The 57,671-nt window shown below is 33.6% G+C and carries 54 protein-coding genes, 2 tRNA genes and 2 pseudogenes (2 of these 58 cut by a window edge); 7 read left to right on the top strand and 51 right to left on the bottom strand.

Features of this window, described 5'->3' with window-relative positions:
* Together H1A07_RS03295 and H1A07_RS03290 are read left to right on the top strand one after the other, a co-directional pair.
* On the top strand, positions 1-647 hold the 3' end of the coding sequence (locus tag H1A07_RS03295; protein ID WP_210145345.1) for an MDR family MFS transporter. 826 nt of this gene lie to the left of the window's left edge; 647 of the gene's 1,473 nt are visible here — the last part of the coding sequence; the start codon falls outside the window, past its left edge; the stop codon is at positions 645-647.
* The gene (locus H1A07_RS03290; RefSeq protein WP_210145344.1) at positions 648-1,208 is read left to right on the top strand and encodes a DUF4811 domain-containing protein; all 561 of its coding nucleotides are present in this window, start codon (positions 648-650) and stop codon (positions 1,206-1,208) included.
* A 158-nt stretch (positions 1,209-1,366) separates the two neighbouring features.
* On the opposite strand, the gene H1A07_RS03285 is transcribed toward H1A07_RS03290, so the two are convergent.
* The 4 genes from H1A07_RS03285 to glmS all read right to left on the bottom strand — a co-directional run bounded on the left by H1A07_RS03285 (position 1,367) and on the right by glmS (position 5,202).
* Entirely contained in the window at positions 1,367-2,029 is a 663-nt protein-coding gene (locus H1A07_RS03285; protein ID WP_210145343.1) for a nitroreductase, read from the bottom strand.
* A 220-nt stretch (positions 2,030-2,249) separates the two neighbouring features.
* Positions 2,250-2,837 carry a Fic/DOC family protein gene (locus tag H1A07_RS03280; RefSeq protein WP_094503240.1) on the bottom strand — a complete coding sequence of 196 codons (588 nt, stop codon included), beginning with the start codon at positions 2,835-2,837 and terminating at the stop codon, positions 2,250-2,252.
* A complete protein-coding gene (locus H1A07_RS03275) occupies positions 2,830-3,249 on the bottom strand; it encodes a helix-turn-helix domain-containing protein (protein WP_210145342.1) in 420 nt (139 codons plus the stop codon). The genes H1A07_RS03280 and H1A07_RS03275 overlap by 8 nt, the downstream gene beginning before the upstream one ends.
* 141 nt (positions 3,250-3,390) lie before the next feature.
* Complete coding sequence (glmS, locus tag H1A07_RS03270; protein WP_210145341.1) at positions 3,391-5,202, bottom strand: glutamine--fructose-6-phosphate transaminase (isomerizing); 1,812 nt, start codon at positions 5,200-5,202, stop codon at positions 3,391-3,393.
* Positions 5,203-5,480: 278 nt separating this feature from the next.
* On the opposite strand from glmS, the gene H1A07_RS03265 reads away from it, so the two are divergent.
* Positions 5,481-5,594 (top strand): type I toxin-antitoxin system Fst family toxin, encoded by a 114-nt coding sequence (locus tag H1A07_RS03265; RefSeq protein ID WP_210145487.1) that lies wholly within the window; start codon positions 5,481-5,483, stop codon positions 5,592-5,594.
* Between the two features lie 284 nt (positions 5,595-5,878).
* Here H1A07_RS03265 and H1A07_RS03260 read toward each other — a convergent pair.
* The 3 genes from H1A07_RS03260 to H1A07_RS03250 form a co-directional block, all read right to left on the bottom strand.
* A tRNA-Arg gene (locus H1A07_RS03260) sits at positions 5,879-5,952 on the bottom strand.
* A 100-nt stretch (positions 5,953-6,052) separates the two neighbouring features.
* Positions 6,053-6,823 (bottom strand): Cof-type HAD-IIB family hydrolase, encoded by a 771-nt coding sequence (locus H1A07_RS03255; RefSeq protein ID WP_210145340.1) that lies wholly within the window; start codon positions 6,821-6,823, stop codon positions 6,053-6,055.
* 88 nt (positions 6,824-6,911) lie between these two features.
* On the bottom strand, positions 6,912-9,446 hold the full coding sequence (locus H1A07_RS03250; protein WP_210145339.1) for a M1 family metallopeptidase: 2,535 nt from the start codon (positions 9,444-9,446) through the stop codon (positions 6,912-6,914).
* A 199-nt stretch (positions 9,447-9,645) separates the two neighbouring features.
* On the opposite strand from H1A07_RS03250, the gene H1A07_RS03245 reads away from it, so the two are divergent.
* Entirely contained in the window at positions 9,646-12,030 is a 2,385-nt protein-coding gene (locus H1A07_RS03245) for a Xaa-Pro dipeptidyl-peptidase (RefSeq protein WP_210145338.1), read from the top strand.
* 145 nt (positions 12,031-12,175) lie between these two features.
* On the opposite strand, the gene H1A07_RS03240 is transcribed toward H1A07_RS03245, so the two are convergent.
* The 11 genes from H1A07_RS03240 to map form a co-directional block, all read right to left on the bottom strand.
* Positions 12,176-13,036, bottom strand: coding sequence for a zinc-ribbon domain-containing protein (locus tag H1A07_RS03240; RefSeq protein WP_210145337.1), 861 nt, complete (start codon positions 13,034-13,036; stop codon positions 12,176-12,178).
* Between the two features lie 70 nt (positions 13,037-13,106).
* The gene (locus tag H1A07_RS03235; RefSeq protein WP_210145336.1) at positions 13,107-14,561 is read right to left on the bottom strand and encodes a zinc ribbon domain-containing protein; all 1,455 of its coding nucleotides are present in this window, start codon (positions 14,559-14,561) and stop codon (positions 13,107-13,109) included.
* Between the two features lie 175 nt (positions 14,562-14,736).
* On the bottom strand, positions 14,737-16,011 hold the full coding sequence (locus H1A07_RS03230; protein ID WP_210145335.1) for a sensor histidine kinase: 1,275 nt from the start codon (positions 16,009-16,011) through the stop codon (positions 14,737-14,739).
* Between the two features lie 9 nt (positions 16,012-16,020).
* On the bottom strand, positions 16,021-16,686 hold the full coding sequence (locus H1A07_RS03225) for a response regulator transcription factor (RefSeq protein ID WP_210145334.1): 666 nt from the start codon (positions 16,684-16,686) through the stop codon (positions 16,021-16,023).
* Positions 16,687-16,690: 4 nt separating this feature from the next.
* Complete coding sequence (locus H1A07_RS03220) at positions 16,691-17,302, bottom strand: GTP pyrophosphokinase (RefSeq protein WP_210145333.1); 612 nt, start codon at positions 17,300-17,302, stop codon at positions 16,691-16,693.
* 583 nt (positions 17,303-17,885) lie between these two features.
* On the bottom strand, positions 17,886-18,296 hold the full coding sequence (locus H1A07_RS03215; protein WP_153939053.1) for an OsmC family protein: 411 nt from the start codon (positions 18,294-18,296) through the stop codon (positions 17,886-17,888).
* Between the two features lie 14 nt (positions 18,297-18,310).
* The gene (locus H1A07_RS03210) at positions 18,311-19,858 is read right to left on the bottom strand and encodes an ABC transporter permease/substrate-binding protein (protein ID WP_094499102.1); all 1,548 of its coding nucleotides are present in this window, start codon (positions 19,856-19,858) and stop codon (positions 18,311-18,313) included.
* Complete coding sequence (locus H1A07_RS03205; RefSeq protein ID WP_153939051.1) at positions 19,851-20,813, bottom strand: ABC transporter ATP-binding protein; 963 nt, start codon at positions 20,811-20,813, stop codon at positions 19,851-19,853. The genes H1A07_RS03210 and H1A07_RS03205 overlap by 8 nt, the downstream gene beginning before the upstream one ends.
* Before the next feature lie 131 nt (positions 20,814-20,944).
* Positions 20,945-21,853: a UTP--glucose-1-phosphate uridylyltransferase GalU gene (gene galU / locus H1A07_RS03200; RefSeq protein ID WP_057718951.1), complete on the bottom strand. Its 909-nt coding sequence runs from the start codon at positions 21,851-21,853 to the stop codon at positions 20,945-20,947.
* A gap of 58 nt (positions 21,854-21,911) precedes the next feature.
* A complete protein-coding gene (locus tag H1A07_RS03195) occupies positions 21,912-22,835 on the bottom strand; it encodes a YihY/virulence factor BrkB family protein (protein ID WP_057718952.1) in 924 nt (307 codons plus the stop codon).
* Positions 22,836-22,850: 15 nt separating this feature from the next.
* Positions 22,851-23,675: a type I methionyl aminopeptidase gene (gene map / locus H1A07_RS03190; RefSeq protein ID WP_057718953.1), complete on the bottom strand. Its 825-nt coding sequence runs from the start codon at positions 23,673-23,675 to the stop codon at positions 22,851-22,853.
* 187 nt (positions 23,676-23,862) lie between these two features.
* Here map and H1A07_RS03185 point away from each other — a divergent pair, with 187 nt between their 5' ends.
* Together H1A07_RS03185 and H1A07_RS03180 are read left to right on the top strand one after the other, a co-directional pair.
* Positions 23,863-24,309, top strand: a complete 447-nt coding sequence (locus H1A07_RS03185; protein WP_003649178.1) for a flavodoxin — start codon at positions 23,863-23,865, stop codon at positions 24,307-24,309.
* On the top strand, positions 24,302-24,811 hold the full coding sequence (locus H1A07_RS03180) for a GtrA family protein (RefSeq protein WP_094499105.1): 510 nt from the start codon (positions 24,302-24,304) through the stop codon (positions 24,809-24,811). Before H1A07_RS03185 ends, H1A07_RS03180 begins: the two co-directional genes overlap by 8 nt.
* Before the next feature lie 44 nt (positions 24,812-24,855).
* Here H1A07_RS03180 and wecB read toward each other — a convergent pair whose 3' ends face one another.
* The 5 genes from wecB to H1A07_RS03155 all read right to left on the bottom strand — a co-directional run bounded on the left by wecB (position 24,856) and on the right by H1A07_RS03155 (position 29,846).
* Positions 24,856-25,998 carry a non-hydrolyzing UDP-N-acetylglucosamine 2-epimerase gene (wecB, locus tag H1A07_RS03175; RefSeq protein WP_210145332.1) on the bottom strand — a complete coding sequence of 381 codons (1,143 nt, stop codon included), beginning with the start codon at positions 25,996-25,998 and terminating at the stop codon, positions 24,856-24,858.
* Between the two features lie 440 nt (positions 25,999-26,438).
* A tRNA-Arg gene (locus tag H1A07_RS03170) sits at positions 26,439-26,511 on the bottom strand.
* A 50-nt stretch (positions 26,512-26,561) separates the two neighbouring features.
* A complete protein-coding gene (locus tag H1A07_RS03165) occupies positions 26,562-27,893 on the bottom strand; it encodes a PTS sugar transporter subunit IIC (RefSeq protein WP_210145331.1) in 1,332 nt (443 codons plus the stop codon).
* Positions 27,893-29,119, bottom strand: coding sequence for a DEAD/DEAH box helicase (locus H1A07_RS03160; protein WP_210145330.1), 1,227 nt, complete (start codon positions 29,117-29,119; stop codon positions 27,893-27,895). The genes H1A07_RS03165 and H1A07_RS03160 overlap by 1 nt, the downstream gene beginning before the upstream one ends.
* Before the next feature lie 10 nt (positions 29,120-29,129).
* Positions 29,130-29,846 carry a GH25 family lysozyme gene (locus H1A07_RS03155; protein ID WP_083486758.1) on the bottom strand — a complete coding sequence of 239 codons (717 nt, stop codon included), beginning with the start codon at positions 29,844-29,846 and terminating at the stop codon, positions 29,130-29,132.
* Positions 29,847-29,959: 113 nt separating this feature from the next.
* On the opposite strand from H1A07_RS03155, the gene H1A07_RS03150 reads away from it, so the two are divergent.
* A complete protein-coding gene (locus H1A07_RS03150) occupies positions 29,960-31,267 on the top strand; it encodes an APC family permease (RefSeq protein ID WP_210145329.1) in 1,308 nt (435 codons plus the stop codon).
* A 92-nt stretch (positions 31,268-31,359) separates the two neighbouring features.
* Here H1A07_RS03150 and hpt read toward each other — a convergent pair whose 3' ends face one another.
* The 28 genes and pseudogenes from hpt to H1A07_RS03010 form a co-directional block, all read right to left on the bottom strand.
* Positions 31,360-31,929, bottom strand: a complete 570-nt coding sequence (gene hpt / locus H1A07_RS03145) for a hypoxanthine phosphoribosyltransferase (RefSeq protein ID WP_210145328.1) — start codon at positions 31,927-31,929, stop codon at positions 31,360-31,362.
* A 96-nt stretch (positions 31,930-32,025) separates the two neighbouring features.
* Entirely contained in the window at positions 32,026-33,408 is a 1,383-nt protein-coding gene (locus tag H1A07_RS03140) for a hemolysin family protein (protein ID WP_210145327.1), read from the bottom strand.
* 50 nt (positions 33,409-33,458) lie between these two features.
* The gene (locus H1A07_RS03135; RefSeq protein ID WP_210145326.1) at positions 33,459-34,154 is read right to left on the bottom strand and encodes a hypothetical protein; all 696 of its coding nucleotides are present in this window, start codon (positions 34,152-34,154) and stop codon (positions 33,459-33,461) included.
* A gap of 131 nt (positions 34,155-34,285) precedes the next feature.
* The gene (locus H1A07_RS03130; RefSeq protein WP_210145325.1) at positions 34,286-34,942 is read right to left on the bottom strand and encodes a nitroreductase; all 657 of its coding nucleotides are present in this window, start codon (positions 34,940-34,942) and stop codon (positions 34,286-34,288) included.
* Positions 34,943-35,106: 164 nt separating this feature from the next.
* Entirely contained in the window at positions 35,107-37,512 is a 2,406-nt protein-coding gene (locus tag H1A07_RS03125) for a phosphoketolase family protein (protein ID WP_210145324.1), read from the bottom strand.
* Between the two features lie 131 nt (positions 37,513-37,643).
* Positions 37,644-37,964: pseudogene (locus H1A07_RS03120) on the bottom strand (DeoR/GlpR family DNA-binding transcription regulator); the annotation flags it as partial.
* Positions 37,965-38,243: 279 nt separating this feature from the next.
* Positions 38,244-38,972 (bottom strand): GntR family transcriptional regulator, encoded by a 729-nt coding sequence (locus H1A07_RS03115; RefSeq protein WP_003647599.1) that lies wholly within the window; start codon positions 38,970-38,972, stop codon positions 38,244-38,246.
* Positions 38,972-39,895, bottom strand: a complete 924-nt coding sequence (locus tag H1A07_RS03110; protein WP_210145323.1) for a nucleoside hydrolase — start codon at positions 39,893-39,895, stop codon at positions 38,972-38,974. Before H1A07_RS03110 ends, H1A07_RS03115 begins: the two co-directional genes overlap by 1 nt.
* 91 nt (positions 39,896-39,986) lie before the next feature.
* The gene (locus H1A07_RS03105) at positions 39,987-41,561 is read right to left on the bottom strand and encodes an ATP-binding cassette domain-containing protein (protein ID WP_210145322.1); all 1,575 of its coding nucleotides are present in this window, start codon (positions 41,559-41,561) and stop codon (positions 39,987-39,989) included.
* A 308-nt stretch (positions 41,562-41,869) separates the two neighbouring features.
* Positions 41,870-42,688, bottom strand: coding sequence for a helix-turn-helix domain-containing protein (locus H1A07_RS03100; RefSeq protein ID WP_210145321.1), 819 nt, complete (start codon positions 42,686-42,688; stop codon positions 41,870-41,872).
* Between the two features lie 65 nt (positions 42,689-42,753).
* Positions 42,754-43,452 carry a ribose-5-phosphate isomerase RpiA gene (gene rpiA, locus H1A07_RS03095; RefSeq protein WP_094499117.1) on the bottom strand — a complete coding sequence of 233 codons (699 nt, stop codon included), beginning with the start codon at positions 43,450-43,452 and terminating at the stop codon, positions 42,754-42,756.
* 3 nt (positions 43,453-43,455) lie between these two features.
* Complete coding sequence (gene rbsK, locus H1A07_RS03090) at positions 43,456-44,379, bottom strand: ribokinase (protein WP_094496470.1); 924 nt, start codon at positions 44,377-44,379, stop codon at positions 43,456-43,458.
* 483 nt (positions 44,380-44,862) lie between these two features.
* Positions 44,863-45,330, bottom strand: coding sequence for a Dps family protein (locus H1A07_RS03085; protein WP_210145320.1), 468 nt, complete (start codon positions 45,328-45,330; stop codon positions 44,863-44,865).
* A gap of 83 nt (positions 45,331-45,413) precedes the next feature.
* Positions 45,414-46,952, bottom strand: coding sequence for a YfcC family protein (locus H1A07_RS03080; RefSeq protein ID WP_210145319.1), 1,539 nt, complete (start codon positions 46,950-46,952; stop codon positions 45,414-45,416).
* A gap of 142 nt (positions 46,953-47,094) precedes the next feature.
* Entirely contained in the window at positions 47,095-47,778 is a 684-nt protein-coding gene (gene phoU, locus H1A07_RS03075) for a phosphate signaling complex protein PhoU (protein ID WP_057718973.1), read from the bottom strand.
* A gap of 17 nt (positions 47,779-47,795) precedes the next feature.
* Positions 47,796-48,551 carry a phosphate ABC transporter ATP-binding protein PstB gene (gene pstB / locus H1A07_RS03070; RefSeq protein ID WP_094499192.1) on the bottom strand — a complete coding sequence of 252 codons (756 nt, stop codon included), beginning with the start codon at positions 48,549-48,551 and terminating at the stop codon, positions 47,796-47,798.
* Between the two features lie 10 nt (positions 48,552-48,561).
* Positions 48,562-49,362, bottom strand: a complete 801-nt coding sequence (gene pstB, locus H1A07_RS03065; RefSeq protein ID WP_057718974.1) for a phosphate ABC transporter ATP-binding protein PstB — start codon at positions 49,360-49,362, stop codon at positions 48,562-48,564.
* 10 nt (positions 49,363-49,372) lie between these two features.
* The gene (gene pstA / locus H1A07_RS03060) at positions 49,373-50,263 is read right to left on the bottom strand and encodes a phosphate ABC transporter permease PstA (RefSeq protein WP_057718975.1); all 891 of its coding nucleotides are present in this window, start codon (positions 50,261-50,263) and stop codon (positions 49,373-49,375) included.
* Between the two features lie 2 nt (positions 50,264-50,265).
* A complete protein-coding gene (gene pstC, locus H1A07_RS03055) occupies positions 50,266-51,258 on the bottom strand; it encodes a phosphate ABC transporter permease subunit PstC (RefSeq protein WP_094496475.1) in 993 nt (330 codons plus the stop codon).
* A gap of 16 nt (positions 51,259-51,274) precedes the next feature.
* The gene (locus H1A07_RS03050) at positions 51,275-52,141 is read right to left on the bottom strand and encodes a phosphate ABC transporter substrate-binding protein (RefSeq protein ID WP_210145318.1); all 867 of its coding nucleotides are present in this window, start codon (positions 52,139-52,141) and stop codon (positions 51,275-51,277) included.
* A gap of 114 nt (positions 52,142-52,255) precedes the next feature.
* Positions 52,256-52,780: a GNAT family N-acetyltransferase gene (locus tag H1A07_RS03045; RefSeq protein WP_210145317.1), complete on the bottom strand. Its 525-nt coding sequence runs from the start codon at positions 52,778-52,780 to the stop codon at positions 52,256-52,258.
* Positions 52,781-52,881: 101 nt separating this feature from the next.
* On the bottom strand, positions 52,882-53,616 hold the full coding sequence (locus H1A07_RS03040; protein ID WP_275952021.1) for an amino acid ABC transporter ATP-binding protein: 735 nt from the start codon (positions 53,614-53,616) through the stop codon (positions 52,882-52,884).
* Entirely contained in the window at positions 53,600-55,096 is a 1,497-nt protein-coding gene (locus H1A07_RS03035) for an ABC transporter substrate-binding protein/permease (protein ID WP_210145316.1), read from the bottom strand. Before H1A07_RS03035 ends, H1A07_RS03040 begins: the two co-directional genes overlap by 17 nt.
* 100 nt (positions 55,097-55,196) lie before the next feature.
* Positions 55,197-56,045, bottom strand: a complete 849-nt coding sequence (locus H1A07_RS03030) for a patatin-like phospholipase family protein (protein ID WP_210145315.1) — start codon at positions 56,043-56,045, stop codon at positions 55,197-55,199.
* Between the two features lie 69 nt (positions 56,046-56,114).
* Positions 56,115-56,273, bottom strand: coding sequence for a cation transporting ATPase C-terminal domain-containing protein (locus H1A07_RS10520; RefSeq protein WP_210145485.1), 159 nt, complete (start codon positions 56,271-56,273; stop codon positions 56,115-56,117).
* 25 nt (positions 56,274-56,298) lie between these two features.
* A pseudogene (locus H1A07_RS03020) lies at positions 56,299-57,172 on the bottom strand (HAD-IC family P-type ATPase); the annotation flags it as partial.
* A 41-nt stretch (positions 57,173-57,213) separates the two neighbouring features.
* Positions 57,214-57,492 (bottom strand): hypothetical protein, encoded by a 279-nt coding sequence (locus H1A07_RS03015; RefSeq protein WP_244974166.1) that lies wholly within the window; start codon positions 57,490-57,492, stop codon positions 57,214-57,216.
* Between the two features lie 8 nt (positions 57,493-57,500).
* On the bottom strand, positions 57,501-57,671 hold the 3' portion of the coding sequence (locus H1A07_RS03010; protein ID WP_094499126.1) for a bacteriocin immunity protein. It continues 144 nt past the right edge of the window; 171 of the gene's 315 nt are visible here — the last part of the coding sequence; the start codon falls outside the window, past its right edge; its stop codon occupies positions 57,501-57,503.

Here is a 57,671-nt window from a genome sequence, read left to right as displayed (position 1 = left end):
CTTTAAGCGGTATTACTAACTTAGCAATGGTCGGTATTGAAATGGTTCTTCCATTATATATTCAGAATTTACGTGGTGAATCTGCCTTTCACTCAGGATTAATACTTCTTCCTGGTGCCTTAATGATTGGAATCATGTCACCAATTACTGGTCGTTTATTTGATAAATATGGAGCACGCAAAATGGCAATTACGGGAATGACTCTATTAACTTTAGGTACAATTCCATTTGTATTTTTAACGGAACAAAGTTCCTATACAATGATTATCATTCTTTATGCTATTCGGATGGTAGGTGTAGCTTTAGTAATGATGAATGTTACAACTTCTGGAATGAATTCATTACCTCTTGATAAAATTTCACACGGAACTGCAGTGAACAATACTTTCAGACAAGTATTAAGTTCAATTGGTACAGCTATTTTAGTATCAATCTTAACAACAACTACTACAAACAACATGCCAAGCAAAACCTTACTTCATACTTTACCACTCCAATACAAGGAAAAAGCAATTAGTGCTACATTAGATGGTTTCCATGCTTCATTTGCGATGAGTATTGCTTTTGCTTTAATTGCTTTAGTACTTGCTTTCCTTTTAAAGAAAGGTAATCGTGCACATGAAAATCAAGAAGAGGTGAATGGATAAATGATAATCATAGTTTTAATTCTAGCAGCGCTACTATTTATTTACTTTAACGTCATCCCTGGCAAAGGACATACTTTTGCTGCATGGATTTCATTAATAGTTACCTCTCTTTGCATACTAGGAATTGTTGCACATGATTATAATCACTGGGGAATGAAAACCGAAACACAGACAGTTAACCATAGTTTAGTCTCAAGCGCTACTCCTAATCTTCCCCTTCTTCTTTACCGACCTTTAGGTAATGGAACAGAAAAGATATATTTATATAAGACTAATGATAGTCAAAAAAAGCTTAAAGCTATAAAATTAGATAAAGTTTCAACAAAAATCAATCATAGTAAAAAGCCTACGCTTCAAATCAAAACAACGCGCTATGTTTATAGCGATAATTTTAGTAAAATCATGTTTAGTGTCTTTGGACATAATAACGAATTAAAACAACGAAAATATATTTTTGCAATTCCTTCAAATTGGAAGGTCATTTCAACCAAAGATATGCAAAAATTACAAAAACAAATGAGAGAAAGAATGCAAGCAAGGAAAGCTGCTGTTCTTCATTAGAAAATATTTTTTATAGTAAAAAAGGACGTTTTATAAAGACGTCCTTTTTGTTTTACCTAATGCTCTTCAGAAGAGCTTTTTTAAGTTGATATTATTTAATAATTATCTTTCTAAAAGCAATTTAAAAAGATAATACCCTCAAGATGACTTTTCATTTACTAATCCTTAATTTTTAGCATCTTATCTAATTCTACACGAGGAGCACGATATTCGTTTACTCTAGTTGCCATATCTGCATATCCTAAAGCAATTCCCATTCCTAGCCATTCCGAATCTGGAATATTCATAATTTCTTTTACAGATTCTGGGAATTTTACTATTTCATAAGCTGGCATCGAATCTATTCCTATTCCTCTAGCAGCTAACATTAAGGTCTGTCCAAAAGCACCTAGATCATAATCTGACCATTGGTTTGAATCTTTAGGAATAGTTAGATAACAAATCGCAGGTGCATCATAGAGTCTAGTTTGCAATTCTGAGCGTGTAATACCAGTTAATTCAGGATTTTTCCAAAATTCAGCAGTAGCCTCATTATGCTTTAACATATTTTCTCTTGGAAACTTTGCCCAATCATCTCGATGAGTAGTTGGCCAATCAGGAGCTGATTTTACACCATTTTTAACATTTTCGGTATGACGCTTTTTAATTGCTTCTAATGTACTACCCGTAGCAATATAAACCTTCCAAGGTTGTGAATCTACCCAAGAAGGGGCGTGCTGCGCTAATTCAACTATTTTTTCTAAGCTTTTTTTAGAAATTTTGTCGTTTGGATTAAAAAGACGAACTGCATGCCTCGTTAAAATTGCTTCTTCCACTTCCATGTCTTTCTACCTTCTTTATTAACTCGATAACCTAATTCTAATACTTTTTCTTCATAAATAAAAAGCTACAACCATTTCTGATTGTAGCTCAACATGATCTAATGAAGAAAAATAAATTGTTACACTTCTTAGGAGGAGAAGTTTCGATCAGTTACTTATATCTTAGTTCAATTATTGCTATTTGTTAAATCGTATTTTAAGACGTTGAAAGATCAATCTATTATTTAGAAGACTTATTTGCTTTAGAACTAACCTTGATTAAATCGGCAATTTGATTAATATCAGCATTATTTTGGGCAGTAATCAAATCTTTATTAGATCTAGGATAATCAATAACTTGCCCATGGTTTGCAGCAAAAGCCTGCAAGAAAAGTTTACTGCTTCTACCATTTCCCTCTCTAAAGGGATGCAAATAGTTTAACCTATCAAGTAAAAAAGCATAGTCAGTATTTGCAAGTTCCTTTTTACTAGCTAATTGTTTCATTTTTTCATCTATCTCTTCAATCCCAAATTTTATGCGGGAATATTCTAAAAATTCAGTCTCACCTTTTGTTAACTCATAATCTCTAATTTGACCAGCCCAACTATATAACCAACCAAACATAATTTTATGAATTTTCTTCAGGTCTTCAACACTAGTAATCTTTTTATTTTTTCTCAAAAAAGCAAGAGCACGAACAGCAGACCCTCTATACTCTCTTTGGGCTAATTCAGTCGGATCAGTAATATTAAGCTTATTTTTTAGCGTTCCGTTTGGATACAAAAATTTCTTGCGATACCATTCTGTATCTCTCACTTCTTCATTCATCTTCCTCACCCCAAATCTGATTAATTTCAGTTTGAAGTTCATTAGAAGGATTAATTGCCTCATCGAGTAATCTTAAAACATCCTCTTCATCTGGCTGCCAGCCTTCTAAGTGTTCACTTTCGATAACAAATCTAACTTGTTCGTAAATTTCTGGATCCTCAATATAAATTCCTTGAATCATTTGATTAGAATCATTAATTTTCAAAGAATAAACTGGATCAAGTAATTCTAACAAATCTCCTGGACGCATGTTTAAAGAAGATGATAAGGCAGATAAAACTGAACTTGACCAATTATTAGGATTTTCATGAAATGCATTTTCTAAGTCTTGTTCTCTTAAATCATTTTTTTGAGAAATATCTTTTAAAGTAAGTTGATGGTTCGTAAGTAAAATTGATATTTTTGATAACATGATTTTCCTCGTTAATCTTTAACCTACTCTTATTTTAAATCAAAAGTATTTATTTTCATCAAAAAATACTTAAATCGAAAAAATAGCGAAACAGTACTATTAAATATACTGATCCGCTATTTTCATTATTTATTTAAAATTTTATTCAACCGTAACACTCTTAGCTAAGTTACGAGGCTTATCTACATCTAAACCTTTATCCTTAGATGCATAGTAAGCAAGAAGTTGGGCAGGTACAACCGTTAATAAGGCTGACATGTAGTAGTTAATTTCTGGTAAAACTACATCATCACTTTCTCTAGCAAAATCTTTACCAACAATCGTAATAATATTAGCTCCACGAGAAACAACTTCTTGAATATTCCCGCGAGTTAAATCAGCGGTTGCAGAATCGTTGATTAAAGCAATCACTGGGGTTCCCTTTTCAATAAGTGAAATAGTACCATGTTTTAATTCTGCTGCTGCAAAACCTTCAGTTTGAATGTAAGAAACTTCTTTAAGTTTTAATGCACCTTCAAGTGCAACTGCATAATCAATTCCACGTCCAATATAAAATGCATTACGAGAATTAATTAAGTACTTATCTGCAATTTCTTTTAATTTCTCTTTGCTATCAACAAGTTGTTGCATTCCTTCAGCTGCAATTGCTAAATCATGTTTCAAATTCCAGTTTTTAGCTTCTTCTTTATTAAGAGCTTCCCCTAATGCTTTAGCTAATACAGCTTGTACAGCAATTTGAGCAGTATAAGCCTTAGTAGAAGCGACAGCAATTTCAGGACCAGCTTCCAATAACATTGTGTAATCGGCTTCTCTAGATAAAGTAGAACCCTCTACATTCGTAATTGTTAGACTTGGAATATTGCGTTTATTCACTTCTTTTAAAACAACCCGGGAATCAGCAGTTTCTCCTGATTGAGTTAAAAAGATAAAGAATGGATTTTTACTCATCATTGGGAAATGATAGCCCGCTTCAGAAGCTAGACCCACCTCAGTTGGAATGCCAGTGTAATGCTCTAATAATGTTTTACCTACTAAACCAGCATGATAACTAGTTCCAGCTGCATAAATATAAATACGATCTGCTTTTGAAATAGAATTAATAATTTGCGGATCAACTTTTACAGCTCCATTTTCATCAAAATAAGTTTGAGAAATTTTACGCATTACACTTGGTTGTTCATCAATTTCCTTAAGCATGTAAAATTCATATGTTCCCTTTGAAGCAGCATTAGGATCAATATTCAATACGTGAGGTTTACGTTCAACTTTTTCGCCGTCAACAGTTTCAATAGTATAAGAATCTTTGGTAATATCACCAACATCACCATCTTGTAAATCGACAAAAGTCTTAGTTTGGTCTAAAACAGAAATTGCGTCAGAAGCAATGATGTTAAAGCCATCGCCAAGACCTAACATCATTGGTGATTTATTTTTAGCAATAAAAACATGGTCCGGTTCAGTATTATCAACTAAGAGGAAAGCATAGGAACCTTTAACAAGCTTTAAAGCTTCCTTAAATGCGGAAAAGCCGTCTAAATTTTTTTCACGAGCAATTTTACCAATTAATTGAACAACTACTTCAGTATCAGTATTTGAGCGAAATTTAACATCTTGTAGGTACTTCTCTTTTAATTCAGCATAGTTTTCAATCACGCCATTATGAACTAAATAAAAACGTTTGCTTTCATCAAAATGAGGGTGGGCATTATCTACAGTTGGTTTTCCATGAGTAGCCCAACGAGTATGACCAATTCCAACTAAGCCCTGCTCATCTGGAGTTAATTTTTCTTTTAAATTAGAAATTCTACCAACTGCCTTGGTTAAATATTCATTTCCATTTAAGTCATTTAAATATATACCTGCTGAATCATAACCACGATATTCTAGGTTAGTTAAGCCATTTAAAATAATATCTCTAGCAGGTTTTCCAACCACACCGACAATTCCACACATAAGTTTTTCTCCTTTGGTATAGTTCATTTAAAATAAATGGACTATCTTTAATTCGTTGTTATGTTAGTAATAATAACCCTATAATTCAAATTGGTCAAGAAGTTTTATTTACAATTGGTCTATATCAAAAAGAAGGAAAATTGTACAAAAAAAGACGCTCCATACGGAGCGTCATATCAGTGATTTGGGTGAGATTCGAACTCACGATTATACATATTATTATATATCTAATTTTGATATAATTATTTTTGGCAACTATTACCTCCCATCGAAAGGAGGTGAGCGTCTTGAAAGACTTCCTTACTTCGGTTGTCGCCCCTATCCTTGTGGGGATAGTGCTTGCACTATTCGATCACTGGTTAGATGATCGGCATAACAACCGTAAACATTAATAGTTGCCTTTCTACCCTCAACGCTTAGAAGGTTGCACTAAGCGATAAAAAAAGCATTACCTTTTGTAACGACTAGGTAATGCTTTTTGAGTGCTTGAAATATTAACTTCCTTACTTCGTTGCAAGTAAAGTATAACATGTTTGAAACTCATTATACAACTTATTAATTAACCTATCGCAAAAAATACTACTACAGAAAAATATGCTTGGGGGGCATTTTGAGAATCTGGAGGTAAAATAAAAAATTGTACAAAAAAGACGCTCCATACGGAGCGTCATATCAGTGATTTGGGTGAGATTCGAACTCACGACCCACGGTTTAGAAGACCGTTGCTCTATCCAGCTGAGCTACCAAACCAATTCCTTAACAGAACATATTCTAGTATAGGGAAAAGGATGGTAGATGTCAATTATTTTTCGAAAAAATTTTTATTTTTCGAAAAATATCTTATTACTATTTATATCAACTTATAATGCATACTGGCATTGTATATTCCATCTTTATTAATATCAGTAGTTACATAGTCTGCGATTTGCTTAACGTGCTCTTCTCCATTACCCATAGCAACTCCAACTTTAACAGCTTTAAGCATCTCTAAATCATTTTCACCATCACCGAACGCCATTGCATCATCTAAAGTTTGATTCTGTAGCTCAAGATACTTTTTAATACCAGCCAACTTACCACCATTTTTTGAAATGATATCTACTGCATATTCATTCCACCAACTTAATTTACAATTAGGCAATTCATCAACCAAAGTCTTTAATTCATTGCGATCTCCGTAGGCAATAAACTGATAGACTTCTTCACCATGATATTTGCCAATTGGCGCAACTTTACTAGAAACTGCCTTTTGAGCAGCAACGACTTGATCAGTTACAAAATTAATGTATGGTCCTTCTTTACCAATAGTAGTAATAGGGACCCTTTTTTCTTTAATTAGTTCAATCATCTTTTCAGTATCTACTTCATCGATTGGATTACCAAAAAGTTCTTTTCCATTTTCATCTAAACAGAGCTGTCCATTCATCGTCACATAACCATCAAATTTTATATCTTTGACCGGCAATTTCTTTAATTGACTCATATCACGCCCAGTAGCTAGTACAAGTTTTATTCCATTTTCACGTAAAAGCTCCAGTGTCCTTTTAGTACTGCCTGGTACGCTATCTGTCTTATGAGAAACTAATGTCCCGTCAACATCAAAAAAGATTGTTTTTATCAAATTATGTCACCCCCCTATTTCATAAATTATACCAAAAATGCGCTTTCAAAACTGAAAGCGCATCTTTTTGTAGATTTAATTTTTATTTTTAATCAACAGCCTTAGCAATTGCCTCATTAACTGCTGCTTGTTCTTTCTTAACCAAATTCACTTTAGTTTCAATGACCTTAGTATCCATCTTAATTTCACGAGTTAAGCCTGGAGTATTAATCTTTGGTTCAAAGAAGTCTTTGAATTGATTCAATCTTTCTTCAGTATGGAACACATTTGCAGTAACAGTGATAAATGTTGCAAATTCCATATCGCCACCAACAGTTGCTTCAAGCCATGGCCACTCTAATCTAATCCAATTCCAAGCTTGTTCTTGACCAAATGGGTTAGCTAAAACATTACGGTACCATGCACGTAAATCTTGTGGCTTAACAATTTGAGCATCCTCAAAATCATCGACAATTGCATCAACAATTTCAGGCATTTTAGTTGAAGTAATACCAGCACAAAGATCTTGTTTCAAACTTGCATCTGAAGTTTCTTGATATTTCTTAAGCAATTTATCAAACAAAGTCATATTGCCAAAGTTCTTAACTTCATTAACTAAAACTGAACTTCTAATATCAGCCGAAATATTTTCTAAATTATCAGAATTTTCTGAATAAATCGCATGCAAGCCATCAATTGTATCATCGTTATTTGCATATAGCGAAGCTGCCACAACATATGGTCTAGTTAGATTGTCATCATTAGATTCACCAGCTTTTGGAAGCAACCCTAAACGCTTAACTTGTTTTTCAGAAAGTAAATTATAAAGCTTCTTTAATTGCTTTTCTTCATCTGAACCTGGAGTTACAAAATTACGTAAAGTAGACATAATTCTGTATAAAGCATTATTAACAATTGGTGAAGTAGAATCTGCAAACTTAGGAAGAAGGGGAACAATATCTGCATAAGACATTTGACCACCTTCTGCTAATAATCTGAAGTCTTGCAATAATTGTAATTTATCAACTGCATCTAATTCATCGATATGACTTAGGATATCATCAAGCAATGTTTGATCATACTTAACAATGAAGTCTGAATTATTACCTACATTTAAACGGAATGGAACCCCATTATTAGCAAGTAAATCATTGTAGTCACCAACAACTAATTTTTCATCCTTCATGATCTTAGGGACAGCAGCATAGTTAGAATTCAAAGGAATTTGCCACTTACGACCTTCATCTTTACCTTCACCGATAAAGAATTGTTTTTGAGTTAAAACTAACTTACCATCTTCAACTTTTGCGTTTACTACTGGGTAACCTGGTTGTTCAAGCCAAGAATGCATAATTGCACCAATATCTAAGCCACTTGCTTCACCAAGTGCCTTCCATAAATCGTCACCTGTTGCATTACCATATTTATGAGCTGCAAAGTAGTTCTTCAGTCCTTCACGAAGAGCCTTATCACCTAATAAAGCACGTACCATGACCAACATTCTTGAGCCCTTTGCATAAACAATAGCCGAGTCAAACAAGGCATCGATTTCAGCAGGATCGTTAACCATAACGTGAACTGATTGAACACCATCAGTAGCATCTCTTTGAAGAGCAGCCGGAACTTCAGAAGTTTGGAACATTTCCCAGATCTTCCAATTTGGTTCTAAAGCGTCTATTGCTACATACTCCATCATATTAGCAAAACTTTCATTAAGCCATAAGTTATCCCACCACTTCATAGTTACTAAATCACCGAACCATTGGTGAGCTAATTCATGAGCAATAACTGTAGCTACTAATTGTTTCATTTTTAATGAGGTGTTATCTGGATCAAGCAATAAGTATGCTTCACGATAAGTTACACAACCCCAGTTTTCCATCGCACCAGCTGAAAAGTCTGGAAGAGCTACTTGGTATGAATGCTCTAATGGATATGGTGTTTCATAGTAATCTTCATAGAATTCAATTGAACGCTTAGCAATATCTAGGGCAAAATCTAATTCTTTTGCTTGGTGTGCTCTTGTAGCAAAAACACCAATTTCAACGCCAGACTTAGTCTTAGTAAGTTTTCTTTGCATATCACCAAAGACAAAGGCAACTAAGTAGCTAGACATACGTACAGTTGGTTTAAAGTAGTGAACACCGTCTTTAAATTTTTCTTCTGGTTGATTAGAAATAATTGTTTCGCCAGGCTTTTCATCAAACTTAATTGCTAATGCAAAAGTAGCCTTAGCTTCTGGTTCGTCAACACATGGGAATGCTTGACGAGCAAAAGTAGTTTCAAATTGGGTACCTACTAATTGCTTCTTTTCACCATCAACTTCGTAATAAGAAGGATAAATGCCCATCATTGTATCAGTTAATTTACCTTCAAAGTCAACTTCAATCTTCATTTTGCCAACTTTTCCAGCCTTAATATTAACTACTTCATCTTTATCGTTATAGTCAAAATCAGCTTTCTTTTGATCTACTCTAACAGATGTGATCTTTAAGTACTTCTGATTTAATTTAACTAATTCTTCTTGAGCATCTCCGACTACAACAGTCTTACCGTGAAATCTCTTCTTTTCGCGACTAATATCCAAATAGATATCATAGTGATCAGGATGAAAAGTTTCATAAAAGCGTTTAACTTCTGCCATATTATGACCTCCAATTTTTTAACTTCTCAACTATTTATTATAAGAAATTAAAATCTTACTTACCAGTTTTTGGATTAAATTAAAAACAATTTAGGTGATTCAATATATTTTAAAATATTGTTTAATTCTTCTTTTATGCAATTAAAACTAGTAAAATAAAAATTAAGAGAAACAGAAAAAAAGGAGTGTTCTTATATATATGAAATATAATCAATACGGCTATTTAAAAATCGATTTTGACCAAATGGTTAAAGAATTAGAATCTATTAACTTCTTACCTAATGATTGGAAAGAAAATAGTTTTTCTGGCCTTTTAGCAACGCTAGTTGAAAACTCCATTGCCGAAGCCAAAACTTATGGTGCAAAAGAAGCTAAATTAGCAGAATTTGCAGTTAGTGATCATAAAAATTTAAAAGAATTTTTAGTTGAAAATCCTAATTCAATTTCACGTAACCAATTTTATAATGTTGGCTTGCAATTACTCGGCTATCATGTTGGCTACGATTATGATTTAAATGATCCACTAGCACGAATGAAGGCTAATGCCCTTCCTTATACTGATCAAGAAGAAATTGATCGTAATGAATTAGTTAAAGTTTTCTACCGCCTACTTAACACTCGAGCTAAAAATGGCCAAACTTTCATTGATAATATGGCTGGTAAGGGTTACTTCACCCAGTTTTACGGTAATAATAAATTTATGTACTTTAATGGGGAGTCACTCCCAGTTTTTGATATGAGTAAGGTTATTCGTGAAGTGGTCTACGTTGAAAGTGATCTTGATACTGATGAAGATGGTAAGCCTGATTTACTTCAAGTAACCGTCTTTCGTCCCTACCAATCAAACAACTTTAAGTTTCCTGCACTCTACACAGCTGATCCTTATTTTGGCGGCATTATTGCTAATGAAAAACGTAACCACAATGTTGATGTTAACTTAGAAGACGCTACTAAGAGTACTTACCCTAAATATGAAGCAATGCCAACTGCTAAGGCCAAAAAGCCAGCTAGCGAAGATCAAGCAGCAACCGAAGAAGCAGTTCATAAAGCAGCTTACTCTTTAAATGAATACTTACTTGCACGTGGATTTGCAAACGTTTATGCAGGTGCAATCGGAACCCGTGGTTCAGATGGTTTAAGAATTACGGGAGCTCCTGAAGAAACTGAATCTGCTAAAGAAATCATTGAATGGCTTCATGGCGACAGAATTGCTTATACCGACCGTACCAGAAAACACGAAACCAAAGCTTCCTGGTGTAACGGCAATATCGGAATGACTGGTCGTTCATACTTAGGAACACTTCAAATTGCAATTGCTACTACTGGGGTAGCTGGACTTAAGACTGTAGTTTCAGAAGCTGCTATTTCTTCTTGGTATGATTACTACCGTGAACATGGACTAGTAGTTGCTCCAGAAGCTTGCCAAGGTGAAGACTTAGATATGCTTGCTGAAACTTGCCAGTCTAATCTTTGGGATGCAGGCGACTATTTAAAGATCAAGCCTAAATTTGATGCTATGCAAAAACGTCTTTTAGAAAAATCAGACCGTGAAACTGGTCAATATTCTGATTTCTGGGAAGCTAGAAATTACCGTCACCATACAGACAATATCAAGTGTTCTTGGATCTCAGTTCATGGTTTAAACGACTGGAATGTAAAGCCAAAGAATGTTTACAAGATTTGGCAAAAAGTTTCTAAACTACCAATTGCTCATAAACTATTCTTGCACCAAGGTCCTCACTATAATATGAACAATCTTTTATCCATTGACTTCTCTGACTTAATGAACTTATGGTTCTGTCATGAATTATTAGGTATTAAAAATAATGCTTACAAGCAATGGGAAGATGTTATGATTCAAGATAATTTGCAACCAGATATCTGGCATGAAGAACCAACTTGGAATAATGAATTAGGAAGCAAAGAAATTTACTTCCCTGATAAAAAAGGTAACCTCTTAAAAGATGGCGGTGAAGATAATGATAAAGTTTCATTCACCGACCAAGGAGGTAAAGTATTTAAAGAAGCTAAAATTTCTGAAAGTAAATGGCAATATGACTTTATCTCTGGTAAAGAAAAATGGCTTAACCAACAATTACGTTTTGTAACCGATGAATTTATTCATCCAGTAACTGTAGTTGGTCGCCCTAAGATTAAGATGAGTGTTGCTAGCTCTCTTCCTAAAGGACAAATTTCTGTTGCCTTAGTTGATTTAGGAACCAGAAAACGGCTTACCCCAATTCCTAAGTCATTTAATGATCAAATTCAAGAATTAGGCTACCGTTTTGGTACTGAAGTAATGAAAGAATTTGTTCCTGACGAAGAAACAAAAGCTAAGTTAATCAGTAAGGGGCACATGAACGTCCAAAACTACGCTGATATGAAACATGCAGAAAAAATTGAACCTGACAAATTCTATGACTTAGAATTTGAATTGCAGCCTACCTTCTATCGCTTACCAGCTGGTGCAAGATTAGCCTTGATTGTCTATTCAACCGATCAAGGGATGACTAAGCGTCCACTTGAAGATGAAACTTATACAATTGATTTAGATAAGACTCAATTGATCTTTCATGAAATGTAAAAAAGAGATAATTTAGATGGAAACTTCAAGTTCAACCATATATTGGATTCATTTTTAAGATGATAATTAAAAAAATATAATATATACAAAAAAGCAGCTAGTCTTCACACCTGAAAACTAGCTGTCTTTTTATCTTGTATTAAATTTAATAGTTAAAGAAAGATTTAGTAAAGTTACCAAAAATAGTTTGTGCCTGACTAATAACTTGATTCTTAAGAATTAAACAAACTACACCTGCTACTACTAGCATAATTATCACATAGATAGTAACACCCCAGAAAGAATCACGATTCTCTCCATGCCCTTCGCAAATAGAAACTGCCCCGGCAATTAAAAAGAGCAAGCCAGCAAATAAGGCTAAAAGACTAATAATTGAAATTAACCCTTTATAATCAATAAAGCTTAAAAGCGTTACGACTAAAACTACAATGGCATTAATATTACTTAATTGAACAATCTTATTGGTATAATCTAAAAATGCTGGACTTTTTTCATTAACAAATTTATGAGCAAAATATGATCCAACAACTACTCCAGCTCCTAATAGGAAAACTGCTAAAAACAAATCAATTGTAAGGCTATGAAATACCTGGTTGAAGTTATTTTGAAATTCAGTATTGTTCGAGGTATTGATTCCAGTAATTTGAATTATGGCTTTCTTAATTCCAAAGACGGTTCCCCAGATGAAAAGAACCATTTCAATTAAAATAGTAAAAATTCCATACCATTTTTCGCCTTTTTGATTGGCACTTGGCGTTTTCCAAGAAGTAAGAAACCAATTCCACAAGCTATCTTTATCAAAATTTTTAACTGCTGCTGTAACTCTTGAAAATGTTTCATTTTCTTGCAGTTTATTTACTGAATTAGACTTAGACGAATCCTTAGATTGACTATTTAGATTCTCTTGATCGTTTGCCGCAGAAACATTTCTAAGATCTGTTCCACAAACAGTACAAAAGTTTACATCAGCTTCCATTTCAGATCCACAATTTGGACATTTCTTCACAATAAATCCCACTTTCTATTTTCTTAACATATGTATGTCATTCCACTGTTTATTTTTGTATCTTTCAGCTTTAATCATCATTGTCTGAATCAGAATCACTATTGGTATCAGTATCACTACTACTGTCTCCAGTAGTCACTTTATGATCTTTAGTTAATTTACCTGTACCAATCTTTTTAATTTTAGCACCTGATTCATTTTTTTCATTAGTTAAAACGGCATTTGTATATTGCATTACTTGAACACGATCATAATCATCATGAACAAAGGTCCATTTAACGCTATAAGTTACTTCAGATGAATTATTATCATATGGCGTAATTGATTGAACACTTACTTCTGATTCAATATTACTAATATCATCTTGATCCTTATAACTATCAATCATCTTCTTCATTTCAACATAGTCGCTATTATCGCTACCATCGACGAATTGGTCTGGATCAGGAATATCAAAAGCATCACTTAATACGCTTTTTGCGTCATCCTTATTTACTAAACCTTTCCATTCAGGTTTAATTACATACTTATTACCATCTGTACTAATAGTATCAGTGCCATCAGACGCATAATCAAGACCTTCTGAAAGATTATCAATAGTTTTCGATTGAATAGTTCGATTATTTACGGTAGCACGAACATAAAGATTCATATTACCAGAAATTGGATATTCTTTCAGAAGTAATTTTCCCTTGCTATTTAATGTTCCAACTTTCTTATCATTTATGTAAACAATTCCATTGGGCAAACTTTTAATTTCAAGTGTTTCAGTCTTAATATTTAAATTGACCGTTTTATTAGACCAAATATCTGTTTCAGCAGTTGTAGAAAGTTTTCTTCCTTGAACTGTTGATTTAATTGAAAAGTCATATTGGCCTGGTAAAATAGGTTCCAATTTCTTTGAATAATCGCTTGCACTACCTGTTAGTTTTCCAATGTTTTTACCATCCATTTTCACTTCTGAATTTGAATGGTTAGTACGGACTGTTGGTGTAAATGCTGGAACTTGCAACTTATATTTGGGAAACAACAAAAAATATCTGCCAGTTTGTTCAAAGTTTACACCATAACTATCAGTTTGATGCTCAAACGCATAAATTGCATTATCTGCTTGTGTTTTATGATTAGAATAATACCTTTGAAGTGGTTTAACATTTTCATCTGTAACCTTCAAATCAGGATCAGTAGAAGTAATATACTGACTTACCTTTTTATTTGGATCTTTCAAAGCAGAAACAATTCTTCTCACTTGATTATGTTCACTATAATAACTAGATCCCCATGCATAGAAACAAACAAATAAGACAGCAAGCACGCCAACAATGCTAAGAATAATTTTATTACGTTTACTCATTGGTTTCTTTTTTGAGTGCCGAATTTGCGAGCGAGTTTCATCCCCATTTTTCTGAATTATTGGCTGTGATGGTTTTGAAATCTTTTCTTTCTTTAATTTATAACCACAATTTGGACAGAAGTCTGCTTCTCCTTTTATTTCTTTACCACAATTTGGACAAAATTTTTCCATTTCTTACCCCTCCCTTTAGAAAAACACTTTAATCAAAATAATTTGATTAATTCCCACAGTATTTTCATTAAAACACACCTTTTCTAATAAAACATAAGAATTAAAAAATGTACATACTTTTTTTAATTTAACACAAAAAAAGCAGTCAGTCTTCAACAATGAAAACTAACTGCTTTTATTTTGCTAATCTTAAAATTACTGTGAAAACAATCATGTCATCTTTATGACTAACGTGAATCTTACCATGGAAAGTTTGTACAATCTCTTGTGCCATTGCTAAACCAATACCAAATCCAGGCTTCTTTGAATTATGAGATTCATCTTCACGATAGAATCTCTCAAAGAAATGAGAATAATCTTTTCCCTTACCTTCTTTATAAGTATTAGCAACTTTTAAAATTGCATTTGTCCCAAGCTTACCTTTAACAAGGCTTACCCTAACTTCTCCATCTTTATCACAATACTTACGTGCATTATCGAGCAAAATATTTATCAATTCACTCAAGATATTACTTTCAGCTTTAATATACAAATCAGGCATAATCATCGCATTATACTTCAAGTCATTTTGTTGCATTACGGACTTAAAACTTGTAACGTTCTTTTTGACTATTTCAGAAAAGTTAACCCTATTTAAAACAACTTCTCCAGTTTCACCAGTCCTAGCTAAAGCAATTAAACGATTAATCAATCTAGTTAAGCGATCAACCTGCTCTTTTGTACTTTTATTCCATTCTGAATTATTCCCCAGTATTTCTTCCATTTCAGTATTAGCCGAAATAATTGCTAAAGGAGTCTTTAATTCATGTCCAGCGTTAGTGATAAATTCGCGCTGCTTACGATAAGTGGTAATAATTGGTCCGATTGCCTTCTTTGACACCAAAATCAAAATCAGAGCAAAAACAATCAAGGCAATGATTCCAAGTACAATTGATACCCTAACAAGTAAAGAAAAACGATGGTATATCAATGATTCATTTAAATAAACAATGAATTTATATCCTTCTTGACTCTTACCTACTCGATAAGCATATTGATTATTACCCATATCAATGGATCCGCTAGTTGATTTATCTTTAAAAATTTGCTTACTAGTTTTAAGAATCTTCGAGCGACCTACATCATACACGTTATCGTCATTTACAATACGAGGAGTATTATTGCGAGTATTAGCTACAGTAAAATAGCGATACTGAAAAACCGCTTCAGGATTATATTCACCAGATAAAAAATTTTTATTAATTGGGTCCTTTTGATTACCAAAAATTGGCTTAGCATTTCTAGGATTCAATTGACCCTGATTATTAACCAAAACTGTTAAAACGCGGTCAACCTCACTATGACTTTGTGTATAGCTAACCCCTAAAAGGGCACTTAAAGTTATTACTAGAACTAAAAATAATGCAACAATTGACATTCCAATAAACTTCCAGCGAAATTTTTGAATCATTAATCTCACCTACCTAATTAAGGAAAAACTACCACCTTTTTCACCAACGATTTGAGCTGTACTTTGAATCGATTGCAGCTTTTGTCTCAAGTAAGAAATATAAATCCAAACTATATCTTCATTAGCATCGTCTTCATCTTTCCAGACATGAGCTAATAAATCAGAAGTTGAGAACTCTTTACCTTCATTAAGCATTAAGTAATTTAAAAGTTGCGTTTCTTTACTGCCCAGACGAATTGAATTATGACTTACTAATTCCTGTTCAGCAACATTTAAGGCAAGATCCCCCACTTCAACTTCATTGGGAGTATATTTATCATCGCGTCTTTCTTTTGAACGCAAACGTGCAAGAAGTTCTTTTAATGAAAAGGGTTTGGTTAAGTAGTCATCTGCTCCACTGTCTAAACCAGTTACTCGGTCATCAATTTCTGCTTTTGCAGTAAGCATTAAAACATAGGTCTTATCTCCACTTTTGCGAATTTGTTTCAGCGCAGTGATCCCATCCATAATAGGCATCATGATATCTAAGACAATCACATCGTATGAATTCTTTTTAGCAAGCTCCACTGCATCTCGACCATTAAAAACTGCATCTACATCATAATTAACGCTCTGCATTGCTGCTACTAAAACACGAGATAATTGTTCTTCATCTTCTGCCAGCAAAATTTTCATTAAGTCAATCTTCCTCTCTAATCAAGTGACGCAAAGTTTGCATACTTACATCACAAGAAGCTAATTCATCTGCAACTCGCTTTAACTCTTTGCCAATCATTTCAGGATTCTTTATTTTGTGCTTATATTTCATTTCATGTTCTAAACTTGCCCAAGTATCCATCGCGATCGTTCTAAGCTGCACTTCGACAAAATAGTGGCCTGGAGTATTGCCTTCAATATCTTTTTCTGCTCGTTCCACATCTAAAATCATATGATATGAACGATAACCATTTGGTTTAGCATTTGTAATATAGTCTTTTTGTTTAACAATTGTTACATCATCCCAATTATTAATTAAGTCAATGCAAGTATAAATATCATCAATAAAGTTACAAACTACGCGAATTCCAACACTATCCCGATTTACTTTCAAAGCCGATTCAGGAGTTACTGGAAGATCCTTTCTCTGACATTTTTCAATCATGCTTTTCGGCTGCTTAACTCGGCCAATAAGATGCTCATATAGACTGTCACCTGTTTTTTCTTGGTGCAATTTGTTTTCAGTTCTAAAATATTCCAGCATCTGTTCAAGTAACTTATTTAAAACTGGAGTATAGCCTCTGTAAATATCCATATAGATCCCTCTTTATTGATTTACTAAATATTATAGCAGTCTATTCAAAATAATTATCAGCCAGTTACTTTAAAGAATTTTTGCTTTTTATATAAAATCCTAAGAAAAATACTAAATTCCAAATTAATAGGCAAATAGCAATTACTAAGTCAGATCCTATTACAAGCCATAAGTAACTTACTCCTAATGCAAAAATAAGCAATAGGTAAAGAAAGTCTCGAATACCAAATTTACACTTGTTTTTGTTATATACCTGATTTATCACTAATGAAAAATAATACAATGCTATTGACCCAATAATTAAGAAAAATAAGAAGTTTTTATTTATATTTCTAATTTGTAGGTAAAGAATAGTACAGTTGTTAATAAGATTGATATGACAATCACAACATGACTATACACAATACAAAACCTTTACTAATCTGATAATGATTAATTAACTTATCTGATAAAATCACATAGCGTGCGAACATTAATACTAAAGATAAAAACAAAAAACTTAATTAACTTATATCTTGCCTTATATTTGCCAAAAAATCAAAAATGCTCCTAGTCATATTGACTAAGAGCAAATTATTTAAGCTTAATTTTCTAATTCCACATAAGTTTTAATACTTTGTGACACTGTCTGATAAACTGTTGAAACATGTAAAGTGTGAGATAAGAAATCTTGCTTTTCTTCTTGAGACATAGAGCTATCAAAAGAAACTGAAATTAACATTTCACTAACAACGGATTTTCCATGGCCCAATTTGGTAGTAATTGCTTGTGTTGTAACTTTGAAATTTTTTACATCTAAATGGTGGACATTTGCAATCATCCCTGCAGAAATTGAAATACAAGAATTAACTGCTCCTGCCAAATACTCTACTGGATTAGGAGCAACATTTTTACCACTAGCTGATTCATCAGCCATGAACTTATGCTTCTTAGTTCTATTTTCGATTTGCCAAGGAGTATCTGTTAACTCACTTTTTACTGTATATTTTGTCATAATTATACTCTTTTCTAAATTAATCCATGTTTTACTAAGTACTCATGAGCTACTTTAGCTGGTTTTTCATGCTCAACATTAACCTGATAATTCATTGCCTGCATTTCTTGAGTTGTAATTTTACCAGCCAATTTATTTAATGCTTTTACAATTTGTGGATTTCTTTCTGCAAACTTAGCTCTCATTAACGGGGCACCCTGATATGGCGGGAAGAATTTTTTATCATCATCTAGCATTACCAAATTATACTTCTTAATTTCTGCATCAGTTGTATAACCATCAACAACATTAGCTTGATTATTAGCAATTGCATGATAACGAATGCTCGATTCTGTACTCTTAATTGAAGCAAAATCTAGTTTATAAACATCCTTCAAACCTGGATAACCATCTTTTAATGAAGTAAAATCTGGGTCAAAAGCCGCATGAACTTTTTTATTTACTCGATTCAAATCACTCATCTTAGTTAGGTGATTATCTTTTGCAAACTTCTGAGTTGTAGCTAAAGCATAGCCATTTTGATATGTCATTGGCTTTAAGTACTCCATATCAAATTGACTCTTTAAATCACTTCGAGCTTCTGCATAAACCTGATTTGGATCATTTCCAGTCTTCTTACCCGTTTTAACTAGAGTCTGCAAAACTGTTCCAGTAAATTCTGGATAAATATCTATCTTGTCTGTCTGGAGAGCTTTAAATAAAAATGTCGTGCCACCAAAGTTAGGTTTCAAAACAACTTTAGTATTCGGATCATTCTTTTCAATTAATTCCTTATACATATTAATCAAAATTGCAGGTTCAGATCCCATCTTGCCGGCAATCGTAATAGTTTGCTTAGGTTCAGCAACATTCGTGGAACTAGTAGTAAAGTGTGAATATAAACTGCTTCCACCCCAAATTAATAAGCAAAGAGCAATCACCGCACTTCCCCACTTTAAGCGTTTATTGTTTTTTGAAATAAACTTCAAAATCCCACTAAATACTAATGCTAATAAGGCAGACAAAATTGCACCCATTAAAACTTCAGTATTATTATTTGAATTAATACCTACATAAATATAAGTACCTAGTCCGCCTCCACCAATTAAGGCTGCTAGAGTAGCTGTCCCAATAATCATTACAAGGGCAATTCTAATCCCAGCAAAGACCATCGGCATAGCCAGCGGAATTTCTAAACGTTGTAGTTTCTTCCATTTAGTTAAGCCAAAAGCAGTAGCTGCTTCCTCTAAATTTTCTGGAATCTCAGTCAATCCAGAATAAGTATTTTGAAAAATCGGCATAATCGCATATAAGACTAGCGCAATAATTGCTGGAACTGTCCCAATTCCAACAAACGGTAACAACAAACCTAAAACAGCCAAGCTAGGAATTGTTTGAATGATTCCTGCTACCTGTAGAGTAAACTCTGCTGCCTTCTTATGTCCTTTCAAAATAAAGGCCAATGGAATGGCAATTACCATTGCAATTAATAAAGCAATAATTGAAATCTTAATATGAACAAGCGTTGTAGCCCAAATTTGATCATGTTCAGTTAATAACATCTGCCATAAAGATTTAATCATGTCCAGCCACCCACTTTAAAAAGAAATTCCAAACTCGTTTTGGCTCAATTAAAAAATTGCCGAATTCAGTTTCTGCAATAAATAAGGCATCGGGATGATTTGAACAATCTTTAATTAGATCTTCCACACTATCTACGTGATAACGAACTAAGGTGTCAACTTTCGGATAAAACCGAGGATCAACTCCCAGCTCACTCTTGAGCAAAGTTTCAAGATCAAGCTTTTGATTAATTCGATTTCCGGCAAAAAATTGTTGAACAAATTTGGTAGCTGGATGACGTAGAATTTCTCTAGGCTTTCCTACTTGCTCTAATACGCCATCATGCAAAACACCAATTGTATTGCCTAGTCGAATTGCCTCTTGCATATCGTGAGTTACAAACATTACTGTCTTGTTAAACTGCTCATGAAGATTCATTAGTAAATCTTGCAATTGTTTTCTTACAACCGGATCAAGAGCGGAAAATGGTTCATCCATTAAAACAACTTCTGGGTCAGCCGCTAAAGAGCGAACAATTCCAACTCTCTGTTGCTCTCCACCAGATAATTCATTTGGCAGGCGATCACAATATAACTTAGGATCTAAATCAACAGATTTTAATAATTGTTCTTGTTTCTGACGTCGTTCTTTTCGACTTACGCCCTCTTGTTCTAAGACAATAGTAATATTTTCACCAACCGTTAAATTTGGAAATAAACTAGCAGTTTGCAAAACATAGCCAGTTTTTTCTCTTAATTTGCGCAAATTATATTCTTTTATTGATTTATCATTGAGAAAAATTTTCCCTTTTGTCGGTTCAATGAGTCGATTAAACATCTTTAATAAAGTTGTTTTTCCACTTCCACTAGGACCAACTAAAACAAAAATATCTCCTTTTTTCACTGTAAAAGAAACATCTTTTAAAATTTCATGATCTTGATATTTCTTTGAAACATTCTTATATTCAATCATCATTTTACCCTTATAATAAAGAATTATTTATATTTTCTCACTTTTTATAAGAAGTTGGCAAAAAGATTACACTTTTTGACTAAAAAAGAAGTTATCAATATGATAACTTCCCTATAGTTTCTATCTAATTAGAATTATTTTTTCTTATTAGTATTTTTATCTTCATTTTGTAATTTTTGACCCATTGCAATGATGTACTTACGTAAATCATCTTTAATTTGTGGGTGAGATAAACCATATTCAATTGATGTTTCAAGGTAACCTTCCTTGTTACCAACATCGTGACGTTCACCGTTAAATACGTGAGCAAATACTCGTTGAGTCTTATTCATAGTATCAATAGCGTCAGTTAATTGAATTTCGCCACCACGACCAGGTTTTTGATGTGCTAAAATATCAAAAATTTCTGGAGTTAATAAGTAACGACCAATGATTGCGTAATCACTAGGAGCTTTATCAACGTCTGGCTTTTCAACAAAAGCTTTAACGTTAATCAAGCCTGGTTCAATTTCGTTATCTGGATCAATAACACCATACTTAGAAACTTCTTCGTGTGGTACAGGCATTACAGCAATAGTTGATGCATGAGTCTTATCATAACGATCAATCAATTGCTTAGTTAGTGGAACTTTGTCGTCCATTAAGTCGTCACCAAGCATTACAGCAAATGGTTCATCCCCAACGAAGCTACGAGCTCTTAAAATCGCATCTCCTAAACCAGCTGGGTGTGGTTGACGAGTGTAGTAAAGGTTAACACCTAAATTAGTAATTGATTGGGTCAAGTGTAAAAGCTCAGTCTTACCCTTTTCTTCCAAATCTTGTTCTAGTTCTGGGTTAGCGTCGAAGTGGTCTTCAATTGAGCGCTTATTCTTACCAGTAACAATCAAGATATCTTCAATTCCTGATTTTTTGGCTTCTTCTACGATAAATTGAATTGTTGGTTTATCAACAATTGGTACCATTTCCTTAGGCATAGCCTTAGTTGCAGGTAAAAATCTAGTACCTAATCCAGCTGCTGGAATAACTGCTTTTCTTACTTTCATTTTATTCTCCTCACAAAAATAAGCTTTCCATAATATATTTTACCAAACTTACGTCAACTTATTTAGGTAATTCTTTGTTTTTTCTAAAAATTCTCAAAATCGGGCTTTGACTGTATTCAATCTTCCTACCTTTTAGTTCATCTCCTGCTGCATTAATACAAATACCAAGTAATAATAAGAATGAACCTACGTTAAGCCAAAGCATAAAGATAATGAATGAGCCTACAATCCCGTAATTCTCCCAGCGTGTCCCAAATTGTCTTAAGTATAAACCAAAGAAATATGATAAGGCACTCCAGCTTATTACAGTAAACCATACTCCTGGCCAAACCACACGTTTTTGAACTCGAATATTTGGGATTACATAATTAATGTACAAATTCACTATCACTGTCATTAAAATTATGATCGGCCAACGATAATTTTCTAATTTATAAACCCACCATAAGGATAGATTAAAAATTGGAGCCAAAAATTCCATAATTTGTCTACCAAATGTGAAAATGAAAATTATTACTGAAAATCCAACTACTAAAATTACTGATAAAGCAAAAGTAAAAGTTCTGGCCAGTAAATAATTCCACCATGATTTTCCCTTTTCTTGTTTATCAACACCGTAAATTTTATTTGCGGCCAAGCGAATCGAATTAACCAAACAACTTAATGACCAAATTGCAACTACAATACCCAAAGAAATAAATCCGCTTGAATGCTTCTTCAATAAGGCATTAATAATCGGCATAACTAAGCTTGAAACTTGACTTGGAAAAATCAATTCTAAATAGCGAGCAATTGGCTTGGTATCAATACTAAATAAAGGTAAAACATTTCCAATAATAATTATGATTGGAAAAATACTTAACAATACATAATAAGCAATAATGATGGAATTTTGGTTTATTTCACCCTGGCTAATATATTTTGATAGTAATTGAATAAAATTTGCTGTACGGTTTCTAGTCTGATTGAGAAAAGATTTCATAAAATATTTTACTTATTAATCTTCATCTAAAAAATGAGGAAGATACTTTTCGTAGCCATCATATGGCTTTTGCAAAGTCAAAATCTTTGGACCATCTGGAGTGATAGCAAAAGTATGTTCAAATTGAGCTGACTTTGAACCATCTGGGGTTGCATAGTAAACCCAATCATCGTTAGGATCAGAAACAGTCTTTTGTTCAATTCTCCAATCACCACCAGCTTCGACCATTGGTTCAACAGTAATTGTCATACCTTCGCGTAAACGTAAACCGTGACCAGCCTTACCCCAGTGAGGCACTTCTGGGTCTTCATGAATAGATGGTTGAATTCCGTGACCAACTAATTCACGAACGTCTCCGTAGCCATTTTCATTTTCAACGTAGTTTTGAATAACGCTACCAATATCACCAATACGATTACCAACTACAGCTTGATCAATTCCCATGTACATTGCCTTTTTGGTAACATCCATTAACTTTTGATCTTCGGCAGAAATTTTACCAACACCATAAGTAGTGCAGGAGTCAGTTTCATAACCATCAACGTTACAAGTTACGTCAACGCTGACTAAGTCGCCTTCCTTTAAGATCTTATCTTTTCTCGGAATCGCATGAGCAATTTCATCATTTACACTAATACAAGTACCATATTTGTATCCTTCAAAACCTTGTTCTGAAAGACGACCACCATGTTTTTTCATAAAATCTTGAGCAAATTCTTCGATTTCCCAAGTAGAAATTCCAGGCCTAATAACATCACGTAAGCCTTCAAACATTGCTGCTAAAACGCGACCTGATTTTTGCATACCCTGAAGTTCACGTTTTGACTTAATTGTTATCATTAAAAAATCTCCTTTTTTAATATTTATATACTATTAGCATACCTTAAATAAACATAATTTAGTAGTCATTGAGAAAGTCTCAACCATTCATTATAAAGCTTTTCTTAAATAATTTCTCTTAAGATTTACAATCTACCCACCTTCTTTAGTATAATAGGAGAAAATGTTATAGAAAGAAGTTTTTTACATGAAAGCACAGATTGTCTTTGCCAGTATGACTGGTAATGATGAAGATATGGCAGAAATTTTAGAAGAGAATTTACAAGATGCAGGTTTTGACGTAGAAAATATTGACGTTAGTTTTGCAGATGCTTCTTCTTATCTTGATGCTGATCTTTGCGTAATGGTTACTTATACTTACGGCGAAGGTGTGATGACTGATGAATTAAAAGACTTTTATGACCAATTAGTTACTCTTGACTTATCGGGTAAAAAGTTTGCCGTTATGGGGTCTGGAGACAAAACATACAAAGATCATTATTGTGAAAACGTAGATGACTTTGAAAAGGCATTTATTAAGTGTGGCGCAGTTGAAGTAGCAAAACCAGTTAAAATCGAAAACGCTGTTGATGACGAAGATATTGATTTAATTGATCAAGCTACTGAAGAAATAGTCGAGGCATTTAATGACTAAAAATCATCATAAAAGAAGTGGGCAAAAGATTACCCAAGTCCAGTTACGAGAGCTTGGAAGTAAGCTTGTTGTCAGGCACCGAAACTTTTATGTTTACGTTATCTTTGGCTTCTTAGCAGCAGTTATCAATATTGTCTGCTTTCTTTTATTTCACAATGCTTGGAAAATTCCAGTAATTTATGCCAACACAATTGCATTTATCATTTCCAACTTGGCTTCTTTTTCTTTTAATAAACATGGCGTATTTATTCAAAATGTAGATAAAAAGCACGGGGTTGTCTACCAACTATGTTTATTTTTCATTTATCGGATAATCAGCCTGATTCCAGATAACTTAATTATGCTAGTTGGAATTTCGTGGTTACATTGGAATTCATTTTTCGTAAAAGTAATTGATCAAATCCTAGTAGGTATTTTTAATTACTTAACTACTAAATCGATTTTTCTTAATACTAGTAATAAATTTGCTAAAAAATTTAAAGATCATTTCAATAAAAGATAATCATATAAAAACTCCAGATATTACACAGTATCTGGAGTTTTACTTTATTTAAAATCTGTTGGCTTTTGATTATTTTCTTTATCAAAATAATAAGCAATTGCATCCATAATTCGATCAGAAGCCTTGCCATCGCCATAAGGATTTTTGGCATTAGCCATTTTACTATAAGCATTTTTATCTTCAAGTAGCCTAATCATCTCATCATGAACCTTATCTACTTCAGTTCCGACAAGTTTCAGGGTGCCAGCTTTAACACCTTCTGGTCGCTCAGTTGTATCACGTAACACTAATACAGGCTTTCCAAGAGAAGGTGCTTCTTCTTGCACGCCACCTGAATCAGTCATAATGAAATAGCTTCTTTTAGCTAAATTGTGAAAATCAACTACATCGAGAGGCTTAATCAAGTGGATACGTGAATCCCCACCAAGTACTTCATTTGCCACTTCTTGGACTCGTGGAGACAAGTGAACAGGATAGATAATTTCTACATCTTGGTAATTATCTACAACCTGCTTCATTACCTTAAACACGCGCCTCATCGGTTCTCCCTGATTTTCTCTACGGTGCATAGTAACTAATATCACTTTATTACCGGGCGTAATTTCGTCAAGAACATCATGATGATAATCCTTTTTTACAGTTTGTTTTAAGGCATCAATAGCAGTATTACCAGTAACATAAATATTTTTGGAAGAATGATTTTCTTTTATTAAATTATTCCTACTTAACTTAGTTGGTGCAAAATATAGGTCAGCTAAGTCATCTGTCATTTGACGATTCATTTCTTCTGGAAATGGGGAATATTTATTCCAAGTTCTAAGACCTGCTTCCACATGTCCTAAAGTTATTTGCTCATAAAAAGATGCTAGTCCTGCTGCAAAACTAGTAGTAGTATCTCCATGGACTAAAACAATATCGGGATTTTCCGCTTTAATTACCTGAGCCATATTGATCATTACTTTTGAAGTAATATCTTCTAAACTTTGATTTTTATGCATGATATTAAAATCATAATCAGGTTTAATTTTAAAAATATCTAAAACTTGATCCAGCATCTCGCGGTGTTGCGCACTGACTACCGTTACTTCATCAAAGCGTTCATCCTGCTTCAATTTTAGTACTAAAGGTGCCATTTTAATTGCTTCTGGTCGAGTACCAAAAACTGTCATTACTTTTATTTTTTTCATAGCATTATTTTCCTATTCTTCTTCGCTTATTATACTATATCTTAATTCAATTTTCTTTGGTACTATCTCTCTAATTACTTTATACTTAACTATATAACGAAAGCGAAATACATTATGTTTAGTTTTTTATCTTTAGCAGCAATTTTAATTACTATTATCATATTTTGTCTTGTCTTTCTATTAGGTAATTCCTATCCCAAAAAGACTAAGCATATTTTAATCAGTATTATTGCAATTTTACTAATCATTTTTCTTTGGGTGATTTTAGAATTATTTATTAATCCATTGAAATATGTTTAATATCAAATTAAAAGCATTACCTTGTGAGTTAATCAGGTAATGCTTTTTTAATACTTAAAATATCACGTGGAGGGGTCATTTGGGAAACAAATTCAATTTTTGCTTATTTTTAATGTCCCACAAATGGCTTTATATCAATATGACCCCGGTGAGATTCGAACTCACCTCTACGGTTTAGGAGACCATTGTTCTATCCAGATGAACTACGGGGTCGAAACCAGTTTCTACTTTACCATAAAAACTGATTTTTAACTATTAAAAATTTAATACTGTGGCAAATAAAAATTACGTTGATTATTATCTTGCTTGGCAATTTTATCTGCTGCAAAAACAAATGGCATCCAAATAAGAAGTGCAATAACCATATTAATAAGCGCTAAAACAATAGCTCGCCAGTCATAATTACATGCTAAAAACGGCCCAATAAGTGGCGGCATAACTGTTGGAACAAATATTTGAACAGGATTAACTAACCCTACCTGTGTAGCCCAATAAGCAAGCGATACATTTACTAATGGTGCTACTACAAAAGGAATCAAATATACGGGATTAAATACAACAGGTAAGCCGAAAATAATAGGTTCATTAATATTAAAAATCCCTGGTGCGACTGCCATCTTCGCTATAGTTCGGTAATCTTTACGTTTAGAAAACATTAAGATAGCAATAATCAAGACTAAAGTTCCACCCGCTCCACCAAACCATGCAAAAACATTAAAGGAATCTCGTACCCAAATATAAGGGACATGATCGCTATTTCTAACTGCTGTAACGTTAATGTTTTCTGGCGTTAGCCATAAAGAATCCATTACTGGGGTTAAGACACTGATACCATTGATCCCAAAGAACCAAAATATTTGAACTAAAAATGTAACTAATAAAACCACTCCAAAACCCTGTCCTAAATTTACTAAAGGTCTTTGGATAGTAGTAAGCAGCCAATTTCCAAAGTAGGTTCCCGTAAGGCGTTGAAAGGTAAAATTAACAAATCCAACGATAAAGACTGAAAGCAAAATTGGAACTAAGGTGCTAAAGGCAACCCATTCTGCATGAGGCATACTACTATCAACTTTTAAACGAATTCTCGCCTTATAAAACATAATAAATAGCGCTGTCCCAATACAACCAAAAATAATTGCTGTAAATAATCCCATCGTTGAGAATTGCTTGATATCAAAGGCATTTTTAATATCAACTACATCCCCATCAATACGTAGTTTTACCGAATCACTAATACTCATTGAAAAAGCAACTAAAGACGCAATTGAACCAGCAAAGCGGTTTACCTCGTAAGTTTTAGCTAGATGATAGCCCCAAGATATCGCAAAATATACAGCAAATAGAGCGAAAGTACCTTCCCAAACAATATTATCAATTGCCATTACTGGTTGCATTAAAGAATAAAAAGTATCCCAATGCATTTGCACTTTAGCTGCTCTAATAATGCTATTAAATAGCATTGCGATAGATCCAGCCATTGTAATAGGCAATAACGAAACAAAAGTATCTCGCATCGCAACTAACCAACGTACTTGTGCTAGACGAGACGCAGGTGGTAAAACATACGTTTCTAGCCATTTAACTAAAGATGACATTACTTATTTCCTCTATTCTTTCGAGGATGGTATCCCTTATTTTTTTTATTACGCCAACGTTTCTTCTTATGTTTTGATTTAACTTTGACTTCTTTAACTTTAGTTTTCTTTTCTTCCTTTTCTGAAAGTGGCTTCTCAGTCGTTAAGCTATAGCCTGCAAAATATGCTCTTTTAACTTCATAAGTACCATCCAACAATTTTTTAAGATTTCTAAAATCGTGATCGTCCCCCAGTGTCACAACAGTACCAGACTTATTCATTCTTCCAGTTCTACCGCTGCGATGAAGATAGGTATTAATTTCACTAGGTATTTCAAAGTTAATCACGTAGCTCACATCTGGTAAATCCAATCCGCGTGCTGCAAGATCAGTTGCAAACAAAAATTTAATTCGACCAGCTTTGAAATCACTAAGAATTTTTTCACGATTTTGTTTATTTGTTTCATTACTTAAAACTGCAAACTTGGTTTTACTGTGACTAAAAATTCTTGCAAATCTCATCTCAGTTTCTGTACTATCAAAGAATAAAATTCCTTTAAACTTATCTAGCTTTGCTAAACGTTGCAAGAATTGCATCTTATATTCATTTGAAACCTGCAAGAAATAATGTTTAACCTCAGATTTTTGTTCTAGGCGAACATCAATTAATAAAAATGTCCGTTTAAAAAGCTCATCCGCATCTTTAGTAATTTCTGATTCAGATGCTCCAAATAACAAAATCTGCGCAGTTGAAGATAAATTTTGTCCTAAAGAGCTTAATAAATCTAGCTTAGCAAATTCCAAAATATCATCTGCTTCATCAATTACTAAAGCATTAATATCCTGATACTTGATTCTATTTTCAGATAAGAAATCAAAAAATCTACCTGGCGTAGCAATTATAATATCTGGCTTTTCTTTCTTTAAACGTTCTAACTGCCTTTTTCTATTACCAGCTCCAACTAGAGCAATAGTTTTTAAACCTAAAGCTTTGGCATATGGCAACAAATTATTTCTAGTTTGAATAGCAAGCTCAGTAGTAGGCTCTAAAATTACACCTCTACCACCAATTTCTGCAATTCTTCCCATTACTGGCAAACCATAAGCTAAAGTTTTTCCAGTACCAGTCTTAGCTAGCCCAACTACACTAGCACCATTATAGATAGCATCGTATGTTCTTTCTTGAATTAAAGTTGGTTTATCTTTATGTTCTCTTTCTAAAACTTGTGTAATTGCTTGTGAATACATTCTAATTCCTCTATTGTACTTTTTGTTGTCCATATAATTGCTCATACTGCGTATTAGTGCCAATATAAGCAAACATGGTTACATCACGATTAAGATTATCGATATTTTTTACTCTTCCATTTTGAGTGTAACACCAAAAGGCATAATGACGTCTATCTTTTAAACTTGCTCCAGTATACAAGAATCTAGTTTCTTCTGGAAAATATTTATGATAGTGATAATTTCCTGCAATCATTACCCTTTTTCCTAAATTATTAATCATTTGAGCGAATCTACCCATGCGTTGCCAATAGGTTTTAGTTAAATTGCTAGTTGCGGGAACAATCATTACTGGCAAAGTCCCGGTATTAGTTCCCACCTTATTCAGAAAATATTGATATTGTTCTTCATTACTTGTTTCATCACTATAAGAAATAATCGTTCCAAAATTTAAATTAGTTCCCTGAAGTTGATCGCGGTAAAGTAAATAATTATCATCAAAATAGGACTTTCCTTGTGTCGAACGCAAATAAACGAAAGAAATTCCGTTTTTTTCTAATTTATGTAAATCAATATAATCTTTGGTTTGATCTAATTCAATTCCAAGTACGCTCATATTTGAACCACGGGGTACGGTCGTATTTTTCTGCATATTAAAATATCCCCATATTAAGCCCAAAATAGCTAATACGAGCAGAATAATAATACTTGGAAAAGTATACTTATGTTGATACCGATGCACGATCATCCCTCCCATAGCTATTTTAACGAACTTCTGCTTTCCATACCACTTTCACTGTAATTTAGTATAAAATGATATCAATAATATACTTATCGTTAAAAATCGAAAGGAAAGCAATATTGAAAAGAGAAATTAGCTTTGGACAGGCTCTAGCTACAGTTGTCGGAACTGTAATCGGTGGAGGTGTCTTCTTTAAAATTGGAAGTATTAGTCACGAGACGGGGACTCCATCCCTAACTCTTTTTGTTTGGATCTTAGCTGGAATCGTCTCTATTGCGTCCGGCCTAACGGTTTCTGAAATTGCTGCTGCACTTCCAGTTACTGGTGGATCAATAAAATATATCGAATATACTTATGGAAAAGTTTGGGGATTTTTATTTGGTTGGGCTCAAATGTTAGTTTACTTTCCAGCCAATATTGCCGCTTTAAGCGTAGTTTTTGGACAGCAATTCGTTGTTCTATTTGGCATTCCAACTAAATATGCCACATTAGTAGCATTACTGCTCGCACTCTTTTTAATGGGGTTAAATCTCATTTCAACTAAATTTTCAACTAAAATGCAGTCTGCAATGACGATACTTAAAACTATTCCAATTGCCTTAATTGTACTTTTTGGTCTCTTTAATTCATCAAAAGTCACTGTTAATCTTCTTCCCTTAAGTTCTGGTCATAATATTTCTTTCTGGACTGGCTTGAGCGGTGGTTTATTAGCTGCCTTATTTGCTTATGACGGCTGGATCAATGTAACAAATTTAGCGGGAGAAGTTAAAGACCCAGAGAAAAATCTATCAAGAGCTATTATTATTGGACTATCCGCAATTACTTTAATCTATGTATTAGTAAACTACGCTTTCCTAACTACTATTCCTTTTAAAGAAATTATTGGAAATCAAAACACAGCATACCTCGCTTCATTAAAACTATTTGGCAGTTTAGGCGGCAAGTTAATTACTATTGGAATTTTGATTTCTGTTTACGGAGCAATTAATGGATTTATGTTAACTGGGATGAGAATTCCATATACTCTAGCTAAAGATAAAATGTTGCCATTTTCACACAAAATCGGTCGAACTAACGTTAATACAGGCGTCCCAACAATTAGTGCACTAATTATTCTTGGTGTATCTTTAATCATGATCTTACTAGGAACTTTCGATCTATTAACCAATATGCTCGTTTTTGTAATGTGGACTTTTACAACACTAATTTCAATTGCAGTTGTAATTTTGCGCTACCGCGAACCTAAGTTAAATCGACCTTATGTTGTTCCCTGGTATCCAATCATCCCCATCGTCTCAATCGGTGGTGGTTTGTTTATCGTAATTAGTACAATAATCAACGAATTTTGGTTATCTATCACTGGAATTGGATTAACAGTATTAGGTTTACCAGTTTACTATTACATGAAAAAACATAGCAATAATTAAATAATAAGAAACATTAGAAAAAGGGTTGAAAATTCTCGCTACATAGCGAACAATTTTCAACCCTTTTATAATTCATTAATAAGTTTATCTAATTAACGATTTAAGTTTGCTTGGATAACTTCAGGTTTTAAAACTCCAACGTAAGGTAAATTACGATAAGCATTCAAGTAATCTAGACCATAACCAACCACAAATTCATTTTCAACTTCTGAACCATAGTAATCTACAACTACATCATCTTCACGACGCTCAGTCTTGTTAAGTAATGCGCAGCACTTAACACTCTTAGCACCACGTTCAATTAATAGATCTTTCATAAATTTTAAAGTATGACCAGTATCAACAATATCTTCAACTAATAATACATCTCTGCCCCTGACATCTGCTTGAACATCAATATCTAGTCTCACTTTACCTGTTGATTCAAAACCATCACCATAACTAGAAACATCCATGAAGTCATTTTGCATTTTTACATTCATGTGGCGTGTTAAATCAGTCATGAAGTAAACAGCACCCTTTAATACTCCAACAACTAATGGAAACTTGCCAGCATAGTCGTCAGTTAATTGCTTACCAAGTCTTTGACAGATTTCTTCAATATCATCTTGACTAAATAAAACACGATCAATAATGTTGTCAATATTATCACTATTTTGCATCTTAACCCTCTATATCTTCTACAAATGCTTTGTTATTAGTAGAATTATAACATTTAATGACTAAAAAAAGCACCTATCTTAGGTGCCTTTTTCCGATTATTCATCTTTTTCTTTACTATTTTGATCGCTATCTTGCAAATTAGCACTGTTACTATCTTTATCTAGCTTAGAAACAATAAACCAACGCATGAAACCTTGTTCAATATTCACTAGCTTAAAGTTAAAGCCTTCTAATTCTACAGACTCGCCCTTCTTTAAGTTAGGATAGTGTTCCATCATATAGCCACCGATAGTGATAATGTCGCTATCTTCAAAAGCCTTGAGCTTGGTATGGAAGTAACGTTCAAAATCATACAAAGTGGTTTTTCCAGAAACGTGGATTTCACCATGATCATCGCGGACAATGTATTCATCAGAAACATCATCAATCTCATCTTTAATAGATCCAAAGAGTTCTTCGTAAATATCTTTATCCGTTACAATTCCGCTCGTACCACCATATTCATCAACAACCAAAACAATTGGTGTATGCTTTTTAATCATTAACTTCAAGATATCTTGAATTAGCATTGATTCAGGCACAGTGATAATCGCTCTAATAATTCTAGTAATTGGTACATCAGGATTTTCTTGGTCTTGACTAACAATATCATAGGCATAAACATATCCAACGACATCATCTTTATCATTATCACGCACAACTGGAAAACGACTGAAACCATCTTCAATATATTTCTTTAAAGCAGTCTTAACATTATCAGTTGCATTCAACACTTGAAGTTGTGTACGGTCAGTCATAATATCTTTAGCAACCTTATCATTTAATTCAAAGGCACGCTCCATATACACAAGATCATCCTTATCAAGGGAGCCTCCTGTTACGGCATTACGTGATAACCGTAAAATTTCTGACTGTGAATAAACTTCACTCTCTTCATCTGCTGATTGCATTCCTAATAAATGAAGCAAACCATTAGCACTGTGGTTAAGTAACCAAACAAATGGATACACCACGGTATGGAAAACAGCTAACGGAGTAACAACTGCCATTAAACACTTAACTGGCATATCAATGGCAATATTTTTAGGAACTATTTCAGTTACAACAACCTCTAAGTAAGTTAACAATACAACACCTAGAGTTGCGCCTAATACTCCGCTCGTTTTTGCACTAAACCAAGGTGCCATTTTAAATACATCAGTCAATAACTCTTCAATCGTTCCTTGACCAATCCAACCTAAAATAACACCAACTAAAGTAGTACCTACCTGTGTAGTAGATAATGATTCATTTAAGTTATGAACCATGTGCAAAGCACGTTTTAATTTCTTAGGATTTCCTTGACCATTGGCCAGCATATCTTCTAGCTGACTAGATCTAGTCTGTACTAAAGCAAATTCAGCAACAACAAAGAAAATCGCAATTAAAAACGTTATGAAAATAACAATTAAATTAGTAGTTATAGTACTTGTATCCAAGTGATTTTCACCTTTTTTATATATTAAATAATTACATCTCTATTTTAGCATTATTTCTCCGAATCAGGGATCCAGTTTGCAACTAATCCAGGATGATTATAATTTTCCTCAATATTTTTTGATACTTTTTTATTATAAAACTCTCTAGGCAACTCCACTTTATCACGTAAATTATGTTTTAGAGCAATAAAACCTAATTTCATAAATTTTTTATTCCTTAATTTAAAATGATATCCTGTAAAGTACGCCTTACTACCAGGAATCTTTTTACAATCAGATAAGCTGAATTTCATCACCACATTATCTAATTTCACAAAGGCGTAGTAGTCATTCTTACCAAGATAGGTAACTTCTTGCTTAACTGGTATCTTTTTATAAATGGACGGCAAATGAGAGGGAGTATTAATATCAGCAATATATTTAAAGCTCTCTATTTCATCTGGATCATAGTATTTATTAGAGAAAATTTGAGCATCATATTCTCTAACCATAGCTGTCAAATAATGATTTTCTCTTACATATTCGGTTGATTCCTTATTTTTAAAATAAGATATCCCAAGAAAAGTTACCAAAACTAAAGTTGTTACACCAAATAAAATATAAGTTATTTTTTTACGTACACATAAAAATGGAATTAAACCAACAAATAAAAAAATTGTTCCTAAAATTAAAATATAACCTGGCAAAGTATAATTGAACCATTGATCCCAATTAGCCCATTGCTCTGGAGAAACTAATAGCGTCATCTTCTTATTTATCCTTTCTCTATTTTTATAATTATGCCATATTTTAATTTTATTTTAAACAAGTATATAAAAAAATTCCTAAAAAGTTTAAAGCTAATAAATTAGACTTTATCTCTTCAGGAATTTCAAATTTAGACATTCTTTTTAATTTTTAAAATTTCATCTAAAGACACACGTTTAGACTTATAGTTATTAATTGTAGCTTTTTTGTTAGGATATCCTAATCCAATACCAATACCAATTGATTCATCTTCTGGTATATCTAAGTACTTTCTAATTACATCCGGATATTTAACAAAAGCCTGTGCAGGCATTGTACTTAAACCACGATTATTTGCTGCCAACATCAATGTCTGAGAAAATGCACCAAGATCAAAAATTGACCAAGCTGGAGATTTTTTAGGTATAGTTAAAAAGACAATTATTGGAGCATTGAACAACTTTAATTGAGCTCGATCAAAATCATCTGATTCCCCACGTAAGAAATAATCTAAAGTTTCACTCATTGTTGCCATATTCTTACTTGGAAATGTATTCCATTCGACTTTTAGCAAAGAAGCAAAGTCTTCGTGTGGTTCTTCATTAGCTAAAGTCTTTTCTTCATGTTCTTGTCTTATTGCCTTTGCTACTTCACCCTCAGCCACATATATCCGCCAAGGTTGTGAATTAAGTAAGGATGGAGTTCTTTGTGCTTCTTCTAACACCTTAATAATAGTCTTTTCACTTACTCTTTGATCAGTAAACTTTCTTGTTGCATGTTCGCGTGCTAAAACATCTTTAAATTCCATCCAATCATCTCTTTCTATAAAATTCCTTACAAATAAAATTACACTTACATTTTACAAAACCATTATAACAACAAACAGCTTAGTAAGCATAGAGCGAATTTTCAATAGCTTTAATCAAAAAAGACCTAAACTCAATTAGGTCTTTTTGAAGAATTATTCTAATTTTATTTCAAGCCTTCCCATTGCCAATCAGTAACTTCCGGCATATCTTTACCATTATCACGAATATATTGGTGATGTTTAGCAAGTAAAGTATCCATTTCGTCAATAAAGTCAGCATTCTTTTCACTCAATTCAGGGACGCTTTCTACTACATCTTTAGCTAAATTATAGCGATCAATATGGTTTAAAACACGCATATCAAATGGAGTAGTAATATCACCATTTTCTTCGTAGCCATGAATGTGAACATCATCTTTACCACGGCCACGGTCAAACCAAATCGATTCCATCATTGATTTAAAACCGTGCCAAGCAAAAATTACTGGTGTGCCCTTTGGGAAGAGACGATCAAATTCTTTATTGCTGATTGCTTCTGGATTCTTTTCAGGTGACATTAACTTCATCACGTCAATAACATTAATATATCGAATCTTTAAATCTGGAAACTTCTTATGGAGCAAATCAATTGCTGCTAAAGTTTCAATTGTTGGTTCAGTACCAGTTGAGGCAAAGACAACATCAGGTTTTGCGCCTTTATCAGTTGATGCCCAGTCAACATAACCAAGTCCCTTGTCAACTAACTTCTTCGCTTCTTCAATTGAGAACCATTGAGGACGAGGTTGTTTAGAGGTTACCAAAACGTTAATGCATTCACGATCTCTAAACGCCTTATCAGATACTGCAAGAAGCGAGTTTGTATCAGCTGGTAAGTATTCATGGATTAAATCTGGACGATTCTTCTCATAAAGGTGAGTAAGCATACCCGGATCTTGGTGAGTATATCCATTATGATCTTGTTGGAAAACAGTTGAAGTATCAACCAAATTTAAAGCTGGATAATCATGTCTCCAGGCTTGCTCTTTAGCCTTTCTAAGCCACTTCATGTGTTGAGTAAGCATTGAGTCAACTACACGACCAAAGGCTTCATAGGTAGCAAAGAATCCATGACGGCCGGTCAAAACATATCCTTCAAGCCAGCCTTCATCTTGGTGCTCAGATAATTGTGAGTCAATTACGCGACCTTCACGAGCCAAGTTTTCATCATTTGGAGTATGAATATTTTCCATCCATTGACGCTTTTGATTGTCTAAAAGTTGGAATAAACGGTTAGATTTTGTTTCGTCTGGACCAAAACCACGGAAATTATTTGGATTTAGTTCAGCCATCTTATCAAGATATTTAGCCCATTCAGCCATATCTTGCTTTTCAACAGAACCAGGCTTATCAAATTCAACGGCAAAATCACGATAGTCCGGCATATTCAATACCTTAGGATCAATTCCGCCATTAGTTATCGGATTCATTGCCATTCTTTGATCGCCAGATAGCGTATTTTCTTTAACAATGTCTTTTGGCGAACCATCTTTGTTAAATAATTCTTCAGGCTTGTAGCTTTCCATCCAATCAGTAAGCATTTCCTTATGAGTCATGTCGCCTTGAGCAACAGGAATTGGAATTTGGTGAGCACGGAAACTATTTTCAATTGGATTTCCATCTAAATCAAACTTAGGTCCAGTCCAACCCTTAGGTACTCTGAAGACAATCATTGGCCATTTCACTAATGAATCATCATTATTTTCACGAGCATGCTTTTGAATAGCCTTAATTTCTTCAACTACTTCATCCATGGTCTTAGCCATTTCTTGGTGGACTTCCATGTGGTCCTTATAACCATTAAATTCACCATCTTTATATGCAGAAACAAAGTAAGGCTTCCAGCCCATTCCTTCGAAATATTTAGTCAGATCTTCATCGCTCATTCTAGAAACGATAGTTGGATTAGAAATCTTAAAGCCATTGATTTGTAAAATTGGAATGACAGCACCATCTTTAATTGGGTTAATGAACTTACTTGAGAACCAAGAAGTAGCAAGTGGACCAGTTTCTGATTCACCATCACCAATTTCAACAGCTGCAATTACATCTGGATTATCTAAAATTGCACCAACACCATGAGAAAGTGAGTAACCTAACTCTCCACCTTCATGAATTGATCCTGGAGTTTCTGGTGCAGCATGAGAAGCAACACCGCCTGGAAAACTAAATTGCTTAAATAATTTAGCCATTCCCTTTTCATCTTGAGTAATTTCTGGATAACGTTCAGTATAAGAACCATCTAAATAAGAATTAGATACCATTACCTGACCGCCGTGACCAGAGCCTTCAATATAAAACATATTTAAATCATATTTTTTAATTGCACGATTTAAATGCGCATAAATAAAGTTTTGTGGAACGATTGTGCCCCAGTGACCAATTGGCTTAGGTTTTACGTCTTCAGCCTTTAATTCACCCTTTAAGAGGGGATTATTCATTAAAAATAATTGACCAACTGATAAGTAGTTAGCTGCACGCCAGTATGCATCAACACTCTTTAAATATTCTTGAGAATCGTAATTTACTGCCATACCAAAATATCTCCTTGAAATAGTTTTCATTGCTTATTACAGTACTAATCATAGATTATTCAATCCAAAAATTCAATCTTTTAGATTATTGGGACGGTCCAATTTTAATTGCTTAATAATATCTTTAAAAATTATCTATTTCTTTGCTCTTCTACTAGCACTTCAGGAATCTTAATATTTTTTCTAAAGTACTTTCGATATTGAGATTTTAACTTATTATCCGTAATCAATATATCTATCTGGTCGCAATCCATCACCTTATATGGTAAAGAAGGATCTGCTTTAAATTTATATTTTTCTGCTAGTAAAATAACTGTTTTGGTTCGTTGAATAACTTCTCTTTTAATTTGTGCATCAGAATGATTAACTACAAAAACACGATTTTTATTAACTGAAGATGTCTCAATTACTGCCATATCAAATTCATATTGATCAATTTCTTTCAAACAATTTTAAAAGTTATAGTCAAAGCCCAAGATCATGATGACGCGGCTGCTTGGAATAATAAGTTAGTCATGTATTTACAATCACAAATAGCGCTTAAGCAAATCCCAATCAATAAGGAACAAGATGCGCTAATTAATTCTCTTAGTAAATAGTGTAAAAATACTAACTTAAACTATGTATATCTGGCACCAGTTGATGATAGTTTACAATTTGATTAAACTATCTTATTTATCAAAAAAGACATCGCTTCTCTCAATCCCCCGAGAAAAACGATGTCTTTATTTTTATTCTTGACTTAAATTAACAAAGGTATTGTATTTCATATATTTGTAGTGGATACGCATATTTGAAACTTCAAACGGCGTTCCATCATCTAAAAAGAAAATACCTTCCATCACACCCACTGGTTCATTAGGAGCAAGCATCAACTTTGATTGATCTTCTAATGTTGACGGTTCAACAGTAATCGTTAAGAATGATCGTGTTACTGTTTTGTTTTGTGTGTCTTCTAAATAATTGAACAGCGATCCCTTTAAAATATCTGGATTTAATTCTGGTGTAATCTTAATTGGGATAAAACCAGTTTCAATCAAAAATGGTTGATCGTCCAATAAACGCAGCCTCTTAATTTGGTAAACAAAATCTGATTCTTTCAAAAATAGATCTTGTCTTAAATCTTCATCAGCCTTAATTACTTGATAGTCTAGTAACTCAATACTTTGCTTTTTACCTGGAACACTAAAAGAATCCGTAATACCTAAATTTGATCCCTCATATTTAAAGAGAGCTTGATTTTTCAAATAAAGAGGATTAATAAAAGTGCCACTGCCTCTTTTTTTGAAAACTATTCCCTGCTGAGCAAGTAATCCTAAAGCTCGCTTCATAGATGAACGGCTTACATGGTAATAGTCGCTTAAACTCCGTTCATCTGGTAAGCGCATATCTTCATATTCATTATTAAGTATTTTTTGTTTAATATCGCGCATTACTGAGCGATAGACTAAATCAGTCATTATTTTCTCCCATTATTGGCAGCTTGGATACTCTGAATGAACCAAGTCGCAAACTTCTCTGTATCGACGTCGGTTGCAATTTGTGCATTATGTTTTTCACTTAAGAAATCCATTACGCTAGCGCCATATGTATAGCGTCCAGCTAATTCAATCTCAACATTGGCTGATTTTAAGGTGAAAAATTCAGGATGAAGCATAATTCCTACGGCAGTTGGATCATAAATCTTAATTCTAGTATCCCCATCAGGTTCATGAATATTTGAAAACATTGAATATAGCATATTTCCAACTTCGCCACATTCTTTTATCTTATCCATTTGGTCTTTGGTTAGATGTGCCTTATCACCAATTTCAATCGGAGCAACATAGACTGGCAAGCCAGAATGAAAAACAATTTGAGCAGCTTCTGGATCTCCAGCAATATTGTATTCTGCAAACGGGCTATGATTTCCATGACCAATATTTCCACCCATAATATAAACTTCAGCAATATTTTCTACTACATCAGGATATTGCTTAAACAAAAGTGCGAAATCAGTTAAGGGACCAACACCTAAAAGAGTTACTTTTTCAGGACTATTTTTTATTACTTCATACATCTTAGTAGCAGCAAGTCCTTTTTCAAGCAAATCACCATTTGCAGTTTCAAATTCAAAACCAGCGATCCCTGTTTTACCATGAACAGAAGCAGCACTAATGGCTGGACGCACTAGTGGTTGATTAGCACCCTTCACTACTGGCACTTTAGTATGTAAAAACTTCTCTAAATCAAGAGTATTTTGTAGGGTATGCTCTAAAGAAACATTGCCCCAAGTTGGTACAATCATCTTAACACCTAATTCATCTGCAAATAAACTTATTGTCATTGCAGCTACATCATCGATGCCAGGATCTGTACTAATAATCAAGGGCTTTTTTGACATAAAGGTCCTTCTTTCTAAATTTACGTATCATCTTTATTATGAACTAAGATTAACAACAAAAAAAGACTTGAAGTGGTCAAGTCTTTAAAAGTTAAAATATTTTTTGATTTTCAATTTTCTTTTTAACAAATCCATACTTATCAAGGAGCTCATCATTTATATGATGCGCACTTTCAATAATTGTTCCGGGTACTTGATATATTAGTTCTCTAATCTTCTCACTATTCTTATCATCTAAAGCCGCAGTAATTTCATCAAGTAAAACAATAGATTTATTTCTTAAAAGTGCACGAGCTATTATTAATCTTTGCTTTTGTCCGCCCGAAATATTTTCCCGGGTTGGATTTATTTCTTTATTAAGGATATTTTCTCCTAATTCTGCTACTAATCCTACTTTTTCCAAGATTTTCATTAGCTCTTTATCAGAATAGTTTTCGCCTAAAGATAAATTATCCCTGATTGTTCCCTCAAAAATCCACGGTGTCTGCGCAATATATGTTACGTCAGCTAAACTTGGCTTTCTTTTGTCAATCAACACTTTTCCTTTATTAGGCTTAATCATACCAGCTATTAAATTCAGAAAGGTACTCTTCCCTGCTCCTGATGGACCTTGCAATAATATTTTACTTCCATAAGGAATATTTAAACTAAGATTCTGATAAATTTGGTGCTCATTATAATCCACTTCAACATTTTCTAACTCAATATTAGAATGACTTAAACTATTTTCTTGTAAATCAAGCACTCTTTGATTAATGCTTTTAAATTTTCTCAAATTAGTTGTTCCTGTTACTTCTGACCAACATTGCATCAAAATACGAAAATTTTGAACTACACTATTTGCAGAAAGAGTTAAGGAAAGAAGTGCACTAATAGTGACACTAAATAAATTATTAATAACAAAGTAAAAACCAATTGCCCATGGTCCTATTAAAGCTAAAATTGTAAATAATAAGTTTGCATATTGAACAAGCCATTGCAAATTTTCTTGTTTTAGAAGAATAGTTTCATTTTGATCAATAGAAGTAGAAACACGTTTAAAAAATAATTTTTGAGCATTATATTGCATAATATCTCGAAATCCGCGTAGCCAGTCACCGGCAGTGTGCATTACTTTAGTATTGCTTCTACTCCATTCTTCTCCTAATCTTCCAAGTTTTTTCTTACCAAAAAGCATTGGAATTAAACTTAAGCAAGAAAAAGCTACAAAAATAATTCCCATTAATATATTAACTTGTAAAACATAAATTGTTGAAATTACAGCAGCCACAGCAGTAGATAAAATCTCTGCAATTAGAGAGAAATAATTCTCATCGATCTTTGCAGCAACATTACTAATTTGATTCAACCCTTTTTCTGGTTCTTGATGATTTGAAAAACTGCTTAGAAGCATCTTCTTTTTAAGAGAAACTCTTAAAATTTTCCGTGCATAATTTAAGAGTATATTTTTCAAAACTAAAGCTGTATAGACAATGAAAAAGATGATAGTGCTTTGAATTAAAAATAAGATTAATTTATTTGAAGACACACCAACTAAATTAGGAAATTGTCCTAAAATAATTCCATTTACTACACCTTCAAAGCCACCAGCAATTAAAAATATTAAAATCAGTAATATCAACCACCCAGGAAGATTTTTAACTATCCACTTAAAGTTGATCCTCATAGTTTTTTCTCCTGAAATATACAAAATAAGAATGCTATCACTAACATTCTTATTGTCAAACAACTATATTTTACTAATGAATCACAGAACAACCACAACTTAGACTACTTGCAAAATGATTATGTTCTATTTTTTAATCAAATTAATATCCGTATTTTCATTTTTATCATCTGATTTCTTTAATTTATTTATAGTAGATACCACGGAATAAACATAATAATTAACCACATTTCTATTTCTAGTTAACTTTATATATTCATAATAAACATAGTTTTTATAAAAAAATGAAAGTGTTAAATTTAACACTTTCATTTTTTGTTTTTGAATATTCCTTTCATTCCACTATCTTTCATAACGCCAATAATTTCATCAATTTTTTCTTTGTTTCCAGCAAAATACTCTCGATAATATAACGTCATTATTTTTGCGAAACAATTATCGGGTTCTCCATTTAAATTATCTAATACTTGAAACACTTTCTTGATCAATTGAGTATCTGAATTTTGAACTTTAACAGAATAAGATAAAAAGTTTACTAGTACTGCGGATAAAACTAATCTAAATTCCTTTTCTTCCAAATTTAAATTAAGGTGGCGATTAATAATGGATTTTACCACTGAATTTAATTCAGAAATATCAAAAAGTGATATAGCAATCGCAAATAGCCTTAAATCTTCTACTTGCCATTCATCATTACTAAAAATAATCTTTTTAATATTTTCTTTTGACTTATCCGATAATGTATCAATACTGTTTGTAAAGTAAGCTTTTAAAAGAGATGCTTGTGCTTCTAAATTTTTTAACTCTAGTGTTTTTGGTTGTTTATTTTTCAATTTATTACTAATTTGCTCAATTTTCTCAATATTTCTCGTGTAATAGGCTACATGCAATTGTGTCAAATAGGATTTTTCACTTTCTTCTTGATTAGTAACAGAAATCTTTTTAAAAAATTCAACCACATCAATGTTATGTAAATTTAAAATTGATAATAAATCTTTTGTTTTAATATCAAAGAGATCACGTTCAATTTTTGAATAATGTGATTTCGTTAAAAAATCTCCAGCCATCTGAGACTGGCTTAATCCCAATCTTCTTCTTTCTGCTTTTAAAGCTTCTCCAATTGTCATTTTTATACCTTGATTACTACTTGATTAAACAAATAAGGACTCATTTTTTCAATGAGTCCAAATAATTACTTTCTCTTCTTATCTTCAATCGTACCATCGCTATGAGCAATAATTACTTCGTCGCACATATCTAGGAACAATCCATGTTCAACAACACCAACTGTATGATCCAAATAATCAGCTAAACCATGTGGTACAGGAGTTGGATCAGCAGCTAAGTCAATAATATAGTTGCCATAGTGCGTTACATAACGCTCGCCATTCTCATCTAAACGCCATTGCGGCTTTAATCCTTCTTCTTCAAAACGCTTGAAATTCTGTTCTGCAGAAACAGGTAGAACTTCAACTGGAAGCGGAAAGCCACTTAAATGATGAACAAGTTTTGATTCATCAACAATCCAAATAATCTTTTTAGAATTAATAGCTACGTTCTTCTCTAAAGTTAAGGCACCACCGCCACCTTTGATTCCATCAAGATTATCATCTACTCGGTCAGCTCCATCAACTGTTAAATCAGCTTGATCAATATCTGCTAATTCATCAACTTTAAAGCCGAGTCCTTCAAGTTGTTTCTTACTACGATTAGAAGTGGTAACAATATGCTTTAAGTTAAAGTCCTCTTTTTCTTTACGTTCACCCAACGCATCGATAAAGAATGCAACTGTTGAGCCAGTTCCAACCCCCAACACGGAATTAGATTTTACCACTTTAGCAGCCTTTGTAGCAGCTTCTTTTTTTAATTGATCTTGTTCAGTCTTATCCATTGCTTAATCCTCTTTTAAAGCTCTTTCAACAACATCTCTAGTAGGAATAGATGGGAAAGCTCCTACCTTTTGTACTGTAAATGACGATGATTTAGACGCATAAACTACGCTATCTTTTAAGTTACTTATATCAGCTTTTAACTCGCTAGCTAAAGCTCCTAAGAAAGTATCGCCAGCGGCGGTTGTATCAACTGCTTTTACTTTAAATGCCGGTACTACTTCCTCAATATCTTTATAAGAAATAAAGGATCCACGTTCACCAATTGTAATGATTACGCCTTTAATACCCATCTGATGGAAAATTTCACTGCTCTTTTTCATTGATTCTTCACTATCAACCTTAATGCCAGTGATACTTTCAGCTTCCGTTTCATTAGGTGTAATAATATCCGTTAACTCTAATAATTCTTGTGGAATATCAGTGCGTGCTGGCGCCGGGTTTAAAATAGTGGTTTTCCCAGCATTTCTTGCTATTTTAAAAGCTTCGATAGTTGCTTCAAGTGGAGTTTCAAATTGAGCAATTACAAACTCACTGTCTTCAATTTGATCTTTAGCATTTCTAACATCTTCAGCTGTTACATCAAAATTAGCACCGTGCTGAATAATAATCGAATTTTGTCCCGTTTCTTGAAGTAAAATATATGCTTGACCTGTTTGTTGATTGGGAGTTACAACTACATGCTCAACATTAACTCCATTATCCTCAAATTGTTCAAGCATAAAACGGCCATTATCATCATCACCAACACGGCCAACAAAGATTGTCTCATTTCCTGCTCGACTGCTTGCTACAGCTTGGTTTGCACCCTTTCCACCAGCAGCTTTGGAAAATTCTGACATAGCAATTGTTTCTCCTGGTTGAGGAAGCTTTTTAATGTGCATAATATTATCAACATTAATTGATCCAACAATCGTAACTTTATTCATCGCCTTTTCCTTTCACGTACGATCTTTTTCTTTTAATTATAGCAAAAAGAATCATTCATTATTTGTCTAAAACTATAAAGAAATTGATTTATAAAAATCATCCGCTTGTACAATAACAATTTGTCGATTCTTTTTTAAAATAAAAGTAAGCTATGATTAGTTTATTTACAGTATTTTTCTTTATATCATAATTGATCGATGGAATTGCTGCCATAGGATTACTTGTGTTACCGATGATGAACATAAAAGCTTTATCTGATTGCGATAACTTCTTAATTGTCTCTTCAACTTGCTTTGTACTCTTAACTTGTCCTGCCTTGTATGCTAATCATACCTTGCTTTAATAGCAGCATCCCTAGTTTGCTGATGATTAAACAAATCCATTTTTATACTTAAATTTTCTATCTTATTTTAAAATACTGCAGTCCACAATCAATAAAAAAGGAGCACATTAATTTTGCACTCCTCTTTAAGCTTCAAAATTTATTCACCTTCACCTGGACGTTGACCAAGTTCAGCTGACATCATCCAGATTCTCTTTTCAACAGCTGTATGATAGGCGATAAGTAAATCATTAGTAGAGTCATCGCCCTCATCTTCACTAATTTTTATACCACGTTCATAGTCATCACGCAGTTGCTTATAAGCATTCACAATTAATTGAAATCTTTCTTCGATTGATAAATCCCAGCTACCTAGTTGATCAGGAACATTTGTCTCTTCTAATACTTCTTCATAAGTAGAAATTGGATTACCATTAATTTCAATTAGTCTTTCAGCAACACCATCTTGCTGTTGTGCCAATTCATCCATTACTTCATCTAAGTATGGATGTAATTTCAAAAATCCACGTCCTAGCATATACCAATGATGTTGATGTACAAGCATATGAGTTTGAGTTAAATCAGCAACAATTTCATTCATAATCTTTTTAGTTTTTGGATAAGTCATAATATAACTCCTTAAAAAATATTAAACACTGATTACACGTAAATCATATCTAGAAAAGTTTCTAAAAGCTATTTATTTGCTTATTAATAAACAACTAAGCCAATAGCTAGGAAGGCTAAACAAATACCAAATTCAATCACTAATAATTTCCAGCAGAATTTAAACCACTTGTTAAAACCAATATTTACCATCATTAAACTCATTAAGATAAGACCTGTTGGGGCTATTAAACTAATAAAGCCTTGACCCCAGTTATAGGCATCAATAATGCTTGCGCGGTCAATTCCAACTACATTGGCTAAAGGAGCCATAATCGGCATTGATAGAACAGCTAAGCCAGATGATGATTGAATAAAGAAGCCTAATACAATATAGACCAAGAACATAAACCAAATAAATAAAAATGGTGGCATTCCAGATACTTGTTGACTAAAGAAATTCATAATCGTATCGCTTGTATGACTTTCTTCCATCACAATTGAAACAGCCCGTGCTAGGCCAATTGTTAAAGCAACTCCTAACAAGTCTGCCGCACCATTCACAAAGCTTTCAACAAATTTATGCTCATTCAAACCAGAAATAAAGGCAAAAATATATCCAGTTGCCAAAAAGACAACAGCAATTTCAGTAAAGTACCATCCTTTTTGTTGCACACCCCAAATCATCACAATAAAAGCAATTGCAAAAACTAGCAGAGTTAACTTCTGACGCCAAGTAAATTTCTGCTCTTTTACGGTGTCTTCTTGGTTCAAATACTCCTGATCTTCTTTAACAAAATCATTATAAACATATGACGCTTTTGGATTCTTTTGAACTTTTTTAGCATAGACAATAACATAAATCATCCCTACAATGACACATGTTGCCCACATACAAATGCGAAGTGGTAAAGCGTCAGTAAAGTTCACACCAGCAGTATTAGAAGCAATCACAGTTGAAAAGGGATTGATAGTTGATGCCATCGTACCAATACTGGTTCCTAGAAAAATGGTCGCTACTACTGTCATCCGATCAAATCCAGCAAGTAAGAAGACTGGAATTAATATTGGATAAAAGGCCATTGTTTCTTCTGCTAACCCAAAGGTCGTTCCACCAATAGCAATTAAGCCCATAACGAGGACAATTAATAATATTTGCTTACCCTTAATCTTTTTAGAAAGTGCCTGCATTCCAGCATCAATTGCACCATTAGCATGTACTACACCGATACAGCCACCTAAGATTAAGACAAAGGCAATAATATCAATACTTTGTGCAATCCCATTTATCTGAGAGGACAAGAATTGGTAGATTGCTCCAGCAAGCCCAGGCTTTTTCTGATCAATCTTTTTATATGAATCAGGAATCGCTACAGATTTATAAATTGTACCATTAGTAAACTTCTTAACATCAATTTTGACTTTATATTTATCCAAAGTCTTCTGTGTTGCAGCTTCTTTATGTTTACTTCCATCAGGTTTTGTAATCACAAATTCTTTACTTGGTTGATCATACTCAAGCGTTGCATAGTTACCGGATGGTATAAAAAACGTTAAGATTTGCACCAATAACAAAACGATAATAATAACTGTATATGCTGTCGGAAATTGATGCTTTTTCTTTTTTTGAATTATATTACTCATAATTTCTCCCAATCAATACTACAGTTTAATTTATAACTCTATTATAAATTTCTTTAATCAAATTTGCACGCGCTTACATCTGAAGATAAAAATAAGATGACTAGTATTTTCGGTCTAGTCATCTCATTATCAAATATAAATCCTATAATTCTGTCATTTCATCAGTATCCTTAGTATTTAAATCTACTAATTCACCTGATAATTTATAAATAACCCACTGTGCTAAGTTCACTACGTGATCCCCAATTCGTTCAAGTAAACGAATTACCATAAAGTAACTTGAAGAAGCAACGGCTGCTTCTGGATCCTGCTTAATTCCAGTAATGATTAAATTACGAGCCTTAACGTATTCCTCGTCTACTTCATCATCTTTTTGTGCAACTTCACGAGCCAATTTTTCATCATCTTGCACATAAGCCTTCAAAATTTGATCAAGCATAAAGTTAACCTTTTTAGCCATTGATTTAATAATTGCTTCAACTTCTGGAATACGAGGATTGCCTTTAACGCGAATTGTTTCCCAAGCAATTGAATTGGCATTTTCACCAATACGCTCTAAATCTCCAGTAGCCTTTAAAATACTAATTACATTTCTAAAATCACTAGCAACAGGTTGTTGCAGCGCCATTAATTTTAAAGTTCTTTTTTCAACTTTTGTAGCTGCGCGTGAAACTTTTTGATCATCTTTTACCAAGCTTTGAGCCAACTTTTTATCGTGTTCAACAAAAGCTTGAGTTGCTTCTTCAATTGCTTCACTAACGTCAATCCCCATACCCATAAAACGAGTATTTAACTTACGTAATTCATCTAAAAAAATTTCATGCATCTTAAAAAATCTCCTTATTAACCAAAACGTCCATTCAGATAATCACTAGTAATTTGCTTCTTAGGATTCATGAACATATCTGCTGTCTTACCATATTCGATCAAGTCGCCATTCATTAAGAATGCAGTGTAATCACTGATTCGAGAAGCTTGTTGCAAGTTATGAGTAACCATGATGAAAGTAAACTCATGTTTTAATTCAAGCAAAGTTTCTTCAATTTCACTACTTGAAATCGGGTCTAGCGCACTCGTTGGCTCATCTAACAAAACTACTTTTGGTCGAACTGCTAAAGCTCGAGCGATACAAATTCTTTGCTGCTGACCACCAGAAAAGGCCTGCGCATTTCGATCTAAGTTATCCTTAGTCTCTTTCCAAATTGCCGCTTGCTTCAAGCTCTCTTCAACGCGTTGATCAATTAATTCTTTGTCCTTTATTCCTGCAATTCTCAAGCCATAAGCAATATTATCGTATACAGAAAACGGAAATGGACTTGGTTGTTGAAAAACCATTCCAACTTCCTTACGTAATTCTACTAAATCCATCTTAGAATCATAAATATTTTGGCCCTCAAATTTAATATCGCCAGTAATATGAATATTAGGAATATCATCATTCATTCTATTTAAGCAACGTAAAAAGGTTGATTTTCCGCATCCTGACGGTCCAATAAGAGCGGTCAATTCTTTTTCTTCAAAATCTAAACTTATTCCATGTAAAGCTTCAACATTTCCGTAGCTTAAGTGAACATCCTTACTTGTAATAATATCTTCCACAATAGCTCCCTTATCCAAAACTTCCGCGAATATAATCTTCCGTAATCTCACCTTTAGGATTAGTGAAAATGTTTTCGGTAGTATCGTACTCTAAGACGTGACCCAAATGGAAAAATGCAGTATAGTCACTGATTCGACTAGCCTGCTGCATATTATGCGTAACCATAATCATAGTGTAATCTGTTCGAAGTTGCTTAAGAGTATCTTCAAGCTTAGAAGTCGACACTGGGTCAAGCGCGCTGGCTGGTTCATCAAGTAGTATAATTTCAGGCTTTATTGCCAAAGCTCGAGCAATACAAAGTCGTTGCTGCTGGCCACCAGACATGGCTAAGGCACTCTTATCAAGCTTATCCTTAACTTCATCCCACAAAGCAGCTGCTCTTAAACTTTCCTCTACAATCTGATCTAGCTTTTGCTTATTCTTTTCACCATTTGCTTTTAATGCATAGGTTATATTTTCTCTAATTGATTTAGGAAATGGATTAGGTTTTTGAAAAACCATCCCAATATTTTTTCTCAATTGATAAACATTAATATTATTCTTATTGATGTCTAAATCGTGATACCAAATTTCACCATCAACGCGTGCTACTTTATCATTCATTCGATTAAGACAACGTAAAAAAGTTGATTTTCCAGAGCCTGATCCTCCGATTAAAGCTGTAATTGTCTTTTTCTTAAATTGAAGACTAGCATTGAACAGTTTTTGAACTGTACCACCATAAAAAACACTAAGATCTTGAGTTGAAATTATTTGATCGTCTTTATTGAATTGATGAATAAAAGTAGGTGCTTCATTTACATTTTGCATAAAGTTCTCCTTATGACTTAGCAGCAGTTAACTTGCGGTATAAATGATTACCTAAAGCACGTGCTCCAAGGTTAAACAAAATTACTACTATGATTAATAATGCAGATGTTGCAGCTGAAACAATAGTTGCATCTGGAATAATTCCTTCAGTGTTAACTTTCCAAATATGAACTGCTAATGTTTCTGCTGGACGCATTATATTTAAGAAACTAGTTGGGCTAAGTGGGTTCCAGTTACTATAATCAATTGTTGATCCACTTTGTCCAGCTGTATAAATCAAGGCTGCTGCTTCACCAAAAATTCTACCTGCACTCAAGATAATTCCCGTTAAAATACCAGGCAAAGCTGCAGGTAACACAATACCTCTAATTGTCTTCCAATTAGATAGACCCAAAGCAAGGCCAGCATCTCTTTGAGCTTCAGGTACTCCCTCAATAGCTTGTTCAATATTACTTGTTAAAGTTGGCAAGTTAAAAAATGTTAAAGCTAAAGCACCAGAAATAATGGAAAATCCAAATCCAAATTGAACTACAAATAGCAAATAACCAAATAAACCAACAACAATTGAAGGAAGTGAACTCAAAATTTCGATTGTAGTTCTTATTAAACTAGTAAACCAATTATCTTTTGCATATTCAGCTAAATAAATTCCTGCTCCTAATGCAATTGGAAGTGAAATAATTAGAGTCAAAACTAGCAAATATAAAGAGTTAAATAATTGATCTCTTACTCCTCCCCCAGCTTGATAAGAAGAAGCTTCGGAAGATAAAAAATGCCATGAAAGATGCGGTACACCTGAAACTAAAATATTGCCTAAAATTCCAAAAAGAATAATTACAACAATACTCACTAAAGTATATATACCCGTTGTAGCAATTTTATTACGAGTTTTTGCATTCATTATTATTTCTGTCCTCTCTTTCCAATTAAGCGGACTAAGAAGTTAAAGACTAATGACATAATCAATAGTAATAATGCCAAAGACCAAAGTGCATTGTTTGGCAAGGTCCCCATAACCGTATTACCCATTTGACTAGTTAATTGACTAGTCAAAGTAGCTGATGGACTTACTAGGTTAGCTGGCATTAAGACTGCATTACCAATAACCATTTGTACAGCCAAAGCTTCACCAAAGGCCCTAGCCATCCCAAAAATTACTGCAGTCATAATTCTTGGCGAAGCAACTCGCAAAATCACCTTATAAATTGTTTGCCATTTAGTTGCTCCTAATGCTAGGGAAGCCTTTCGATAATCAGAGGGCACAGCTTTCAAACTATCAACAGTTAAAGACGTAATTGTCGGCAATACCATTACAAATAAAACTAAAGTAGCTGACAGAATACCAAATCCAGTTCCACCAAAAATATTTCTAATAAACGGAACAATAACTGTTAATCCCAAAAATCCATAAACAACAGACGGAATACCTACTAATAATTCAATAACCGACTGTAAAAAACGAGCGCCCTTTTTAGAAGAATACTCAGTCATAAAAAGTGCCACTGCAATTGCAAATGGAGTAGCTACTAAAGCTGCTAGTAACGTTACGGCAAATGAAGTGACAATCATTGCAGCTGCTCCTACATGATTTTTACCTTCACCTGGATCCCAATCGCTTGAAGTTAAAAAATGAAAGATATTTACATGATCTTTAGTAAAAGTTTCTAAACCATGAAATCCAATAAAGCCAATAATTGAAGCAACTAAAATAATAATTAAGATAATGGCAAAATATGTTAAACCTTTACCCCAATATTCTTGTCTGGTTTCTTTTGAAGGTTTAGTCAAACTAGCAACGTCAACCTTGCTAGCACCAATCTTCTTTAATTTAACATGAGGTACTTTTTGCTCATCTAAAGCAGATTCAACTACCTTTTTTAGATCTTTGTTATTCATCCAAACATCCTATTCTTTATTTCTGAACAATATGATTATTACTATCACGTTCGACTTTCATCTTATTAATACTAATATAGCCAAGCTTTGGTATTAAATCATTTTGCACCTTACTGCCAAGCATATAGTCAATAAACTTTTGAACATTTTTATTAGGTTTACCCTTAGTATACATATGTTCATAAGACCAAAGATGCCAACGATTAGTCTCTACATTTTTATTCGTAGGCTTTATTCCATCAATGCTCAATTTTTGAATATTTTCATCATTAGCATATGGGAAGGAAATATATGAGATTGTCCCTGGAGTAGAGCTAACAATCTTACGTACAGTACCGTTAGAATCTTGTTCTTGAGCTTGGATCGGCTTTTTTCCATTCAAAATTAAACCTTCAAAAGTTCCGCGAGTACCACTACCCTTAGACCGATTAATTACGGTGATATTTTGATTTTTACCACCAACTTGTTTCCAGTTAGTAATCTTACCGGTAAAAATATCGCTCAATTGTTGTTTAGATAAATTTTTAACACCAGCACTCTTATTAACAATTGGCACAATACCAACAACTGCAACTAGGTGGTTTTGCAATTTTTTAGCATTAATTCCTTTTTGCGTTTCAGCAAATACGTCTGACGTGCCAATTTCAACAGCTCCAGCTTGAACTTGACTAAGGCCAGTTCCAGATCCTCCACCTTGAACCACAATATTACTGTCTGGATGAGAAAGACGGTAGTCATTTCCTGCTTGTTCTGCAAGTAACTGCATAGCACTTGATCCAACAATAGTAATCTTATTACTATTGTTAGCACAACCTGTAAGTCCGATTAAAATAGCTAACAATCCGCAAATAGCGACTATTTTAAATTTTAATTTTTTTTGCATCGATTTCTCCATGTAAATTTACAGTATTTAACAACATTATTCTATCATATAACTATATGTCAAAAGAATGCCTAAACCCAACAAAAAAACTAGGTTTTTCAACCTAGCTAAAAATTATTTTTCTCTAACGTTTTCATAAACATACGAAATTTCATTTGGACGATAGACTCCATGCAACTCGCCCACTTTAGTAAAGTTCATTTTATCTATTAAATGTTGCATGGCCGTGTTGTTTTCGTGAGTATCAATGCGAATACTATCAACATCCTTACGATTATCACGAATGTAATCAATCACTTCAGTTAACAGCTTAGTTGCATAACCGTGACCAGCATGCTTAGAATGAATGGCAACGCGGTGAATGACAACATACTTATCTGTATCAAGTAACCATTTACCATGTAATTGATCATACGAATGATCCGGTGCTTCAACAATTGAAATTGCTCCGACTGTTTCGCCATCAGCTGAAACTGCCAAGTAAGCAAATCCCTTTTCAATATCTTCTTTAATTTGATCTGGAGAAGGATATTCCCCTTGCCATTGATCAACACCACGCTCAGCTAATTGGTTAGCTCCATCCTTCAAGATAGTCATGATTTGATCATAGTCATTTATTGTGGCTTGTCTAATCTTCATTAAACTCATCCCTTTCCAACTTTTTTTATCAAGAGAATATTATAAATGAAAAGCACTCTCCTTGTAAAAAGAAAGTGCTTATTTGAAAGAATTCTTAGTATTTACAAAACCTTAGAAAGGAAATCTTTGGCACGCGGACTTTGTGGATTTTCAAAAATTTGTTCAGGACTACCTTGTTCTTGTAGATATCCATCTGCCATAAACCAAACTTCATTAGAAACTTCACGTGCAAAACCCATTTCATGAGTAACAATGACCATTGTCATTCCAGAATCAGCTAAGTCTTGCATAGTTTTTAAAACTTCCCCAACCATTTCTGGATCGAGTGCACTTGTCGGTTCATCAAAAAGCATTACTTCTGGATCCATCGCAAGTGCTCGAGCAATTGCCACACGTTGCTGCTGACCACCAGAAAGACTAGAAGGATATTGCTTAGCGCGATCTTTTAACCCAACTTTATCAAGGAGTTCTAAAGCCTGCTTTTCAGCTACTTCTTCACTTACCCCTTTAACCTTCATTGGTGCAAGTTTAATATTTTCAATTACATTCATATTTGGAAAGAGATTAAAACTCTGGAAAACCATTCCCATTTTTTCACGTAAAACGTCCAATTCTTTCTCACTAATATGTGTTAAATCTTGACCATCAAAAATAATTTTGCCACTAGTTGGCGTCTCAAGCACATTAAGACAGCGTAAAAAAGTACTCTTTCCTGAGCCAGACGGACCAATAATACTAATGACCTTTCCCTTATCAACATTTGCGGAAATATCTTTTAAAACTTCTTTTTTACCAAAACTCTTTTTTAAGTGTTCAACCTTAATCATTGCTGTCATTACGTTTCATCCTCTTTTCAAAGTGGTTCAACAACCTCGTTAATGAGAAAGTTAGAATAAAGTAGATAATCATGGCAATGAATAATGGCAATACACCCTTATAAGTTGAAGTCTGAACTAATTGCGTTTGGTACATTAATTCAGCAACCCCAATTACTGAAACTAGGGAACTATCCTTCAATAAAGTAATAAATTCATTGCCTAAAGCTGGCCAAATGTTTTTAATTGCCTGCGGAATAATGACATATCTAAAGGCTTTTTGACGGCTTAAACCAAGTGAGCGAGCAGCTTCCATCTGTCCCTTTGGTAAAGAATCAATTCCTGACCTAATATCTTCAGCCACATAGGCTCCCGAATTAAGTCCAATAGCAATAATACCTGCAACCAAAGCGGAAAGATTAGAAATCAAATACCCAATTCCAAAGTAAACAAATAAAATTTGTACCATTTGTGGCGTACCACGGATAAATTCAATGTAGCAAACAGCAAGCCAGTGTAAAATTGGATTCTTTGATAAACGCATCAAAGCCAAAATAATACCTAAAACAATACCAATAATTACTGAAAAAATAGTAATTACGATTGTGTACCAAATACCCTTAAAGAAATATGGAATGTACTTGGCAAAAGTATTACTTTTCTTTTCTGTCTTCATATATTTAGCAGCCGCTGGTAAATATTTTTTACTAATCAAGTCCTTTTCCTGAACTTGATCAATTGTCTTATTTACTTGAGCTACTAAATCATCTTGTCCTTTAGCAATTGCAACTGCATTTCCCGCTTGAGTTTCTTTTAAGTTTGAACGAACTGCAGCCAAGCCACTATTATTTTCGGCATATGCTTTAGCAATTAATTCTTCTACTACTACTGCAGACACCTTGCCTGATTGCAAGGCTAAAACCAAGTTGTTAATTTTTCCAAGACCTTTTAATTTAGAATCTTTCATTTGAGACTTAACTAAATTATATTGGTTACTTCCTGTTTGTGCTCCAACCGTTTGACCTTTAAGACTTTGAATACTAGTGTATTTGTCTTTATCTCTTTTATTTACTAAGAAATATTCACCACTTGGTTTATAGTAAATTTTTGAAAAAGCTACACTTTGCTTTCTTTCAGGGGTAGGCGTCATTGCCGAAATAACCATGTCTACTTTTCCTGTTTCAAGTGCAACTAACAATGAATCAAAAGACATATTCTTAATAACTAACTTCACACCTAAGTCTTTAGCAATGTCTTTGGCTAGTTCAACATCTACTCCAACATATCTAGTCTTACCATTTTCACTCGTGGTAAATTCTAGTGGCGGATAATCAGCAGATGTACCGACTACTAATTCTCCACTCTTTTTAATCTTCTTCAAGACACTACCTTCTGCTACTTGCTTTTGACTAGCCGCTTGAGCTGGCTTGATAAAAGTAGCACCGAGTGAGAAAAACATCAAAAGTGCAAAGAAAAAGCTTAACAGTTTTGTTTTTTTCATTACATTCATTCCCTCTACAATTACTATTAAAAAACTGAAAATTTAAGCTTTTGTTAATTATAGCGAATGAAATGTAATCTAGACAAGTCATTCAAGAAGATTATTCACTCAAATAAGTTTTTATTGCTTGTAAATTTTTCTTAGCTTCTTTTACACCGATTTGGTATACGCGCCTCAATTCTTGAGGATCTTTCTCCATTGTGCCAATTTCTAAAGGATAAGGCGGTCTGATAACAAACATTTTGCCTTGTACTTCTTTTTTTCTAATGTAATTAAGCACATCATTATAATCTTTTGCTCTTGTCTTTAGTTTTTTCAAGACTGCAGGATATTTATGTAGGATCAATTCTAAAGCTGGATATAATTTGCTTGCTTCTTTTTTATAAGAGAGTGGCTGCGTCAAAATGACAACGTTCTTGTTGTAGCCAATTTTTTCAAAAAATTTAATGGGAATTGAATCGCTAATTCCACCATCCCAATACTTACGACTTCCAATTTCAACTGGCCGAGCAAAAACCGGAATGGATGAAGAAGCGCGAATCCATTCTAAGTCAGCCTCCTTGCCAGACAACAATTTATGGTATACCGCTGCTCCATTATTAATATCAGTTGCTACACACCAAAAATCCATTGGATTTTTTTGAAAAGTAGCTGTATCAAAAATATCAAGTTTAACTGGTAACTCATGATAACAAAAGTCAGCCCCATATAAATCACCAGTCTTCAGCCACGATTGCCAACTAGATAGACGTGGATCACTAGCATATTTTACGTTATAGCGCAGAACTCTTCCGATTTGTCTTGACTTATAATTGCAGCCAAAAGCAGCTCCAGCTGATACACCTATTGCACCATCAAAATCAATGCCTGCTTTCATCAGAGTATCGATGACTCCAGCAGTAAACATGCAGCGCATTGCGCCACCTTCCATTACTAAACCTTTTTTCATACTTCGCCACCTCCGTATTTTTACTATTTTAGCAAGAAAAAACTGCTAGTTAAAACTAGTAGTTAAAGTTTATTTATTTTTTGACTCTTTTCTTAACTCGTCAATTAAAATTAATGGTATCGGAATACATACTAATCTAATCCAATCATGTGCATTAAGCGGCTCCGTACCCAAAAATGACTGAAAGACTGGTACATATGAAATGCATAGTAGCAAGACAATTTCCATAACCTTATATACTTCAGCTCTTGATGGGTGAATCCATCATAACGGTTAATCCTAAGAAGGTGAGATCTCTTCCAACTGTATCAATTGTTGCAAGATCTAAATCATCCATTATCTTTTGATCAAGATTACGGCCGGCAACTGCTAAGACGCGCAAATCATCTTTAGCATAGCCATCATTAGCTCGCATAATCTTATCTTTTATTTCCTGGGTAATAGGCTGAATGTTGCCGTTGCATAAGTAAGAAGTACATTTATCAACGACACAATTTAGTGCACTCCTCAGTATAGGTATTAAAACGATGCGTACCATCTGAGTTCTGAATTACTGTCATCATTTTTCTACTTGAATCAAATGGCAAATCTTTAACGCGCGGTGTTTTTTCCACTTCTGCTTCAACATCTATCTTTCCTTTTCTTGCAACAACTTCAAGGCATGCTTCAGTTGGATCACCTAAGATTTGGTAGCGTGGATGTTGCTTATTCGGATTTTGAATTCTTGCATTATCTGCAAAAACGCCACCAAGTAATACTTCTTTCAAGGTGTTATTGTCTTTTGCAAAAACATGCGTTGGACCTTCTTTAATATGGCCTCGAACTGCATAACCTTCTCCTAAAACATGATAACTTTTTTCTAAAGTCCAGAGTTCTTTTACAGTCATTTCGTTCTTAGTTAAAGTGCCTGTTTTATCGGAACAAATGACAGAAGTTGACCCTAGCGTTTCAACACTAGATAAACGCTTAATCCAGGCATGCTTTTTTGCCATTCTTTGAACTGCTCCGGCCAAAGACAATGTGACAGTTGGCTCTAATCCTTCTGGAATAAAAGCCACAATCATCCCTAAAACAAAGACAAAAGCTTTTACTAACGGGTAATGTGCAAAGAAAGTTGCAACTAATATGCACATAAAGTTAATATACTAAAAAAGGAGCAGTCTTTCGACTACTCTTCATTCTTTGATAGATTTTGCTTTTGATATTTATATTCTTCAAAAATCCCTTCCAGAATAATTACTTCTAAAACTAGCAATCCAAATACGCCTTGTTCTGAAGCTGCAAAGATATTCGTACCAATATTAATCCATAAGCCGACGCTTCCAATTAAAGCCAAATAAACAACTGGTGAAACCCAGATAAACTTATGAAGCTTAATCGAAGTAAAAATATATGCTGCAATTACAATTACTGCTAAAGGTGGCATTGCATAAGAAAAAGCTTGCATTTTCATTCCTACTTTCCAGGCCAAGTATTAGTTGTGTTCCAGCTATTCAAGCCACCAATCCAGCCTTTACTCATTGAAATTTCTTTAATCTTTTCAAGTAATGCTTCTTCATCTTTTTCTAAATGGAGATGGTTTACTAAACAAATTGTATTCACATTTTGATAAGTTGCACGTGCTTC

It is taken from the genome of Lactobacillus taiwanensis (assembly GCF_017894345.1).
Lineage (GTDB): Bacteria > Bacillota > Bacilli > Lactobacillales > Lactobacillaceae > Lactobacillus > Lactobacillus taiwanensis.
Note: the sequence above shows the minus strand (reverse complement) of the source record. Positions and strands in the feature narration are given on the sequence as shown.

Bases quoted from the DNA above. Each gene is read 5' to 3' on its own strand.
- H1A07_RS03290 (WP_210145344.1), top strand. From the start codon at position 648: ATGATAATCATAGTTTTAATTCTAGCAGCGCTACTATTTATTTACTTT.
- H1A07_RS03285 (WP_210145343.1), bottom strand. From the start codon at position 2,029: ATGGAAGTGGAAGAAGCAATTTTAACGAGGCATGCAGTTCGTCTTTTT.
- H1A07_RS03280 (WP_094503240.1), bottom strand. From the start codon at position 2,837: ATGAATGAAGAAGTGAGAGATACAGAATGGTATCGCAAGAAATTTTTG.
- H1A07_RS03275 (WP_210145342.1), bottom strand. From the start codon at position 3,249: ATGTTATCAAAAATATCAATTTTACTTACGAACCATCAACTTACTTTA.
- glmS (WP_210145341.1), bottom strand. From the start codon at position 5,202: ATGTGTGGAATTGTCGGTGTGGTTGGAAAACCTGCTAGAGATATTATT.
- H1A07_RS03250 (WP_210145339.1), bottom strand. From the start codon at position 9,446: ATGGCAGAAGTTAAACGCTTTTATGAAACTTTTCATCCTGATCACTAT.
- H1A07_RS03245 (WP_210145338.1), top strand. From the start codon at position 9,646: ATGAAATATAATCAATACGGCTATTTAAAAATCGATTTTGACCAAATG.
- H1A07_RS03235 (WP_210145336.1), bottom strand. From the start codon at position 14,561: ATGGAAAAATTTTGTCCAAATTGTGGTAAAGAAATAAAAGGAGAAGCA.
- H1A07_RS03230 (WP_210145335.1), bottom strand. From the start codon at position 16,011: ATGATTCAAAAATTTCGCTGGAAGTTTATTGGAATGTCAATTGTTGCA.
- H1A07_RS03225 (WP_210145334.1), bottom strand. From the start codon at position 16,686: ATGAAAATTTTGCTGGCAGAAGATGAAGAACAATTATCTCGTGTTTTA.
- H1A07_RS03220 (WP_210145333.1), bottom strand. From the start codon at position 17,302: ATGGATATTTACAGAGGCTATACTCCAGTTTTAAATAAGTTACTTGAA.
- H1A07_RS03215 (WP_153939053.1), bottom strand. From the start codon at position 18,296: ATGACAAAATATACAGTAAAAAGTGAGTTAACAGATACTCCTTGGCAA.
- H1A07_RS03210 (WP_094499102.1), bottom strand. From the start codon at position 19,858: ATGATTAAATCTTTATGGCAGATGTTATTAACTGAACATGATCAAATT.
- H1A07_RS03205 (WP_153939051.1), bottom strand. From the start codon at position 20,813: ATGATGATTGAATATAAGAATGTTTCAAAGAAATATCAAGATCATGAA.
- galU (WP_057718951.1), bottom strand. From the start codon at position 21,853: ATGAAAGTAAGAAAAGCAGTTATTCCAGCAGCTGGATTAGGTACTAGA.
- H1A07_RS03195 (WP_057718952.1), bottom strand. From the start codon at position 22,835: ATGAAATCTTTTCTCAATCAGACTAGAAACCGTACAGCAAATTTTATT.
- map (WP_057718953.1), bottom strand. From the start codon at position 23,675: ATGATAACAATTAAGTCAAAACGTGAACTTCAGGGTATGCAAAAATCA.
- H1A07_RS03185 (WP_003649178.1), top strand. From the start codon at position 23,863: ATGAAAGCACAGATTGTCTTTGCCAGTATGACTGGTAATGATGAAGAT.
- H1A07_RS03180 (WP_094499105.1), top strand. From the start codon at position 24,302: ATGACTAAAAATCATCATAAAAGAAGTGGGCAAAAGATTACCCAAGTC.
- wecB (WP_210145332.1), bottom strand. From the start codon at position 25,998: ATGAAAAAAATAAAAGTAATGACAGTTTTTGGTACTCGACCAGAAGCA.
- H1A07_RS03165 (WP_210145331.1), bottom strand. From the start codon at position 27,893: ATGTCATCTTTAGTTAAATGGCTAGAAACGTATGTTTTACCACCTGCG.
- H1A07_RS03160 (WP_210145330.1), bottom strand. From the start codon at position 29,119: ATGTATTCACAAGCAATTACACAAGTTTTAGAAAGAGAACATAAAGAT.
- H1A07_RS03155 (WP_083486758.1), bottom strand. From the start codon at position 29,846: ATGATCGTGCATCGGTATCAACATAAGTATACTTTTCCAAGTATTATT.
- hpt (WP_210145328.1), bottom strand. From the start codon at position 31,929: ATGCAAAATAGTGATAATATTGACAACATTATTGATCGTGTTTTATTT.
- H1A07_RS03135 (WP_210145326.1), bottom strand. From the start codon at position 34,154: ATGACGCTATTAGTTTCTCCAGAGCAATGGGCTAATTGGGATCAATGG.
- H1A07_RS03130 (WP_210145325.1), bottom strand. From the start codon at position 34,942: ATGGAATTTAAAGATGTTTTAGCACGCGAACATGCAACAAGAAAGTTT.
- H1A07_RS03125 (WP_210145324.1), bottom strand. From the start codon at position 37,512: ATGGCAGTAAATTACGATTCTCAAGAATATTTAAAGAGTGTTGATGCA.
- H1A07_RS03115 (WP_003647599.1), bottom strand. From the start codon at position 38,972: ATGACTGATTTAGTCTATCGCTCAGTAATGCGCGATATTAAACAAAAA.
- H1A07_RS03110 (WP_210145323.1), bottom strand. From the start codon at position 39,895: ATGTCAAAAAAGCCCTTGATTATTAGTACAGATCCTGGCATCGATGAT.
- H1A07_RS03105 (WP_210145322.1), bottom strand. From the start codon at position 41,561: ATGAGGATCAACTTTAAGTGGATAGTTAAAAATCTTCCTGGGTGGTTG.
- H1A07_RS03100 (WP_210145321.1), bottom strand. From the start codon at position 42,688: ATGACAATTGGAGAAGCTTTAAAAGCAGAAAGAAGAAGATTGGGATTA.
- rpiA (WP_094499117.1), bottom strand. From the start codon at position 43,452: ATGGATAAGACTGAACAAGATCAATTAAAAAAAGAAGCTGCTACAAAG.
- rbsK (WP_094496470.1), bottom strand. From the start codon at position 44,379: ATGAATAAAGTTACGATTGTTGGATCAATTAATGTTGATAATATTATG.
- H1A07_RS03085 (WP_210145320.1), bottom strand. From the start codon at position 45,330: ATGACTTATCCAAAAACTAAAAAGATTATGAATGAAATTGTTGCTGAT.
- H1A07_RS03080 (WP_210145319.1), bottom strand. From the start codon at position 46,952: ATGAGTAATATAATTCAAAAAAAGAAAAAGCATCAATTTCCGACAGCA.
- phoU (WP_057718973.1), bottom strand. From the start codon at position 47,778: ATGCATGAAATTTTTTTAGATGAATTACGTAAGTTAAATACTCGTTTT.
- pstB (WP_057718974.1), bottom strand. From the start codon at position 49,362: ATGCAAAATGTAAATGAAGCACCTACTTTTATTCATCAATTCAATAAA.
- pstA (WP_057718975.1), bottom strand. From the start codon at position 50,263: ATGAATGCAAAAACTCGTAATAAAATTGCTACAACGGGTATATATACT.
- pstC (WP_094496475.1), bottom strand. From the start codon at position 51,258: ATGAATAACAAAGATCTAAAAAAGGTAGTTGAATCTGCTTTAGATGAG.
- H1A07_RS03050 (WP_210145318.1), bottom strand. From the start codon at position 52,141: ATGCAAAAAAAATTAAAATTTAAAATAGTCGCTATTTGCGGATTGTTA.
- H1A07_RS03045 (WP_210145317.1), bottom strand. From the start codon at position 52,780: ATGAAGATTAGACAAGCCACAATAAATGACTATGATCAAATCATGACT.
- H1A07_RS03040 (WP_275952021.1), bottom strand. From the start codon at position 53,616: ATGACAGCAATGATTAAGGTTGAACACTTAAAAAAGAGTTTTGGTAAA.
- H1A07_RS03035 (WP_210145316.1), bottom strand. From the start codon at position 55,096: ATGAAAAAAACAAAACTGTTAAGCTTTTTCTTTGCACTTTTGATGTTT.
- H1A07_RS03030 (WP_210145315.1), bottom strand. From the start codon at position 56,045: ATGAAAAAAGGTTTAGTAATGGAAGGTGGCGCAATGCGCTGCATGTTT.
- H1A07_RS10520 (WP_210145485.1), bottom strand. From the start codon at position 56,273: ATGGAAATTGTCTTGCTACTATGCATTTCATATGTACCAGTCTTTCAG.
- H1A07_RS03015 (WP_244974166.1), bottom strand. From the start codon at position 57,492: ATGCAAGCTTTTTCTTATGCAATGCCACCTTTAGCAGTAATTGTAATT.